General features: G+C 73.4%; 41 protein-coding genes and 1 pseudogene (1 of these 42 only partly in view). 23 read left to right on the plus strand and 19 right to left on the minus strand.

Going from position 1 to position 57,671, the window contains the following annotated elements; translation table 11 throughout:
• The first annotated feature begins 549 nt into the window (after positions 1 to 549).
• The 8 genes from ACFV9M_RS01030 to ACFV9M_RS01065 all read left to right on the plus strand — a co-directional run bounded on the left by ACFV9M_RS01030 (position 550) and on the right by ACFV9M_RS01065 (position 10,890).
• The gene (locus tag ACFV9M_RS01030) at positions 550 to 1,710 is read left to right on the plus strand and encodes a mandelate racemase/muconate lactonizing enzyme family protein (RefSeq protein ID WP_385062223.1); all 1,161 of its coding nucleotides are present in this window, start codon (positions 550 to 552) and stop codon (positions 1,708 to 1,710) included.
• Positions 1,707 to 2,711, plus strand: coding sequence for a zinc-binding dehydrogenase (locus tag ACFV9M_RS01035; RefSeq protein WP_385062224.1), 1,005 nt, complete (start codon positions 1,707 to 1,709; stop codon positions 2,709 to 2,711). The genes ACFV9M_RS01030 and ACFV9M_RS01035 overlap by 4 nt, the downstream gene beginning before the upstream one ends.
• Positions 2,712 to 2,821: 110 nt before the next feature.
• Positions 2,822 to 3,793, plus strand: coding sequence for a hypothetical protein (locus ACFV9M_RS01040; RefSeq protein WP_385062226.1), 972 nt, complete (start codon positions 2,822 to 2,824; stop codon positions 3,791 to 3,793).
• Between the two features lie 143 nt (positions 3,794 to 3,936).
• A complete protein-coding gene (gene chvE, locus ACFV9M_RS01045; protein WP_385062228.1) occupies positions 3,937 to 5,043 on the plus strand; it encodes a multiple monosaccharide ABC transporter substrate-binding protein in 1,107 nt (368 codons plus the stop codon).
• A gap of 32 nt (positions 5,044 to 5,075) precedes the next feature.
• Positions 5,076 to 6,626, plus strand: a complete 1,551-nt coding sequence (mmsA, locus tag ACFV9M_RS01050; RefSeq protein ID WP_385062230.1) for a multiple monosaccharide ABC transporter ATP-binding protein — start codon at positions 5,076 to 5,078, stop codon at positions 6,624 to 6,626.
• Positions 6,623 to 7,867, plus strand: coding sequence for a multiple monosaccharide ABC transporter permease (mmsB, locus tag ACFV9M_RS01055; protein WP_385062231.1), 1,245 nt, complete (start codon positions 6,623 to 6,625; stop codon positions 7,865 to 7,867). The genes mmsA and mmsB overlap by 4 nt, the downstream gene beginning before the upstream one ends.
• Positions 7,868 to 7,931: 64 nt before the next feature.
• A complete protein-coding gene (locus tag ACFV9M_RS01060; RefSeq protein ID WP_385062232.1) occupies positions 7,932 to 9,080 on the plus strand; it encodes an aldose epimerase family protein in 1,149 nt (382 codons plus the stop codon).
• Positions 9,081 to 9,276: 196 nt separating this feature from the next.
• On the plus strand, positions 9,277 to 10,890 hold the full coding sequence (locus ACFV9M_RS01065; protein WP_385062234.1) for a pyridoxal phosphate-dependent aminotransferase: 1,614 nt from the start codon (positions 9,277 to 9,279) through the stop codon (positions 10,888 to 10,890).
• A 351-nt stretch (positions 10,891 to 11,241) separates the two neighbouring features.
• Here ACFV9M_RS01065 and ACFV9M_RS01070 read toward each other — a convergent pair whose 3' ends face one another.
• Together ACFV9M_RS01070 and ACFV9M_RS01075 are read right to left on the minus strand one after the other, a co-directional pair.
• Complete coding sequence (locus ACFV9M_RS01070; protein WP_385062236.1) at positions 11,242 to 12,675, minus strand: family 43 glycosylhydrolase; 1,434 nt, start codon at positions 12,673 to 12,675, stop codon at positions 11,242 to 11,244.
• Positions 12,657 to 13,628, minus strand: a complete 972-nt coding sequence (locus ACFV9M_RS01075; protein WP_385062237.1) for an arabinan endo-1,5-alpha-L-arabinosidase — start codon at positions 13,626 to 13,628, stop codon at positions 12,657 to 12,659. The genes ACFV9M_RS01070 and ACFV9M_RS01075 overlap by 19 nt, the downstream gene beginning before the upstream one ends.
• Positions 13,629 to 13,884: 256 nt before the next feature.
• Between ACFV9M_RS01075 and ACFV9M_RS01080 the strand changes: the two genes are divergently transcribed.
• A complete protein-coding gene (locus ACFV9M_RS01080; RefSeq protein ID WP_385062238.1) occupies positions 13,885 to 14,679 on the plus strand; it encodes an intradiol ring-cleavage dioxygenase in 795 nt (264 codons plus the stop codon).
• Between the two features lie 32 nt (positions 14,680 to 14,711).
• Positions 14,712 to 15,038, plus strand: a complete 327-nt coding sequence (locus tag ACFV9M_RS01085) for a hypothetical protein (protein ID WP_385062240.1) — start codon at positions 14,712 to 14,714, stop codon at positions 15,036 to 15,038.
• Between the two features lie 19 nt (positions 15,039 to 15,057).
• On the opposite strand, the gene ACFV9M_RS01090 is transcribed toward ACFV9M_RS01085, so the two are convergent.
• From ACFV9M_RS01090 to ACFV9M_RS01115, 6 genes are all read right to left on the minus strand, one after another.
• Positions 15,058 to 15,516 (minus strand): RrF2 family transcriptional regulator, encoded by a 459-nt coding sequence (locus ACFV9M_RS01090; protein ID WP_385062242.1) that lies wholly within the window; start codon positions 15,514 to 15,516, stop codon positions 15,058 to 15,060.
• Between the two features lie 49 nt (positions 15,517 to 15,565).
• Entirely contained in the window at positions 15,566 to 17,071 is a 1,506-nt protein-coding gene (locus tag ACFV9M_RS01095; RefSeq protein ID WP_385062244.1) for an alpha-N-arabinofuranosidase, read from the minus strand.
• Between the two features lie 73 nt (positions 17,072 to 17,144).
• Positions 17,145 to 18,113, minus strand: coding sequence for an arabinan endo-1,5-alpha-L-arabinosidase (locus tag ACFV9M_RS01100; protein WP_385062245.1), 969 nt, complete (start codon positions 18,111 to 18,113; stop codon positions 17,145 to 17,147).
• 21 nt (positions 18,114 to 18,134) lie between these two features.
• Complete coding sequence (locus ACFV9M_RS01105) at positions 18,135 to 18,995, minus strand: carbohydrate ABC transporter permease (RefSeq protein WP_385062247.1); 861 nt, start codon at positions 18,993 to 18,995, stop codon at positions 18,135 to 18,137.
• On the minus strand, positions 18,992 to 19,933 hold the full coding sequence (locus tag ACFV9M_RS01110) for a carbohydrate ABC transporter permease (RefSeq protein ID WP_385062248.1): 942 nt from the start codon (positions 19,931 to 19,933) through the stop codon (positions 18,992 to 18,994). Before ACFV9M_RS01110 ends, ACFV9M_RS01105 begins: the two co-directional genes overlap by 4 nt.
• Positions 19,930 to 21,288, minus strand: a complete 1,359-nt coding sequence (locus tag ACFV9M_RS01115; RefSeq protein WP_385062250.1) for an extracellular solute-binding protein — start codon at positions 21,286 to 21,288, stop codon at positions 19,930 to 19,932. The genes ACFV9M_RS01110 and ACFV9M_RS01115 overlap by 4 nt, the downstream gene beginning before the upstream one ends.
• Before the next feature lie 258 nt (positions 21,289 to 21,546).
• Here ACFV9M_RS01115 and ACFV9M_RS01120 point away from each other — a divergent pair, with 258 nt between their 5' ends.
• The 3 genes and pseudogenes from ACFV9M_RS01120 (at position 21,547) to ACFV9M_RS01130 (ending at position 25,251) form a co-directional block, all read left to right on the plus strand.
• Positions 21,547 to 22,155, plus strand: coding sequence for a toxin-antitoxin system, toxin component family protein (locus ACFV9M_RS01120; RefSeq protein WP_385062251.1), 609 nt, complete (start codon positions 21,547 to 21,549; stop codon positions 22,153 to 22,155).
• A gap of 137 nt (positions 22,156 to 22,292) precedes the next feature.
• Positions 22,293 to 23,330: pseudogene (locus ACFV9M_RS01125) on the plus strand (MAB_1171c family putative transporter); the annotation flags it as partial.
• 517 nt (positions 23,331 to 23,847) lie between these two features.
• Positions 23,848 to 25,251, plus strand: coding sequence for an NAD(P)/FAD-dependent oxidoreductase (locus ACFV9M_RS01130; protein ID WP_385062253.1), 1,404 nt, complete (start codon positions 23,848 to 23,850; stop codon positions 25,249 to 25,251).
• A 60-nt stretch (positions 25,252 to 25,311) separates the two neighbouring features.
• Here ACFV9M_RS01130 and ACFV9M_RS01135 read toward each other — a convergent pair whose 3' ends face one another.
• Positions 25,312 to 26,250 carry an SMP-30/gluconolactonase/LRE family protein gene (locus tag ACFV9M_RS01135; RefSeq protein WP_385073533.1) on the minus strand — a complete coding sequence of 313 codons (939 nt, stop codon included), beginning with the start codon at positions 26,248 to 26,250 and terminating at the stop codon, positions 25,312 to 25,314.
• A complete protein-coding gene (locus ACFV9M_RS01140) occupies positions 26,247 to 27,020 on the minus strand; it encodes an IclR family transcriptional regulator (protein ID WP_385073530.1) in 774 nt (257 codons plus the stop codon). The genes ACFV9M_RS01135 and ACFV9M_RS01140 overlap by 4 nt, the downstream gene beginning before the upstream one ends.
• 138 nt (positions 27,021 to 27,158) lie before the next feature.
• Between ACFV9M_RS01140 and ACFV9M_RS01145 the strand changes: the two genes are divergently transcribed.
• A complete protein-coding gene (locus tag ACFV9M_RS01145; protein ID WP_385073527.1) occupies positions 27,159 to 27,758 on the plus strand; it encodes a hypothetical protein in 600 nt (199 codons plus the stop codon).
• Between the two features lie 124 nt (positions 27,759 to 27,882).
• On the opposite strand, the gene ACFV9M_RS01150 is transcribed toward ACFV9M_RS01145, so the two are convergent.
• Complete coding sequence (locus ACFV9M_RS01150; protein WP_385073524.1) at positions 27,883 to 28,839, minus strand: RimK family alpha-L-glutamate ligase; 957 nt, start codon at positions 28,837 to 28,839, stop codon at positions 27,883 to 27,885.
• Between the two features lie 269 nt (positions 28,840 to 29,108).
• Between ACFV9M_RS01150 and ACFV9M_RS01155 the strand changes: the two genes are divergently transcribed.
• The 7 genes from ACFV9M_RS01155 to ACFV9M_RS01185 all read left to right on the plus strand — a co-directional run bounded on the left by ACFV9M_RS01155 (position 29,109) and on the right by ACFV9M_RS01185 (position 41,152).
• Entirely contained in the window at positions 29,109 to 30,632 is a 1,524-nt protein-coding gene (locus ACFV9M_RS01155; RefSeq protein WP_385073521.1) for an acyl-CoA synthetase, read from the plus strand.
• Positions 30,629 to 31,978 (plus strand): carboxyl transferase domain-containing protein, encoded by a 1,350-nt coding sequence (locus ACFV9M_RS01160; protein ID WP_385073518.1) that lies wholly within the window; start codon positions 30,629 to 30,631, stop codon positions 31,976 to 31,978. Before ACFV9M_RS01155 ends, ACFV9M_RS01160 begins: the two co-directional genes overlap by 4 nt.
• Before the next feature lie 331 nt (positions 31,979 to 32,309).
• Complete coding sequence (locus tag ACFV9M_RS01165) at positions 32,310 to 32,693, plus strand: CU044_2847 family protein (RefSeq protein WP_385073515.1); 384 nt, start codon at positions 32,310 to 32,312, stop codon at positions 32,691 to 32,693.
• Complete coding sequence (locus ACFV9M_RS01170; protein ID WP_385073512.1) at positions 32,690 to 34,387, plus strand: trypsin-like peptidase domain-containing protein; 1,698 nt, start codon at positions 32,690 to 32,692, stop codon at positions 34,385 to 34,387. Before ACFV9M_RS01165 ends, ACFV9M_RS01170 begins: the two co-directional genes overlap by 4 nt.
• A 174-nt stretch (positions 34,388 to 34,561) precedes the next feature.
• The gene (locus ACFV9M_RS01175) at positions 34,562 to 35,737 is read left to right on the plus strand and encodes an AAA family ATPase (protein ID WP_385073510.1); all 1,176 of its coding nucleotides are present in this window, start codon (positions 34,562 to 34,564) and stop codon (positions 35,735 to 35,737) included.
• The gene (locus ACFV9M_RS01180; RefSeq protein ID WP_385073507.1) at positions 35,727 to 39,884 is read left to right on the plus strand and encodes an SAV_2336 N-terminal domain-related protein; all 4,158 of its coding nucleotides are present in this window, start codon (positions 35,727 to 35,729) and stop codon (positions 39,882 to 39,884) included. Before ACFV9M_RS01175 ends, ACFV9M_RS01180 begins: the two co-directional genes overlap by 11 nt.
• Before the next feature lie 230 nt (positions 39,885 to 40,114).
• Entirely contained in the window at positions 40,115 to 41,152 is a 1,038-nt protein-coding gene (locus ACFV9M_RS01185; RefSeq protein ID WP_385073505.1) for a rod shape-determining protein, read from the plus strand.
• Positions 41,153 to 41,167: 15 nt separating this feature from the next.
• On the opposite strand, the gene ACFV9M_RS01190 is transcribed toward ACFV9M_RS01185, so the two are convergent.
• From ACFV9M_RS01190 to ACFV9M_RS01210, 5 genes are all read right to left on the minus strand, one after another.
• Complete coding sequence (locus ACFV9M_RS01190) at positions 41,168 to 42,379, minus strand: hypothetical protein (protein ID WP_385073502.1); 1,212 nt, start codon at positions 42,377 to 42,379, stop codon at positions 41,168 to 41,170.
• A 287-nt stretch (positions 42,380 to 42,666) separates the two neighbouring features.
• The gene (locus ACFV9M_RS01195; protein WP_385073500.1) at positions 42,667 to 44,679 is read right to left on the minus strand and encodes a hypothetical protein; all 2,013 of its coding nucleotides are present in this window, start codon (positions 44,677 to 44,679) and stop codon (positions 42,667 to 42,669) included.
• Between the two features lie 250 nt (positions 44,680 to 44,929).
• The gene (locus ACFV9M_RS01200) at positions 44,930 to 45,544 is read right to left on the minus strand and encodes a response regulator transcription factor (protein WP_385073498.1); all 615 of its coding nucleotides are present in this window, start codon (positions 45,542 to 45,544) and stop codon (positions 44,930 to 44,932) included.
• Between the two features lie 435 nt (positions 45,545 to 45,979).
• On the minus strand, positions 45,980 to 46,564 hold the full coding sequence (locus tag ACFV9M_RS01205) for an HD family hydrolase (RefSeq protein WP_385073496.1): 585 nt from the start codon (positions 46,562 to 46,564) through the stop codon (positions 45,980 to 45,982).
• Between the two features lie 14 nt (positions 46,565 to 46,578).
• Positions 46,579 to 47,694 carry a helix-turn-helix domain-containing protein gene (locus tag ACFV9M_RS01210; RefSeq protein ID WP_385073493.1) on the minus strand — a complete coding sequence of 372 codons (1,116 nt, stop codon included), beginning with the start codon at positions 47,692 to 47,694 and terminating at the stop codon, positions 46,579 to 46,581.
• Between the two features lie 155 nt (positions 47,695 to 47,849).
• On the opposite strand from ACFV9M_RS01210, the gene ACFV9M_RS01215 reads away from it, so the two are divergent.
• Positions 47,850 to 48,020 (plus strand): hypothetical protein, encoded by a 171-nt coding sequence (locus tag ACFV9M_RS01215; protein WP_385073490.1) that lies wholly within the window; start codon positions 47,850 to 47,852, stop codon positions 48,018 to 48,020.
• 1 nt (position 48,021) lies between these two features.
• A complete protein-coding gene (locus ACFV9M_RS01220) occupies positions 48,022 to 48,573 on the plus strand; it encodes an ATP-binding protein (RefSeq protein WP_385073488.1) in 552 nt (183 codons plus the stop codon).
• A gap of 120 nt (positions 48,574 to 48,693) precedes the next feature.
• Here ACFV9M_RS01220 and ACFV9M_RS01225 read toward each other — a convergent pair whose 3' ends face one another.
• The 3 genes from ACFV9M_RS01225 to ACFV9M_RS01235 form a co-directional block, all read right to left on the minus strand.
• A complete protein-coding gene (locus ACFV9M_RS01225; protein ID WP_385073485.1) occupies positions 48,694 to 52,227 on the minus strand; it encodes a right-handed parallel beta-helix repeat-containing protein in 3,534 nt (1,177 codons plus the stop codon).
• Positions 52,228 to 52,380: 153 nt separating this feature from the next.
• Entirely contained in the window at positions 52,381 to 53,703 is a 1,323-nt protein-coding gene (locus tag ACFV9M_RS01230; protein WP_385073483.1) for a ricin-type beta-trefoil lectin domain protein, read from the minus strand.
• Between the two features lie 94 nt (positions 53,704 to 53,797).
• A protein-coding gene (locus ACFV9M_RS01235) for a hypothetical protein (protein ID WP_385073480.1) crosses the window boundary here: on the minus strand, positions 53,798 to 57,671 show its final stretch. The gene runs 8,282 nt beyond the window's last position; the window shows 3,874 of its 12,156 coding nt (coding positions 8,283-12,156); its start codon lies beyond the right edge, outside the window; it ends in the stop codon at positions 53,798 to 53,800.

Below are 57,671 nucleotides of genomic sequence, written 5' to 3' on the forward strand. Positions count from 1 at the left end.
GCCCCGGAGCCGTAAGCTCCGTCCGTCCCCGCCCCGGAGCCGTAAGCTCCGTCCGTCCCCGCCCCGGAGCCGTAAGCTCCGTCCGTCCCCGCCCCGGAGCCGTAAGCTCCGTCCGTCCCCGCCCCGACGTCGTGAACGGCGTACGGCTCCGGCGTGTACGCCTGGGCCGGGTACGGCTCCGGCGCGTACGCCTCCCGCGCGGGCGCGCCCGGGTGGTGGGCGGGGGTGCCGCAGCCCGGGCAGGCGAGGGCGCCGTTGAGGTGCCGTCGGCACGGGTGGCAGTAGTCCATGACGCGGGAAGACTAAGTTCCTGCCAGGTGACGTTCCTAGGGGTGCCTGTGAAGGTTGTGTGGGAAACCGAAGGGCCTCCCGGCGGGGCCCTGAGAGGAGCGCCGTGACCGTTCCGGGCATCGAAACCGAAAAGCCGCTTTCGAAACTGTCGAAACCGTTATGTGTCCGACCCATTGACACTCCCCTCGCCCCCTCCTTACTGTCACGCCAGCATTTCGAACGTGTGACGAAATCTCGAACAGCTGAAGGGCAACTTCCGTGCGCATCACCGGAATCAGCACTCACGTGGTCGGCACGCCCTGGCGCAACCTGACCTACGTCCAGGTGCACACCGACGAGGGCATCACGGGTGTCGGCGAGACCCGCATGCTGGGCCACACCGACGCGTTGATCGGGTATCTGAGGGAGGCCGAGGCCAACCACATTCTCGGCTCCGACCCGTTCGCTGTCGAGGACCTCACCCGCCGCATGAAGTACGGCGACTACGGCCGGGCCGGCGAGATCGTGATGTCCGGCATCGCCGTCATCGAGATGGCCTGCTGGGACATCAAGGGCAAGGCCCTCGGCGTGCCGGTCTGGCAGCTGCTGGGCGGCAAGGTCACCGACAAGGTCAAGGCGTACGCCAACGGCTGGTACACCACCGAGCGGACGCCGGAGGCGTACCACAAGGCCGCCCAGGGGGTCATGGAGCGCGGGTACAAGGCGCTCAAGATCGACCCGTTCGGGACCGGCCACTTCGAGCTGGACCACGAGCAGAGCCTGTACGCCGTCTCCCTCATCGAGGCCGTGCGCGACGCGATCGGGCCGGACGCCGAGCTGATGCTGGAGATGCACGGCCGGTTCTCGCCCGCCACCGCCGTCCGCCTCGCCAAGGAGCTGGCGCCGTTCAAGCCCGCGTGGCTGGAGGAGCCGGTCCCGCCGGAGAACCTCAAGGCGCTGGAGAAGGTCGCGGCCAAGGTCGACATGCCGGTCGCCACCGGCGAGCGCATCCACGACCGGATCGAGTTCCGCGAGCTCTTCGAGAGCCAGGCCGTCGACATCATCCAGCCGGACGTCGGCCACATCGGCGGTATCTGGGAGACGCGCAAGCTGGCCGCGACCGCCGAGACGCACTACATGCTCGTCGCCCCCCACAACGTGGGCGGGTCGGTGCTGACCGCCGCCTCGCTCCAGGTCGGCTTCACCTCCCCCAACTTCAAGATCCTCGAGCACTTCAACGACTTCGCGGACGCGGACATCAAGAAGGTCGTCAAGGGCGCGCCCGAGGTGATCGACGGGTACTTCCACCTCTCCGACGCGCCCGGTCTCGGCGTCGAGCTGGACGTCGACGCGGCCGCCGAGTTCCCGCAGCAGCAGGCCCGCTTCGACCTGTGGGCCGAGGGCTGGGAGCAGCGCAAGCCGAAGGGCGCGCAGCAGTGAGCAACGCCGTCGTCGTCGAGGCGCCCGGCGAGCACCGGCTCACCGAGCACACGCCTCGCGAGCCCGGTCCCGGCGAGGCGCTCGTGCGGGTGCACGCGGTGGGCATCTGCGGCAGCGACCGCGAGGTCTACCAGGGCAACCGGCCCGAGGGGTACGTCCGCTACCCGCTCGTCCCCGGTCACGAGTGGTCGGGCACGGTCCGGGCCGTGGGCGCCGGGGTGCCCCCGTCCCTGGTGGGCCGCAAGGTCGTCGGCGAGGGCTTCCGCAACTGCCAGGTGTGCGACCGCTGCCACGCCGGTGAGACGACGCTGTGCACGGACGGGTACGAGGAGACCGGGTTCACCCAGCCGGGTGCGATGGCCGCCACGCTGACCCTGCCGGCCCGGCTGCTGCACGTCCTGCCGGACGACGCCGATCTGACGGCGGCGGCCCTGCTCGAACCGGCCGCCTGCATCGCGGCCGCCGCGATCAAGGCCCACGCCCTGCCGGGCGAGCGGGTCGCGGTCGTCGGCACCGGGACGCTCGGCATGTTCGCCGTGCAGTTCCTGCGGGCGGGCTCGCCGAGCGAGCTGCTGGTCGTGGGCACGCGACGGGACCGGGAGGCCCTGTCCCGGCAGTTCGGCGCCACCTCCTTCCGCACCCGGGACGAGGAGCTGCCCGACGACTTCGACGTCGTGATCGAGACCGCCGGGTCCGCGTCCGCCGCGCGCACCTCCGCCGCGCTGCTGCGGCGCGGCGGGCGGCTGGTGCTGACGGGCATCCCCGCGGCCGGCGCCGCCGGGCTCGACCCCACGGAGCTGGTCGTACGGCAGCTGGAGGTGCACACCGTCTTCGGGGCACCGCCGGACGCCTGGTCGCACACGGTGCGGGTGTTCGCCGCCGGGCTGCTCGACCCGCTGCCGCTGGTCACGCACGAGCTGCCGCTCGGCGAGTTCTCCGAGGCGATCGAGCTGGTGGGATCCGGCGATCCGAAGGTGGGCAAGGTGCTGCTCCGCCCCTAGACGTACGCCGGTGCGGGGGCCCTCCGACACCCGCCGCACCGGCGTACACCCACGTCCGTACGACTTGAGCCGCGAACCTTGTCCGAAATAACGAACACGAAGGACAGCTTGTGACGACCGACGCTTCCGCTACGGCCGCCCGCCGCCCCGGCGAGCAGGCGCTCGCCGCGCTGGGACTGGACGCGCCCGCCCTCGACCCCGCCGACACCTCCGCCCACACCTTCCCCGGCGGCGGCCGCTGGCGCACCGAGATCCCCTCGTGCGAGGGTCCCGAAGCGCTGGCGGTCGTGCTGAAGGAGGCCTCGCGGCTCGACGTGCCGATCCACCGGATCAGCCAGGGCAGCGGCGTGTGGATGCTGACCGACGCCGAGATCACCGAGATGGTCGAGGCCACCGGCGAACGCGACATCGAACTGTGCCTGTTCACCGGGCCGCGCGGCACCTGGGACATCGGCGGGTCGACCCGTACCGACTCCCGCGGCGCGGGCCTGAGGGCGCGCGGCCACGACGCCGTCGCCGGCTGTGTGGAGGACGCCGTCCGCGCGACGGAGCTGGGCGTCAAGTGCCTGCTCGTCGCCGACGAGGGCGTGCTGTGGACGCTGCACCGGGCGCGGCTGGCCGGCATCATCCCGGCCGACACCACGCTCAAGGTCTCGGCGCTGATCGGGCCCGTCAACCCGGCCGCGTACGCGGTGTACGAGCAACTCGGCGCCGACTCCGTCAATGTGCCCAGCGACCTGACACTCGATCACCTCACCGAGATCCGGCGGGTGTCGGGCGCCCCCATGGACATGTACATCGAGGCCCCCGACGACCTCGGCGGGTACGTCCGGATGTACGAGGTGGCCGAACTGATCCGGCGCGGTGCCCCGCTGTACCTGAAGTTCGGGCTGTCCAAGGCCCCTGGGATCTACCCTTACGGGCACCATCTGCGGGATCTGACGCTGTCCACCGCAAAGGAGCGGGTGCGGCGCGGGAGGCTGGCCCTGGACCTGCTGGCGCGGCACGGCGCCGACGGCGACATGGCCCCGCTGGGCTCCCGACTCCCGGGAACGCTCCGGCGTTTCGAAACTTCCGCATAACGTTCCGGGAAAGTCCCCTTCACAGAACACGACGCAGTCGAACACAATCCCACACGCGCGTTTTCTCGGTCCCTTCCCCGTCGCAGGGGAGCGCTCCCGCCTGAGGACCGAGGCTCTCTCTCACCACATCAAGGATGATGATCATGCGTACTCGTAGAGCAGCCCTCGCCGCCGTGGCCGGAGCCGCCTCCCTGGCCCTCACCCTGACCGCCTGCGGTCAGAGCGGCGAAGGCGGGAGCAAGGAGGAGAAGGGCGACAGCAAGGGCGGGACGATCGGTATCGCGATGCCGACCAAGTCCTCCGAGCGCTGGATCTCCGACGGCAAGAACGTCGTCGCGGACCTGGAGGCGAAGGGCTACGAGACCAAGCTGGTCTACGGCGAGGACGACCCCGACCAGCAGGTCTCGCAGATCGAGAACCTGATCACGCAGGGCGTCAAGGCGCTGATCATCGCGGCGATCGACAACAAGTCGCTGAACAACGTGCTGCAGCAGGCCAAGGACGCGGACATCCCGGTCATCTCCTACGACCGCCTGATCCTCGGCTCGGCGAACGTCGACTACTACGCGTCCTTCGACAACGAGAAGGTCGGCCAGCTCCAGGCGAACTACATCGTCGACAAGCTGGGCCTGGCGAGCGGCAAGGGCCCGTTCAACATAGAGCTGTTCGCCGGCTCCAACGACGACAACAACACCAAGTACTTCTTCAACGGCGCGATGAGCGTCCTGAAGCCGTACATCGACAGCAAGAAGCTGGTCGTCCAGTCCGGCCAGACCGCGCTCAACCAGGTCACCACCCTGCGCTGGGACGGCGCCACCGCCCAGCGGCGCATGGACGACATCCTCACCAAGTCGTACAAGAGCGAGAAGGTCGACGCGGTCCTCTCGCCGTACGACGGCATCTCCATCGGCATCCTGTCGTCGCTGAAGTCCGACGGCTACGGCTCCGGGAGCAAGCCGCTGCCGGTCATCACCGGTCAGGACGCCGAGCTGGCCTCGGTGAAGTCGATCATCGCGGGCGGGCAGACCCAGACCGTCTACAAGGACCTGCGCGAGCTGGCCAAGGTCGCCTCGAACATGGTCGACGCGGTCCTCAACGACAAGGAGCCCGAGGTCAACGACACCAAGACCTACGACAACGGCTCCAAGGTCGTCCCCGCCTACCTGCTCCAGCCGGTGAGCGTCGACAAGGCCAACTACTCGCAGATCCTGGTCGACGGCGGTTACTACACGGCGGACCAGCTCAAGTAAGCGTCGAACCCCACGGATTGGAAGGCACGACCATGGCGGGACCCGTCCTGGAAATGCGCTCGATCGTCAAGACCTTTCCCGGTGTGAAGGCGCTGTCGGACGTCACGCTGACCGTCCGTCAGGGCGAGGTCCACGCCATCTGCGGTGAGAACGGCGCCGGGAAGTCCACCTTGATGAAGGTGCTCTCCGGCGTCCATCCGCACGGCAGCTACGAGGGCGAGATCCTCTTCGAGGGAGAGGTCTGCGGCTTCAAGGACATCCGGGCGAGCGAGCAGCACGGCATCGTGATCATCCACCAGGAGCTGGCGCTGGTGCCGTACCTCTCCCTCGCGGAGAACATCTTCCTCGGCAACGAGCACGCCACGCGCGGGCTGATCAACTGGAACGAGACCCTGCGGCACGCCTCCGAGCTGCTGCGCCGGGTCGGTCTCAGCGATCACCCGGAGACCCGCGTCGCCGACATCGGCGTGGGCAAGCAGCAGCTCGTGGAGATCGCGAAGGCGCTGTCGAAGAAGGTGAAGCTGCTCATCCTGGATGAGCCGACCGCGGCCCTGAACGACGAGGACAGCGACAAACTCCTGGATCTCATCCTGGAGTTGAAGAAGCAGGGCATCACCTCGATCATCATCTCCCACAAGCTCAACGAGATCCGCAAGGTCGCCGACTCGGTGACGATCATCCGCGACGGCCAGTCCATCGAGACGCTGGACGTGAAGGCGCCGGAGACGACCGAGGACCGGATCATCAGCGGCATGGTGGGCCGTGACCTCGACCACCGCTTCCCCGAGCGCACCCCGCACGAGCCGGAGGCGGGCGCGGCGCCCGCGCTGGAGATCCGCAACTGGACCGTGCACCACCCGATCGACCAGCAGCGCAAGGTGGTCGACGACGTGTCGGTCCACGTGCGGCGCGGGGAGATCGTCGGCATCGCGGGGCTGATGGGCGCCGGCCGCACCGAACTCGCGATGAGCGTCTTCGGGCGCAGCTACGGCCGCCACGCGGGCGGCACGGTCCTCAAGGACGGCCGGGAGATCCGTACCAGGACCGTCCCGGAGGCGGTCGAGCACGGCATCGCGTACGTCACCGAGGACCGCAAGCACTACGGCCTCAACCTCATCGACACCATCAACCGGAACATCTCGCTCACCGCCCTGAGGAAGGTCGCCCGGCGCGGGATCGTCGACGAGCACGAGGAGCGGCAGGTCGCCGAGGGCTACCGCACCTCCATGAACATCAAGGCGCCGACCGTCTTCGAGCCGGTCGGCAAGCTCTCCGGCGGCAACCAGCAGAAGGTCGTCCTCAGCAAGTGGATCTTCGCGGGTCCGGACGTGCTGATCCTGGACGAGCCCACGCGCGGCATCGACGTGGGCGCCAAGTACGAGATCTACACGGTCATCGACCAGTTGGCGGCCCAGGGCAAGGCGGTCGTCTTCATCTCCTCCGAGCTGCCCGAGCTGCTCGGCATGTGCGACCGCATCTACACCATGGCCGCCGGGCGCCTCACGGGCGAGGTCCCGCGGGCCGAGGCCACGCAGGAAGTGCTGATGCGTCAGATGACGAAGGACAAAGAGGTAACGCGATGAGCACCGAAGTGACCGACAAGAGCCCGGCCGCCGCGCCGCCGGGCAAGGGCCCGGGGGCGGCGGGCGGCGGCCTGCTCCAGCTGATGCTGGACGGCCTGCGCCGCAACATGCGCCAGTACGGCATGCTGATCGCCCTCGGTCTGATCGTCGTCCTCTTCGCGGTGTGGACCGACGGCGACCTGCTGCTGCCGCGCAACGTCTCCAACCTGGTCCTTCAGAACAGCTACATCCTGATCCTCGCGATCGGCATGATGCTGGTGATCATCGCGGGCCACATCGACCTGTCGGTGGGATCGCTGACGGCGTTCGTGGGGGCCTTCGCGGCCGTACTGACCGTGCAGCACGATGTGCCGTGGCCGGTCGCGGTGGTGCTCTGCCTGGTGGTGGGCGGCGTCGCGGGCTCGATCCAGGGCTATCTGATCGCGTATCTCGGCATACCGTCGTTCATCGTCACCCTCGCCGGCATGCTGACCTTCCGCGGTGTGACGGAGATCCTGCTGGAGGGCCAGACCCTCGGCCCCTTCCCGGACGGCCTCCAGGAGATCGGCAACGGCTTCCTGCCCGAGGTCGGCCCGACCACCAACTACCACAACATCACGCTGCTGCTGGGCCTCGTCCTGATCGTCTTCGTGGTGCTCCAGGAGGTCCGGGACCGGGGGCGCCAGCAGGAGTTCGCGCTGGAGGTCGTGCCCCGCAACATCTTCCTGCTCAAGATCGTCTCCATCGTCGCCGCGGTCCTCGTGGTCACCCTGCTGCTCGCCAGCTACAAGGGCGCCCCGATCATCCTGCTGGTGCTGGGCGTGCTGGTGGTCGGCTACGGCTACGTCATGCGCAACGCGGTGTTCGGCCGGCACATCTACGCGATCGGCGGCAACCTGCCGGCGGCGAAGCTGTCCGGCGTGAAGGACAAGAAGGTCACCTTCTACGTCTTCCTGAACATGGGCGTGCTCGCGGCCCTGGCGGGTCTGGTGGTCGCCGCCCGTCTGAACGCGGCCGGTCCGAAGGCGGGACTGAACTTCGAACTCGAGGCGATCGCCTCGGCGTTCATCGGCGGCGCGTCGATGAGCGGCGGTGTGGGCACCGTCCTCGGTGCGATCATCGGCGGTCTCGTCCTCGGTGTGCTGAACAACGGCATGAACCTCCTCGGCGTCGGCAGCGACTGGCAGCAGGTCATCAAGGGCCTGGCCCTGTTGGCCGCGGTCGGGTTCGACGTCTGGAACAAGCGCAAGTCCGGTTCGTAAGTCGACGAGCGGGCCCCGCCGGAGCATCCGGCGGGGCCCCGCCCTTTCAAGGGAGCCGCACTCCATGGAACTGAACCGACGCACAGTCATCGCGGGCGCCGCGGCCGCCGGGATCGCCGCGACCACGCTCGGCGGCACGGCACACGCCTCGGGAGGCAGCACGCCGGTGAAGAAGCTCTTCGGTACCCTCGCGGACGGCACGAAGGTCCACGTCTGGTCGCTGTCCAACGGCGGCACCCGCCTGAAGGTCCTCTCCTACGGCGGCATCGTCCAGTCCCTGGAGGTCCCCGACCGCCACGGCCGCTACAGGAACGTTTCCCTCGGCTTCGACACGATCGAGGACTACGTCGCCAAGAGCCCCTACTTCGGCGCGCTCATCGGCCGCTACGGCAACCGCATCGGCAAGGGGCGGTTCACCCTCGACGGCACCGCGTACCAGATCAGCGTCAACGACGGCGAGAACACCCTGCACGGCGGCGCCCAGGGCTTCGACAAGCGGGTGTGGGACGTCGAGCCGTTCACGAAGGGCTCCGACGTCGGCCTGTACCTGCGCTACACGAGCGCCGACGGGGAGATGGGCTACCCGGGCACCCTCGAGGTGAAGGTCACCTACACCCTCACCCGGCAGGGCGACTGGCGCATCGACTACGAGGCCACCACCGACAAGGCCACCGTCGTCAACCTCACCAGCCACGTCTACTGGAACCTCGCCGGCGAGGCGAGCGGCTCGATCCACGACCACGAGCTGGAGATCGCCGCCTCCCGCTACACGCCCGTCGACTCGGGCCTGATCCCCACCGGCGAGCTGGCGAAGGTGGCCGGCACCCCCTTCGACTTCCGCCGGGCCAAGACCGTCGGCGAGGACATCCGCGTCGCCCACCAGCAGCTGCTGTACGGCCAGGGCCTCGACCACAACTGGGTGCTCGACAAGGGCGTCACGGCCGAGCCGGTGCCCGTCGCGACCCTGCGCGACCCCTCCTCGGGCCGCACCCTGCGCATCGCCACCACCGAGCCGGGGCTGCAGTTCTACTCCGGCAACTTCCTCGACGGCACGCTCGTCGGCTCGGGCGGCACCGTCTACCGCCAGGGCGACGGCCTCTGCCTGGAGACGCAGCACTTCCCGGACTCGCCGAACAAGCCGTCGTTCCCGTCGACCGTGCTGCGGCCGGGGCAGACGTACCGGACGACGACCGTCCACTCGTTCGGCCGCTGACCCGCTTTCAGACTGACCCGGCGCTCAGACCGACCCGCGTTCACAGGAGCCGCACAATTTCTCAATTGGTTCCCAGTGTTTGAACAGCGTCACCCCAGTCTCCGTATGTAAGGGCGGCCCGTGCTCCCCCGCACGGGCCACCCACATGACGACGGACCCGGTCGTCCCCACCGGGCCCGCCCCATACGGAGGTTCCATGGCCGACAACGTCTCCTCGTTGTTCCGCAACACCGCGGCGCACAGCCCGTCGATGGCAGCGCTGACGCGCGAGGGCGGCGAAGGGGTCGGCCCGGTGGACTTCTGCATACCGTGCAACCCCTACTTCCCCACCCCCGCGATGTTCGACGTGATGGCGGCCAAGCTCCGCGACATCATCACGTACTACCCGAGCAGCGCCGACACCATCACGGCCGAGCTGTGCAACCTGCTCCAGCTCCCGCCGCAGGCGGTCGCGATGGGCAACGGCTCGACCGAGCTGATCACCTGGATCGACCACCTGCTGGTCCGCGAGTCCCTCGCCGTCCCCGTCCCCACCTTCGGCCGCTGGACCGACCAGCCGATGGAGACCGGCAAGCGGGTCGACATGTTCCCGCTCCAGGAATCCAGCGGCTTCGCCCTGGACCTCGCCCAGTACGCCGAGTTCATCCGGGCGCGCGGCACCCGTGCCGCCGTCATCTGCAACCCCAACAACCCCGACGGCGGGTTCCTGCACAAGCACGCGATCGTGCAGTTCATGGACGCGATGGCCGACCTGGACCTGGTCGTCATCGACGAGTCGTTCCTGGAGTTCGCCGACGCGGAGGCCGAACCGAGCGTCGTCCAGGAGGCGATGCTGCGCCCCAACGTCATCGTGCTGCGCAGCCTCGGCAAGAACTTCGGCCTGCACGGCATCCGCTTCGGCTACATGGTCGCCAATCCCTCGCTCGCGGGCCGGGTCCGCTCCATGCTGCCGAAATGGAACCTCAACGCCTTCGCCGAGTACGTGGTGTTCATCCTCAAGGAGCACGGCGCCGAGTACGCCCAGAGCCTCCACCAGGTGTACCGCGACCGCCTGGAGATGGCCAGCCAGCTCTCCTCACTGCCGGGCCTGACCGTCTACCCCTCCCAGGGGAACTTCCTCTTCGTGCGCCTTCCGGTGGGCGCCGAGGGCACCGTGGTCCGCGACCGGCTGCTCACCGAGCACCGGATCCTGGTCCGCGAGTGCGGCAACAAGATCGGTTCCTCCAGCCGCTTCCTGCGGCTCGTGGTGCGCCCCCAGGTGGACGTGCGTCGCCTGGTGTCCGGCCTGGAACAGGTGCTCTACGGGACCAGGAGGGGAGCCGCCGTGCCCGAGCTGGGCACCGGGAGCAGCTACAGCTCGGGCACGGCGGCGGTGGACCGGCTGATCGGTGCCACCAACGGTGCCGGCATGCAGGGCCTCGCCGCTCAGGCCGTCGGCGCCGGTCTGCCGGGGCCGGTCCCGGCTCCGGCTCCGGCTCCGGCCGCCGTGGCCGGCCTGCAGATGCCGGCGGCGGCGCAGACCGGCGGGGCGGGGATGCCGCTGCCGGCGGCGGCCCAGGTGTTCCCGCCGTCCGTCCCGGCGGCGCCCCCGGCCCCCGCCCCCGCGGCGGCGGCCGCGATGTCCCCGGTGCCGCCCGCCGCTCCCGGCGCCCCGATGCCCGGCCCCACCCCGCCCGGTGTCCCGGCGCGCGGCGGCCTGACCGCCGCCCAGGTCCGCGGCACGGACGGCCTCTCCCCCGCCGCGACGTCGGGCTGGCCGCACAGCGCGCAGAACTGGCCGAGCGCGGCGGGGATGGGCCAGGTGGGCTAGTCGCTGGCCGCTGGCGCTGGGCTGAGCCGGACACGCCTGTGCGCCGTGGGGCGGACTGTGCGGGGGCGGCCTCGGGGCCGTCGTGGCCGGTCGCGCGGTTCCCCGCGCCCCTGGGTGGGTGACCTGTGTCGGGGGCAGGGGCGCGGGGGTGGTCGGGCAGGTCCGCGGCCTCGGGGCCATCGTGGCCGGTCGCGCAGTTCCCCGCGCCCCCGGGTGGGTGACCTGCGCCGGAGGCAGGAGCGCGGGGCCGGCCGGGCAGGTCCGCCGCCTCGGGGCCGTCGGGGCCGGTCGCGCGGTTCCCCGCGCCCCTGGGTGGGTGACCTGTGTCGGGGGCAGGGGCGCGGGGGTGGGCTACGCCGGGTTCAGGCGCCACTGCTGGCAGGTGTTGGCCAGCCAGGTCCATTGCCGTACGTCGGCGGAGTCGGCCGTGGAGCAGTTCTCGACGTCGGCGACCTTGCCCGTGGCCTGGTTGACTACGCGGACGTAGCCGCTGTCGGTGGCGACGAAGCGGAACCGCTGGCAGGTGTTGTTCAGCCAGCTCCACTGCCGCAGGTCGGCGCCGTCGGCGGTGGAGCAGTCGGCGGTGTCGAGGACCTTGCCGGTGGCGACGTTGACGAGGCGGCTGGTGTCGTCGCCGAGGTCCTCGATCCGCCAGCGCTGGTTGGCGCCGCCGTTGCAGGTGTACTGCGCGACGTTGGCGCCGTCGGCCGTCGAACTGCCCGCCACGTCCAGGCACTTGCCGCTGTTGCGGTTGGTGAGGGTGTACGTGGTGGAGACGGTGGACGGTTCGCCCGACGGGCCGGTCTGGCTCGCGCCGAGAGCGACCGGGGTGCCGAGGTTCGGGGTGCCGTCGGAGTTCCAGGTGAACTTCTGGGCGCGGGTGGTCCGGCCGTTGTCGCAGCCCTCCGACGCCGCGTCGTTGGCGTGGTAGACGATCCAGTTCTCGGTGCCGTCGGGCGAGGTGAAGAAGCCGTTGTGGCCGGGCCCGTAGACGCCGCCCGCGTCACTGCGCTGGAAGACGGGCGTGGACTTCTTCGTCCAGGAGGACGCCGACAGCGGGTCGCTGCCGGTGAGGGTGAGCTGGCCGAGTTTGTAGTCGGCGGTCCAGCAGCCGCTCGCCGAGTAGACGAGGAAGGTCCGCCCGCCGCGCTGGAGGATCTCCGGCCCCTCGTTCACCGTGCCGCCCGACGTCTCCCAGGAGTAGGTGGGCGTCGAGACGGTGGAGAAGCCCGTGGCGAGGGTGTACGGGTTCGACATGCGGGCCGCGACGAGGTTCTGGGTGCCGCTGCTCGTGCTGCCGAAGAGGTACAGCTGCCCGTTGACGGTCGCGACCGTCGGGTCCAGCATCCAGGACGAGTTGAGCTGGTTGCGGTAGGTGTACGGGCCGAGCGGGTCGGAGCCGGCGCTCTCCAGGACGTGGGTGCGCTGGGTCGGGTTGTAGTCGGAGACGTTCTGGCCGGCGACGTAGTAGAGGTACCAGCGGCCGTTGAGGTAGTGCAGCTCGGGTGCCCAGATGTTGCAGCAGCGGCTCGCCGCGTCGCCCTGCCACACCTGCACGCTCGGCGCGGTGGCCAGGCCGGCGAGGGTGGCTGACTTGCGGACGGTGATGACGTCCGTCCAGCTCGTCGACACCAGGTAGTAGTTGCCGTCGTGGTACGCGATCCAGGGGTCGGCGCCCTTCTGCGCCTTGACCGGGTTGGCGAAGGAGGCGGCACTGGCCGAGGACTGTCCCAGGGACAGGGCGAGCAGCAGCGCGGCCAGCAGGGTCAGTAGGCGACGGGCCATCCGCTGCTCCAGTTCAGGAGGTTGATGCCGAGTTTGGGGGTGCCGTTGTCCTGGCCGTCGTAGTAGTGGTAGACGATCAGGTCGCCGTCGACGTCGGCCAGGATCGACTGGCCGCCGGGGCCGATGTAGCGTCCGTGCGACTCCAGCACCGGGGTGCCGCCGTTGTTCAGGAGGGCGACGCCGTTCTGGTCGTAGTACGGGCCGGTGACGCTGGTGGCCCGGCCGACCTTGACCTTGTAGGTGGAGCTGGTGCCGGCGCAGCAGGTGTCGTAGGACGCGAAGAGGTAGTAGTAGCCGTTGCGCTTGACGATGTACGGCGCCTCGACGGCCTTCGTCCCGGTCGGGCGGGAGGCGAGGGAGTAGCGGGTGGTGTTGCTCGACAGCTGCTTGCCGGTCGAGGGGTTGATCTGGATCATCTTCAGGCCGGTCCACCAGCTGCCGAACGACAGCCACCACTTGCCGTCGCCGTCGACGAAGAGGTTGGGGTCGATGGCGTTGTAGTCGCTGGAGCTGCTGGAGGTGTAGACCGTGCCGTAGTCGGTCCAGGAGCCGGGCAGGCCGGTCGTCGAACCGGCCAGGCCGATGGCGGACGTGTTGGACCCGAAGGTCGAGACGGCGTAGTACATCAGGTACTTGCCGCCCTGGTACGAGATGTCCGGCGCCCACGCCTCCGTCGTCCCGTACGACGACCACCAGCTCGGCCTGGTCGTGAAGGCGTCGCTGCCCGCGCTGAAGGCGGTGCGGTCGGTGGAGGTGCGGTAGGACAGGCCGCCTCCGGTGGCGTAGAGGAGGTAGCGGCCGTCGGAGGCGCGGATCATCGTCGGGTCGTGGACGACGGTGGAGCCGGTGACGGTGCCGGGGTTGGGGTAGGCGGAGGCGGTGGAGGGGGTCAGCGCCAGCAGGATCGCGGCGGGAAGGGCGAGAAGTGCGGCCTTGCGGGACATGCGGCTCATGCGGACGCTCCTTCAGTGGGGTCAGCCGTTCGTGATATCGAACGGCAGTCGCGTCGTCGGACGGGACCGTAGAATCGAACCCCTTTCGCGTCAATGGCCCGCGCAGTACCGGAAGTTTTCGGGCGGCGGTCGCATCGTCGGCCGAGCGCCCAGAGCGGACCGCGCCACTCCCCTTGTCCTGCATAGGGCTTGACGGTCCGTCACTTTGCCAGATTGACAGGTCTCGGACAGAAACCGCCCCTACGGTGCCGTGCCCATGACAGACACCGCAGATGCGCGTCACGACGCGCCCTCCGAGTCCCCCCAGTACCTCGGCCGCCGCACCGTGCTGATCGCCACCGGCGCCACGGCCGCCACCCTGGCCGTCGGCGCCGTCGCCGCGACCGACGCCCCCGCCGCCGACGCCGCCGACGCCGCCCCCGTGGCGGCCGCGGCCGTCTGCACCCTCACCAAGGAGCTGACCGAAGGCCCCTACTACCTCGACGGACAGTACGTCCGCGCCGACATCACCGAAGGCAAGGCGGGCATCCCGCTCAAGCTGACGCTCACGGTCGTCGACGACGACACCTGCGTCCCGCTCAGCAACGCCCTCGTCGAGATCTGGCACTCCGACGCCCTCGGCGAGTACTCCGGCTTCGTCGGCAACAACGGCCACAACGAACCGGACAGCGGCACCTTCCTGCGCGGCGGAGTCCTGACGAACTCCAGCGGCGTCGCGTCCATCACCTCGATCTACCCGGGCTGGTACCGGGGCCGCTGTGTGCACATCCACGTCAAGGTCCACACGAACGTCACCCTGACCTCGGACGGCTCCTTCACCGGCGGCCAGGAGATCCACACCGGCCAGCTGTTCTTCGACGAGACGATCACGACCGCCGTCGCACGCGTCTCGCCGTACTCGACGAACACGGTCACCCGCACCACCCTCGCCCAGGACTCCATCTACGACGAGGGAGGCGCCGCGTCAGGGCTCCTCACGCTCACCGCGCTGGGGAGCACGACCTCCGCGGGGTACGCGGCGGCCCTGACGCTCGGCGTCGAGTCGAGCTGACCTCCCCACCGCCGCCGGCCGTGCGTCACCAGGTGCGCGGTGACGCACAGCCGGTCCGGCTGAACGTGGCCCTGGCCTGCGCCGCCGCGTTCCAGGCGATCCACCGGCAGAACGACCGGGCGCCGGGCAGCATCGGGTCGGTGGCGCTGGTCGGCATGGGCGCCCGGACCGGCCGGGTCCCGGCACGGGTGCGCGCCAACCTGATGTGGACCGGCTACACGCTGTTCAACGACCACACCTTCGAGGACGACGACGACCTGCGCGCCACGATCGTCGCGCAGCTCGACGACCTGGAGAACGCCTCCGTGGAGACGCGGGTGCGCATCGCGCCGCCGAAGCGCTCCGCCGCCCGCCGCTGACGGGGTCCGCCCGGCCGGCTCACGGGTTCTCCCAGGCCGCCGGTTCCGCCGCGAGGCGCTGTACGGGGTCCGGGAGGGCGTCCGCCGCGACGTCGGCGATCGTGACGCCCTCCAGGATCTGGCGGACGTTGGCGCGCAGGGCGATCCACAGCGGCAGCAGGGGCCGGGCGGAGCCGGTGTAGGCGAGGTCGGTCGGGCGTTCGCCGCGGACGGACACGATCGGGCCGTCGACCGCCCTGATCACGTCCGCGACGCTGATGCTGCCGGGGTCGCGGGCCAGCCGGTAGCCGCCGCCCCCTCCGCGCCGACTGTCGACGATCCCGCCGCGCCGCAGGTCGCCGAGGATCCCTTCCAGGAACTTGTGCGGAATGCCCTGCGCGGCGGAGACGGTCTCCGCCTTCACCGGGTCGCCGCCCTGCCGTACGGCGAGCTCCAGTACCGCCCGCACCGCGTAGTCCGCCCGTGCCGAGATCCTCATACGGACATTGTCCGGTGCGCCGCCGGCGGGCGGCGCACCGGCACCCGGGTCAGGCCAGCCGGATCACGTTCCAGGACATCGGCTCCAGCGTCGCGGTCAGCTTCCCGTCGGCGACCGCCGTGCCCTCACCCGTGTGCGGGGCCACCCGCTCGGGCTCGGCGAGGGTGTTGCGGGCGTCCGGGTCGGCGTCGGAGAGCACGCTGTGCTCGACGAGCCGGGTCACCCCGAGACCGCTGAGCGCCACCTCCAGCGGGAGCGACTCGCCGCGGCCGCGGTTGATGGCGAAGACGGTGACCGTGCCGTCCTCGGCGCGCACGGCGGTGGCGTGCAGCAGGTCCGCCTCGCCGTACCGCTTCGTCTCGTACGTCGGGGAGTCCACGCGCACGTCGAGGACCTCGCCCCGGCCGTACTTCGAGGCCTGCGCGAAGGGGAAGAACGTCGTCTGGCGCCAGGCCGGGCCGCCCGGCTCGGTCATGATCGGGGCGATGACGTTGACGAGCTGGGCGAGGCAGGCGACGGTGACGCGGTCGGCGTGCCGGAGCAGGGCGATGAGCAGGGAGCCGAAGACGACCGCGTCGGTGACGTTGTAGTTGTCCTCCAGCAGGCGGGGCGCCTCGGGCCAGTCCAGGGCGCTGACCTCGGCCTCGGTCCGGGACAGGTACCAGACGTTCCACTCGTCGAAGGAGAGGTTGATCTTCTTCTTGGACTTCAGGCGGGCGCCGATGTGGTCGCAGGTCGCGACGACGTTCTGGATGAACGACTCCATGTCCACGGCGGAGGCGAGGAAGGAGTCGACGTCGCCGTCGTGCGGCTCGTAGTAGGCGTGCAGGGAGATGTAGTCGACCAGGTCGTACGTCTCCTTGAGGACCGTCGCCTCCCACTCGGCGAAGGTGTCCATGGACTGGCCGGAGGAACCGCAGGCGACGAGTTCGACGCCCGGCTCGATCTGGCGCATGGCGCGGGCCGTCTCGGCGGCGAGGCGGCCGTACTCCTCGGCGGTCTTGTGGCCGGTCTGCCAGGGGCCGTCCATCTCGTTGCCCAGGCACCACAGCTTGATACCGAAGGGGTCCTTGTCGCCGTGCTCGGCACGCAGGTCCGACAGGGCCGTGCCGGACGGGTGGTTGGCGTACTCCTGGAGCTCGATGGCCTCGGCGACACCGCGGGTGCCGAGGTTGACGGCCATCATGGGCTCGGCCTGGGGGCCGACCTTCTTCAGGAACGCGATGTACTCGGAGAGGCCGAAACGATTCGTCTCCGTGGTGCGCCAGGCCAGGTCGAGGCGGCGGGGGCGCTCCTCGACCGGACCGACGGAGTCCTCCCACTTGTAACCGGAGACGAAGTTCCCGCCGGGGTAGCGGATGGCGGTGACGCCGAGTTCGCGGACCAGGTCCAGGACGTCCTGCCGCAGGCCGGCCTCGTCGGCGGTGGGGTGGCCGGGCTCGTAGATGCCCGTGTAGACGCAGCGGCCGAGGTGTTCGACGAAGGAACCGAACAGGCGGGGGTTGACCTCACCGACGGTGAAGGCGGGGTCGAGGGTGAAGCGGGCGGTGCGCATCTTTTCCTTCCGAAGGGGGTTGTGTTCCGTCTGCGGGTGGGCGGGTGGGGGGTGGGGGCAGGTCGCGGGCGCCTTACCGGACGACCGGCCAGCCGTTCTTCTGCCAGCTCAGCTCGTTGAGCCCCAGCTTGGGCGTGCCTTCGTCCTCGGCGTCGTAGTAGTGGTAGGCGAGCCAGTCGCCGCCCTTGTCCCGGAAGACGGACTGGCCGCCGGTGCCGATGAAGCGGCCATGGCCCTCGAGGACGAGGTCGCCGCCGCCCTCCAGGAGCGCCTTGCCCGTGCTGTCGACGTACGGGCCGGTGACAGAGGCGGAGCGGCCGACCTTGATCTTGTACGTCGAGTTCACGCCCGAGCAGCACGCGTCGTAGGAGGCGAAGAGGTAGTAGTAGCGGCCGTGCTTGACGATGTACGGGCCTTCCACCGCGTACGGCGCGTCGGGGCGGGTGGCCAGGTGGTGGACGGTGGCGCCGGTGACCGCCTTGCCGGTCTTCGGGTTCAGCTCGACCATCCGGATGCCCGTCCAGTACGAGCCGAAGGCCATCCACAGCTTGCCGTCCGCCTGGATCAGGGCGGGGTCGATGGCGTTCCAGGTGTCAGTGGTCTCGGAGGTGAAGACCTTGCCCTGGTCGGTCCAGGTGCCGGGCAGGCCGCTCGGGGAGGTGGCCACGCCGATCGCGGAGTGGTTGGTGCCCCAGGAGGAGACGGCGTAGTAGAGCCAGTAGCGGCCCGCGCGGTAGGAGAGGTCGGGGGCCCAGGGGTCGCCGGTTTCGTTGTACTCGTACCACCAGCTCGGGGGCTCGGCGAAGGCGTTGCCCGCGTCGTCCCACTGCGTCCCGTCGTCCGACAGGCGGGCGCCGATGATCCCGCCGGTCGAGTAGGCCACGTACTGGCCGGACTTCAGGTGGGAGACGGTGGGGTCGTGGATGATCTCCTGGCCGGTGATCGGCCGGGGGTCGGGGTAGGTGGCGTCCGCCCGGGCGGTGCCCGGGAGCAGGGCCACGGCTGCGGCGGCGAGCAGCGCGGCGAGTCTGAAGCGCTTCAACTCAGGCTCTCCTCGGAGGGGTTACTGGCCGGCCAGACCGGTGTGGGCGACACCCGTCACGATCTGCCGCTGGAAGAAGACGAAGACGATGATCAGGGGCAGGCCGGCCATCAGGCCGCCGGCCATGAGCTGGGCCCACTGGATGCCGTAGGAGTTCATGACGGTCGCGATGCCGTTCGGCATGGTCATCAGGTCGGGGTTGTTGGTGACCATGTACGGCCACAGGAAGTTGTTCCACGACGCGATGAAGGTGAAGATGCCGACCGCGGCGAGCGAGGGCCGGGCGAGCGGCAGGACGATGGTGAAGAAGACCCGCCAGCGGCCCGCGCCGTCGATGAACGCGGCCTCCTCCAGTTCGCGCGGGATGCCCTGGAAGAACTTGTAGAGGATGAAGACCATCGCGGCGGGCGCGCACTGCGGCAGGATCATGCCCCAGTAGGTGTCGACCATGCCCATCTGCTGGACCGTGGTGAACAGCGGGACGCCGAGGACGGCCGGGGAGACCATCAGGCCGGCCATGACCACGCCGAGCAGGAGGTTCTTGCCGCGGAACTCGGTGCGGGCGAAGCCGTATCCGGCGAGCGCGGCCACGGTCAGCACGACGGCGGTCACGCACACCGAGACGACCAGCGAGTTCACGAACCAGTTGGTGATGTTGCCGGACTCGAAGATCGCCGTCCAGGCCTGGCCCGTCCACTCCTTCGGCAGCCAGTGCGTCGGCACCTCGACGGCCTCGGTCTCCGATTTGAGCGAGGTGAACAGCGCCCAGGCGAGCGGGGAGAGGAAGACCGCGGAGACGACGGCGCCGAGGAGGGTGAGCACGATCTGGCTGGGGGTCCAGCCCCTGCGCGGCTTGACGCGGGTCTGTGCGGCGGTGCTCATCGGCCGCCCTCCTCACGGTTGCGCAGCAGCCACATCCGCGCGAGGGCGACGGCCGCGATGATCACGAAGAAGATGATGGAGATGGCGGAGGCGTAGCCCACGCGGTAGCTGGTGAAGCCCTCTTCGAGGGTGTACTGGACGAAGGTCCTGGTCGAGTTCTCCGGGCCCGGCCCGAAGTCCATCATCACGACGGCCTGGTCGAAGACCTGGAGCGAGGCGAGGATCTGCAGGGCGATGACGAGGCCGGTGATGTTGCGCAGCATCGGCAGCGTGATGTGCACCATGCGGTGCCAGGCGTTCGCGCCGTCCAGCTTGGCGGCCTCGTAGAGGTGGCCGGGGATGCCCTGGAGGGCGGCGAGGTAGAGCAGGAAGCTGAAGCCGACCGTCCACCACAGGGTGGTGATGACGATGGCGAGCATGGCGTACGACTTGTCGGTCAGCCAGGGCGTCTCCAGGCCGAAGACGTGGTTGATCATGCCGTTGCCGGGGTTGAACAGCCACTGCCACAGGTTGCCCGCGACGGTGGAGGGCAGCAGGAACGGGGCGAAGAAGCACAGCCGCCACAGCCACTTGCCGCGCTCGATGTGGTGGGCGAGCATCGCGAGGAGGAAGGCCATCACGGTGATGCAGGGCACGACCAGGAGCGTGAAGTACGCGCTGTGGCGCAGCGCCTCCCACATCAGCTCGTCCTGGAGGGCCTCGCGGTAGTTGTCGAGGCCGACGAAGCTCGCGCCGTCACCGGAGATGTTGGCGTCCGTGAAGCTGAGGTAGAGGCCGCGCAGCAGCGGCCAGACGACGAAGAGGGCGAACAGGGCCAGGAACGGTGCGACGAACCAGGCGCCGTGCTGGAAGCCCTGCTTGCGGCGGACGGCGGCACTCGGCGCGGCGGTCCTGGCGCGGGCCGGTGCGATGACGGTCTCTGCGCTGGTCGTCGTCATGCGACCGCACCTCCCTGCGCGGCGGTCCTGCCGTCCATGGGGTTCTTCGAGGCGAGCAGCTCGGTGAGCGTGCTCTTCATCCGGCGGGCGACCGCGTCCGGCTTGGCGGACCCCATCGTCGAGGAGACGACGATCGGGCCGACGCGCTGGGCGAGGATGCCGGTGGAGCCGGCGAACCACACCTTCGGCTCGGTGGCCTGGTGGTCCATGGCCGAGACGTACTCGTTCTGCGGTTCCAGCTCCTGGTAGGCGGCCGTGGACAGGGTCGGCGTGTAGGCGGGGATGTGGCCGCCGGCGGCCCACTGCTGGGCGTGCTGGACGACGTAGGCGGCGAGCCGGTGCGCGGCCTCGTTGGCGGCGCCGCCGCGTTCCGCCTGGTGCGGCAGCACGAAGGAGTGCGACTCGGCGTGGGTGGCCTGCTTGCCGAAGACGGGCGGCAGCGGGGTCGCGCCGTACTCGACCTTCGCGGCGTCGAAGACCGGCACCGACCAGTTGCCCTCCCAGGCGAAGGGGGCGCCGTTGACGAACTGTTCGGCGCCCGCGCCGCCCCCGTAGGCCGGGTTGGCGTACCCGTCGGTGATGTGCCGGCGCAGGAACTCCAGGACCTGGGTGGCCTTGTCGGTGTCGAAGGTGACCTCGGTGTTGGCGTCGTCGAACCAGGTGCCGCCGAGCTGGGTGTAGAAGGCGACGAAGAACCACCACTGGAAGTTCTGGTCGTTGTGCCACAGGCCGATGGTCTGGAGGCCCTTCTCAGTGGCCTGTTTGGCCTCCTTCAGGACGTCGAACCACTCGTCGACCGACGTCACGGGCACCATGCGCCCGTCGGCACCGAGCAGGCCGGCCTTCTTCAGCACGTCCTTGCGGTAGTAACAGAGCTGTACGTGGATGTCGAGCGGGAGGGCGTAGAGCTTGCCGTCGATGACGGCGCGCTTCCACAGCTCGGGGTTGAAGTCCGCTTCCCGCACGCCGTACTTGGCGAGCAGGTCGACATCCCAGGGGTCGAGGAGGCGGCCGGGCGAGAAGCCGGTCACCCTGCCCAGGTGCATGACACCGAGGTCGGGTGCGCGGTTGCCCGCCGCCGCCATGGCCAGCTTGGTATAGAAGGGGCTCCCCCACTGGAGTGTGGAGTCCTTCACCGCGATGTCCGGATGCTCCTCGCGGAAGGAGTCCAGCATCGCGATCATGTTGTATCCGTCACCGCCGCTGAAGAGGTTCCAGTACCGCACCCGGGTCTGAGAACCGGCGGCGAGTGCGTCGGCTCCTGTGCCCAGTGCGGCGAAACCGAAGCTTCCAGCGACGGTCAGTCCTCCCACGGCAGCCAGCAGCTGCCTGCGGTTCAGGCCAGGTTGTCCCATACCTTGCCCCTGTCGTTCGGCATGTCGAATAGCGCTCGTAACTTCGAACGGGACCGTAGGTTCGATGCGGCCGCGCGTCAATGGTTCTGACACGACTTCCGGCACCGACTTCCGGCACCGACTTCCGGCCCGCCTGGCGACAGCGCTTTTCGTCCGGCCGCCGCCCGGGAGAACCTGTGAACGGCATCGCGTGACGCGGACACATCCGGCCGCGTAGGCTCGAACAGGCCGCCGCAGGGCGGTGAGAGAGGGGACCGGATGGACAGGTCGGGCACCCGCGGCAGGGCGGCCCGGATCACCTCGGCGCTGCGCCGCGCCAAGACCGGCCCGGCCATGCGCGAACTGGCCGGCGGTCTCTCCGCGGCGCTACGGGCGCGGCCCCGCCCCCCGGCCGGAGTGCGCGAGGTGTCCCGGGCCCTGTGCGAGGCGATGGCGGCGCTGCGCGGCGGCCGGCCCGTGGAACTGCGCTTCGAACGGTTCCCCGACGAGTTCGATGTGACCGGGCTGTGCGTGGAGTTCCAGGACTTCGACCTCGTCATCGTCGAGGAGCGCGCCGAGGACGTCCAGCAACTGGTCATCCTTGGACATGAGTTGTGGCATCTGCACGCCGGCCACCGGCACCACCGGCACGGTGTGGGCGCGGCCGCCGCGCACGCGCTGGCCGGGCGGCCCGGCTGGGACGACGTCGCCCTGGCCGTCGCCGCCCGCGACGGCTCCCGCCAGGACGACGAGGCCGAGGCCGACGCCTTCGGGCACCGGCTCGCGGCCGCCCTCCGGCCGTACCTCTCCGGACGGGACCGCGGCACGCCCCCCGACCCCGTCCAGCGGACCCTGGGATACCGCGGGCGCGGGAGTACGGCACGGTGACGGTGACGGTGACGGGTATCGCGGGGCTCGCCGGGACGGGGGCCGCGGGGCTCACCGGGCCGGGGGCCGCGGGGTCCGCCGGGCCGGAGGGCGTGGGGCTCGCCGGGACGGATGCCTTCCCGCTTGCGGGCAACCTCCTGAGCGGCGTGTACGTCTCCTTCTGGCTTCCCACCGTCGTCCTGACCGCCGCCCTGGCGATCAAACTGCCCAGCATCCTCAAGCTGTGGCGGGACCCGCTGCTGCGGGCCGTCGGCGGCCTGCTGGTGTTCGCCTGCGCGGTGTTCGTCTTCGCGGCGCCCAGCACCATCGCCTGGACCAACCGGGTCACCGGCGTGCCGAACATCGCGGCGCCCTGGGTGTACTCCCTGCTCACCGCGCTCTCCGCGTCCTGGCTGCTGCTGATCATCGCCTGGCGCAACGGCGGCACCGAGCGCTCGCCGCAGACCCGCCGCGCCACCCGGTGGGTGGTCTCGGTCTACGCGGCCGTGGTCGTCGCGCTGTGGGTGCTGTTCGCGCTCGCCAACGTGCCCGTGGAGCAGATCCGCGACCTCGACACGTACTACGCCACCACGCCGTTCATGCGCGAGGAGATCCTGCTCTACCTGGTCGCGCACACCGTGGCCTGCTCCATCACCGCCCGGCTCATCTGGAACTGGATCCGCACCGACGGCCTCGACGCCTGGCTGCGCTGGGGCCTGCGGTTCCTGGGCGTCGGCTACGCCACGAACCTGCTGTTCAGCGCGGCCAAGCTGACAGCCGTGGCCGCCCGCTGGACCGGGCACGACCTGGACTGGCTCAACACCAACGTGGCACCGTCGGCCGCCTGCGTCGCCGCCACCCTGGTCGCGGTCGGCTTCATCGTCCCGCACGCCGGCCAGTACCTCCAGGAGCGCTGGCTGGTCCGCCGCCGGCACCGGAGCCTGAAGCCGCTCTCCCGGCTGATGCGGACGGTCAGCGGAGGCCGCGAGCCCTTCGCACTGCGCGCGACCTCGGAACTGCGCCTGATCCGCCGTGAGACGTTCATCCGCGACGCGCTCCTGCAACTCTCCCGCCACCTCGACGAGGACCTGCGCCGCCGGGCCCACGAAGCGGCCCTCGCGCTCGGCCACGACCAGCACCGGGCGCGGGCCCTCGCCGCCGCCGTGACCATCCTGGACGCCGTCGCGGACGGGGAGGCGGGGGGCGGTGGGGGGCGCTCCGGGGGGCGGGGTGGGGGCGCGAGGGCGTCGGGTGCGGGCGCGGCAGGGCCATCGGGCGGGCCTCTGACGGCGGGCGGGGCCGGGCCGTTGGGCAGGGCACGGACGTCGGGCGGGGTGCGGGCGCCGGGTGGGGTACGGGCGTCATATGCGTCCGGTGCGCTCGGCGCGTCCGAGCCGTCTGCCGGTGCCTCCGCGGCCGACGTATCCCGTGCGTCCGGAGCGATGGGCTCGTCGGATGCGCCGAATGCGTCCACCGCCTCCGGTACACCCGGCGCGCCCGGTGCCTCCGGGCCCTCCGCCGGTACGTCCGGCGCGTCCGGTCGGGCGGTGCCGCCCGGGCCGGGAGGCGCGTCCGGTCCGGCGTTCTCGTCCGAGCCGGACACCACCTACCTGCTGCGGGAGATCCAGGCCGTGTCCGCCATCCTGCGCCGCCCCGAGGAGATCACCGCGGTACGCGCCCGCGCGGCCGCCCCGGCAGAGAGCGTGTCCACGCATGACTGAACCGTCCACCCCCGCGAGAACCGCCGTCGTCCTCGGGGGATCCCATACCGGCATGCTCGCGGCGCGTGCCCTGGCCGGGTTCGCCGACCGGGTGGTCGTCGTCGAGCGCGACGTGCTGCCCGAGGGGCCCGCGCCCCGCAAGGGGCTGCCGCAGGCGCGCCACGCCCACATGCTGTGGTCGGGCGGGGTACGGGCCGTGGAGGCCCTGCTGCCCGGAATCACCGACACGCTGCGGGAGGCCGGGGCCCGTCAGGCGCCGGTCACCACGGACATCGTCGGGCTGTCCCCGCAGGGCTGGTTCCGGCGCTGGGCCGAGTCCCATCACGTGATCCTGGCCGGGCGGGACCTGCTGGACGCGACCCTCCGCGCGCGCGTCCTCGCCGACCGCCGGATCGAGGTGCTCGCGGGAGCGGAGGCGGTGGGGCTGGAGGGCGGCGCGGCGGCCGTCACGGGGGTGCGGGTGCGGATGCCCGGGGAGGGCGAACGGGTCCTCCCGGCCGGCCTGGTGGTCGATGCCACCGGCCGTGCCTCCCGCGCCTCCCACTGGCTGACGGCCCTCGGGCTGCCCGCCGCGGAACGGCGCGAGGTCGACGCCGGCCTGGCGTACGCCAGCCGGCTCTACCGCGCGCCCGAGCACGCCCGCTCCGGCTTCCCCGTCGTCAACGTCCAGCTCGACCCGCGGGCCGCCGGGCCGGGACGGTCGGGGTTCCTCCTGCCCATCGAGGACGGCCGGTGGATCGCCACCCTCACCGGCACCCGCGGCGGCGAACCCTCCGCCGCCGAGGACGACTTCGTCCGCTTCGCCCGTGAGGAGCTGCGGCACCCTCTCATCGGGCGTCTGCTGGAACAGGCCGAGCCGCTGACCGGGGTGTCCTTCACCCGGACGACCGTCAACCGCCGGCACTTCTACGAGCGGATGCCGGCCTGGCCCGAGAACTTCACCGTCGTCGGCGACGCCCTCGCCGCGCTGAACCCCGTCTACGGTCACGGGCTGGCGGTGGCCGCCCAGAGCGCGCTGCTGCTGCGGCAGGTGACGCGGCGTCACGGGTGGGGGTCGGCGGGGCTGTCCCGCCGGGTGCAGAAGGCGGTGGCGAAGCCGGTCGGCGCGGCGTGGCAGCTGGCGGTCGGGCAGGACGTGTTCTACCCCGGCGCGACGGAGGGCGGGCCGACCCTGCGGGACCGGATGGTGGCCGCGTATGTGGACCGGCTGATGTACACGGCGACGGGGAACGGGCGGATCGCCCGGCGGGTGACGGACGTGACGTCGTTGGAGCGGGGCCCGGAGGTGCTGCTGGCTCCGTCGGTCGTGGCGGCGGCGCTGGTGGGGCCGCTGCGGCCGGCGCTGAGCGGGCCGCCGTTGACGGGGGACGAGATGAAGCGGGCGGGGTTGCAGTAGCCCGCAGGGGGTGGGGCCGCGCGGCCCCACCCCCTGCGGACCGGCGCTCGGCGCCGGCGCTCAGCCGTCGAACGCCGGCTGTGCCACGCCCTGGCCCGCCCCCGGGACCACCAGCAGGGACCCCGCCACCGGGTGCGGGGCGTCCAGGCCCACGCGGGCCGTCGTGATGTACAGGTCGGTCAGGTCCGCCCCGCCGAAGGCGCACGCCGTGACGCGGGGGGTCGGCAGCTCGACGACCCGGTCCAGTACGCCCGCCGGCGTGTAGCGGCGTACCGCCGCGCCGTCCCAGAGGGCCACCCACACGCACCCCGCCGCGTCGACCGTCAGACCGTCGGGGAAGCCGGCGCCGTCCTCGATCTCCACGAACGGGCGGCGGCCGGAGACCCGGCCGTCCGCGTGGTCGAAGACGTCGACGCGGCGGGTCGTGGAGTCGATGTAGTACATCAGGCCGCCGTCGGGGCTCCAGCCCGTGCCGTTGCTGACGGTCACGTCGTCGAGGACGACCTCGGCCGGACCGTCCCCGGTGAGACGGGAGAGGGTGCCGCCGCCGGGGGCCTCGTCGTAGCGCATGGTGCCGGCCCACAGGGAGCCGTCGGGGGCGACGGCGGCGTCGTTGGCGCGGCGGCCGGGGACCGGCTCGTGGTGGAGCCAGCGCAGGCCCTCGCCGTCGGCGTCCAGCAGGGCCACGCCGTCCCGGAGGTTGAGGACCAGTCCGCCGCCCGCGCGGGGCTTCGCCGCGCCGACGTGCTGGTCGACGACCCGGACCGTGCGGTGGCCGGTGGCGGGGTCGTAGGTGTGCAGGCGTGCGCCCAGGATGTCCAGCCAGAGCAGCCGGCCGGCCGCCGCGTCCCAGGTCGGGCCCTCGCCGAGGGTCGCCTCGGCCCGGACCGCCACCTCGTACGTCGTCGTCCGCGTCGTCGTCGTGCGCGTCGTCGTCGTGCGCGTCGTCGTCGTGCGCGTCGTCGTCGTGCGCGTCGTCGTCGTGCGCGTCGTCGTCATGCCACGCTCCGGTAGCCCAGGAGCTCGGACAGCTCGGCGGCGCCCTTGGCGGCGAGCTGCTCCAGTTCGGCGCGGCGCTCGTCGCTCCAGCGGATCATGGGGACGGAGATGGACAGGGCGGCGACGACCCGGCCGGTGCGGTCGCGGACCGGGGCCGCCACGCAGCTGACGTCGGGGTTGGACTCACGGCTCTCCACCGCGACGCCCCGCTCGCGGATCTCCGCCAGGGCCTCGCGCAGGGCGCCCGGGTCGGTGATGCTGTTCGGCGTCATGGCGACGAGGTCGGCGTCGTCGGGGATACGGGCGGCCAGCTCCGGATCGGGGAGGGAGGCCAGCAGCATCTTGCCGACGGAGGTGCAGTGGGCCGGGAGGCGACGGCCGGCCGCGGACACCATGCGCACGGCGTGCGTGGAGTCGACCTTGGCGATGTAGATGACGTCCGCGCCTTCGAGGATGGCCACGTGGACCGTCTCGTCGCAGGTCTCGGCGACGGAGCGGGCCACCTGCTGGCCCTCGGCGGCCAGGTCGAGCTGCTCGGCGTACCGGCTGCCGAGCTGGTACGGGCGTACGCCGAGGCGGTAGCGTCCGGGCTGTCCGGACACGGGGACGATGTACGACCGGGCGGCGAGCGTGGTCACCAGTTCGTGCACGGTGGTGCGCGGCAGTTGCAGCCTGCGCACGATGTCGGGGGCGGAGAGAGTCCCGTCCCCGTCGAGGAAGAGCTCGAGAATGTCGAGAGCTCGGGTCACGGCAGGTACGAGTCGTCCCACGACCGGCCCCCTCCCTAAGTCGACTCAGGTGCCTGTTCGAGATTTCAACAGACGATCGGCATGACGAACACAGGCTAGTCATACAGCGACGTGGCGGGCAATGGTCATGGACGGCGCACCCCGACGAGAAGGGCGACGATGGGCCCCATGCCGTCCGAGAAGCGCCCCACCGGCCCGTTCACCCGCCTCGACTTCCAGTTGGTGCTGCTGCGCCGCATGGCCGACCACAACCCGGACCTGGTGGAGGAGGCCCGGCGCGGGCTGGGCGCCTCCCTGGGCGACATGCGGGAGGCCAACAAGCGGTGGCAGGCGATGGTGCGGTCGCCGCGCGCCCGGGGCTCCCTCGCCCGGTACCGCTCGGTGCTGGGCGAGCCCGAGTCGAGGACGCCCCGCCGGATCGGCGACCTGGACTGCGAGGCCTGGCTCTGGCCGCTCCCGCTCTGGCCCGGCCTGCGCTTCGAGGTGCTCACCGCCCCGAAGGGCGCCGTCTGGAACGAGTGGCTGGTCCGCGCCCCCGGAGCCGAGCCGCCGGTCCTGCGCACCCTCGACGACCTCACCCCCTGGTCGTGCACGGTCGACGAGGCCGCCCGCGCCTTCGCCCCCGCCCGGCCCCTGGAAGGCTCGGCCCCCACCCGATGGGGCCTGGCCTTCACCGCCCCGGACCGCCGGGGCGCACGCCGGGAGGTGGCCGCCGAGTTCACCTGGGGTCTGTTGCAGCGGACGGCGGTACGGGGGTAGGGGGCAGGGGGGTAGGGGGGCAGGGGGGCAGGGCGGGGCCGGACAAGGGACCGGGCGGGGGCGAAGGCGCGGGCGGCGGGCAGGGACGCACGCGCGGGCGGCGGGCAGCGCGCGGGCGGCGGGGTCAGCCGGTGGTGGCGGCCGTCAGGATCGCCTCCGCGACACGGGACACCGACCCCGGGTGCAGGAACAGGAAGAGGTTCGGCTCGACCAGCTCCAGCTCCATCACCAGCGGCTCCCCGTCGTCCCCCGTCACGAGGTCGACGCGGGCGTACAGCAGCCCGGACGCTTCGGGGACGGCGGCCAGTGCCCGCTCGGCCACGGCGAGTTCGGCCGGGGCCGGGGTCCACGGCTCCAGCCCGGGGTGGGCGACCTTGTCCTCGTCGAAGGCGGTGTCGGGGGCCAGGACGGCCCGCTTGCGGCTGGCGTGCAGCAGCCGCCCGCCGAAGAACTGAAGGGCCCGCTCTCCCCCGGTGTCTATGGACCGCACGTACGGCTGCACCATCGCCGTCAGCCCCTCCTCGTGCAGCCGGGCGAGGTGCCGTACGGCGGTGTCGTGCCGGTCGGGGGTGTACCGGGCGGCGTAACGGGCGCCCGCCCCCGAGGTGGGCTTGATCACGTACTCGTGGTCGACCGGGAGACCGAAGCCGTTTCCGGCACCCCCGGCGCCCCCGGCGCCCTCGGCACCCCCGGCGCCCCCGGCGCCCCCGGCGTCCCCGGCGTCCCCGGCGTCCTCGGGCGCGAGGTAGCGGGTGGGGACGACGGGCACCCCGGCCGCCGCGAGGTCGCCGAGGTAGCGCTTGTCGGCGTTCCAGCGCACGACGCCGACCGGGTTCGCCAGCCGCGTCGCCTTGGCGCAGCGCTCCGCCCACGCCGTGAACTCGGCCGCCCGCCAGCTGTAGTCCCAGGTCGAGCGGATGACGGCGAGGTCGTAGGAGGCCCAGTCGGCGTCCTCGTCGTCCCAGTGCACGGCCTCCGCCTCGGCCCCGGCGTCCGTCAGCGCCCGCAGCAGGACGGGAAGGTCGCCGTCCCTGCTGGGCTCCGGGCGGGGGTCGTAGGTGACGAGGGCGATGCGGGGCACGGCGGGCTCCTTCTGGTGCGGCTGGTGTCCGGGCAGGCTAACCGCCGACCGCGCGACCGCGGCAACCCCTTTCCGCGCCGGCGGGCCGGACCACGTGAGGTGTGTCGTCGCCGACGTGGTGGAGGCGGCGTAGATCACATCGGACTCCGGCCGCACCGGATGCCACCCGCTGCGGGGTATGGACGATCCTGACGGCAGCGACGTCGGCCATCCGGCGTCGGCCGCCCCGGCGCCGTTCCCCGGCGTCCGTCTCCCCGAAGGAGCACCGCGTGTCCTCTCTCTTCCCGGCCGTGACCGAGCGGCCGTCCGGCCAGGTCGCCCTGCGTTTCGGCGACCGATCCCTGACGTACGCGGAGCTCGCGGCGGCGGCCGGTGCCGTCGGCGGGCGTCTGGCGGGCGCGCGCCGGGTCGCCGTGTGGGCGACGCCGTCCCTGGAGACCGCCGTCGCCGTCGTGGGCGTGCTGCTCGCCGGGGCCGCGGCCGTGCCGCTGAACCCGAAGTCCGGGGAGCGGGAGCTCGGGCACATCCTCGGCGACAGCGCGCCGGCCCTGGTGCTGGCCGCTCCCGGGGACGAACTGCCCGACCCGCTCGAGGGGTTCGAGCGGGTCGACGTCGACGTGCGGGCCGACGGGGACGCGCGGAACGGCGGGGCGGGGCGGAACGGCGGGGCGGGGCGGGCCGACGGGGCGGCCGGTGCGGCGCGCCCCGGCCACGGTGACGCCGACGACGCCGCCGCCGACGGTGACCCCGCCCTGATCGTCTACACCTCCGGCACCACCGGCCCGCCCAAGGGCGCGGTCATCCCGCGCCGGGCGGTCGCCGCCACCCTGGACGCCCTCGCCGACGCCTGGCAATGGACCGGGGACGACGTGCTGGTGCACGGGCTGCCGCTGTTCCATGTGCACGGGCTGGTGCTGGGCGTCCTGGGTCCGCTGCGGCGCGGCGGCTCCGTACGGCACCTGGGGCGGTTCGGGACCGAGGGCGTGGCGCGGGAGCTGAACGGCGGCGCGACCATGCTCTTCGGGGTGCCGACGATGTACCACCGCATCGCCGAGGCGCTCCCCGGCGACCCCGCGCTGGCCGAGGCGCTCGGCCGGGCCCGGCTGCTCGTCTCCGGTTCCGCCGCGCTGCCCGTGCACGACCACGAACGGATCACGGCGGCGACCGGACAGCGGGTGATCGAGCGGTACGGCATGACCGAGACGCTCATGAACACCAGCGTGCGGGCGGACGGGGAACCCCGCGCGGGGACGGTGGGCGTGCCCCTGCCGGGTGTGGAGCTGCGGCTGGTGGAGGAGGACGGGTCGCCGGTCGCCGGGTACGACGGGGAGACCGTGGGCGAGATCCAGGTGCGGGGGCCGAACCTGTTCACCGAGTACCTCAACCGGCCCGACGCGACCGCGGCCGCGTTCACCGCCGACGGCTGGTTCCGGACCGGCGACATGGCCGTACGCGAGCCCGACGGCTACGTCCGGATCGTGGGGCGCAAGGCCACGGACCTGATCAAGAGCGGCGGGTACAAGATCGGCGCCGGGGAGATCGAGAACGCGCTGCTGGAGCACCCGGGGGTGCGCGAGGCCGCCGTCACCGGGGAGCCGGACGCGGATCTCGGGGAGCGGATCGTGGCCTGGGTGGTGCCGGTGGACCCCCAGGCGCCGCCGGCCGCCGACGAGCTGGCCGGCCATGTCGCCCGGCGGCTCGCCCCGCACAAGCGGCCCCGGGTGGTGCGGTACCTCGACGCGCTGCCCCGCAACGACATGGGGAAGATCATGAAGCGGGCGCTGGCCTCATGAGCGGCGTCCCGCGTCCCGGCGCGCGGGAGGCCGTCGCCCTGGTCTCCGACTCGTTCACCGAGATCCCCTACGGCGAGATCCCCCACGGCGAGCGGGAGCCGGCGCCCGACGGCCCCCTCGCCTGGCCCGGCTACGACGCCTCCCGGGCGCGGGCCGCCGAGCGCACCGGTGAGTCGGAGTCCGTGATCTGCGGCACCGCGCGCGTCGAGGGCACCCCGGCCGTGCTGATCGCGTTCGAGTTCGGCTTCCTGGGCGGGTCGCTCGGCGAGCGCGCCGGCGACCGGCTGGAGGCCGCCCACGCCTACGCCCGTGCGCACCGGCTGCCGGTCGTCGCGCTGGTCGCCACCGGCGGCAGCAGGATGCAGGAGGGCATGCTCGCCCTCACCCAGCTCCAGCGCGTGGCCCGGCAGTCGGCGCTCACCCGGGAGGCCGGGCTGCCGCAGATCGCGGTGGTGCGGGACCCGACGACCGGCGGCGGCTGGGCCACCCTGGGCGCCGGTGCCGACGTGGTCCTCGCGCTGCCGGGCGCCCAGGTCGGCTTCGCGGGCTCACGGGTGCGGCCCCCGGACGCCGATCCGGCGGCCTACACGGCGGAGGCGCAGGTCGCGGCGGGCTCGGCGGACGCGGTCGTGGCGCCGCAGCGGCTGCGGGAGACGCTGGGGCGGTGGCTGCGGCTGCTGACCCGGCCGTCGGACGAGCCGGCGCCGGTGCCGGCGCCGCTCGGGGCGAGGGACCTGCCGGCGTCCGGAGGGGACGCCGTCCGCCGCGCCCGCTCCCCCCGGCGTCCGCGCGCCGCGCACTACCTGGACGCCTACTTCACCCACCGCGTCGCGATCGGCGGCGACCGCTGCGGCGGCACCGACCCGGACGGCGTGCTCTGCGGCTTCGGCGAGCACGCGGGCCGTACGGTGGCGTACGCCGCCCAGACCGGGGCCGCGACCCGGCCCGCCGGGTACCGCACCGCCACCCGGCTGATCCGGCTCGCGGACCGGCTCGGCATCCCGGTGCTGACCCTGGTGGACACCCCGGGCGCCGCCAACGACGCCGAGGCGGAACGGCAGGGGGCGGGCCCGGCGATCGCCGATCTGTTCGCCGCGGTCGCCACCGCGCGCACACCGGTCACCACCCTCGTGATCGGCGAGGGCGGTTCGGGCGGGGCACTGGCGCTGGCCGCGCCCGGGCGCACCTGGGCCACGCCGGACAGCTACTTCTCCGTCATCGCGCCGGAGTCGGCCGCCGCGATCCTCAAACGGCCCCCGGAGGAGGCCGAGGCGACGGCCGACCGGCTCCGCATCCGCCCGCAGGACCTGGCGGAGCTGGGCGTGATCCGGACGGACGGCCCGTGAAGTGGCCGGATTCCGTCGCCCGCGACGGCGCGGAGCCCCGGGAACAGGACAATCTCACGTACCGTCCGTAACAATGTCGGTGCGTAGAGCCGCAGATCCGTGGAGCCTCAGAGCTGTGGAGCCTCAAAGCTGTGGAGCCGCTGGAGCTGTGGAGCCGCTGGAGCTGTAAAGCCGACGCGGTGACGCGATCACGCGGTGACGCGACACGACGGACGACGGACGACGGACGACGGACGACAGCGCTACGACGGACGACGGACGACGGACGACAGCGCTACGACGGACGACGGACGACGGACGACAGCGGAACGACGGGTACGACGGGGGCGACGTGGCAGGGCTGGTGGAGTTCAGGACGGACGACGGTGCCGTGGTCGCGGTGGAGGCCGCCGAGGAGCCGCGGCCCGGGTCGCGGCTGGTGGCCCGGGGCGACGGCGCGGTCCGGGCGGCCCGGACCTTCGAGGGCTCCCTGGAGGGCGTGCGGGCGGCCGCGGAGTCCGCGCTGCGGGTCTTCCGGGACGGCACGCTGCGGCCCGACGGCGTGGAGATCGAGTTCGGGGTGAAGCTGGCGGCCGAGACGGGCGCGGTCATCGCCCGCGGCACGGCGGAGGGGCACCTCGTGGTGAGGCTGACCTGGTCGCCGTCGGCCGCCCCGCAGGAGCCCGCCGCCCAGGTACCCGCCCCCGCCCGGCCGGAGCCGTCCGCCGCCTCATGAAGAGCGCCGAGTGGCACGCCCGGATCGAATGCGCCGGCCAGGTCGTCGGGGCCGGCTTCCTGGTGACCCCGCGCACGGTTCTGACCTGCGCGCACGTCGTGCACGAGGGTCCGGCGGACGCGTTGACGGTGACCTTCACCGAGCGGCCCGGCTCCGCCCCCGTCCCGGCGCGGGTCGTCGCCGACGGCGGCTGGGCCGGCTCCCCCACCGACCCCGGCGACCTCGCCGTACTGGAACTGGCGGAGGAGGTCCGCATCGCGCCGGCCGCGCTCGCGCCCGTCGACGCGGCGCACGCCCGGCAGCCGCGCAAGCTCGTCGTGTACGGCTTCCCGTTCGGCTACGACGAGGGCACCCTCGCCGAGTACCGCATCACCGCACCGCAGTTGCTGAGCCGGGAGTGGCTCCAGCTGGAGGCCTGGGCGCCCGGCGGGCAGCCGCTCGCCCCCGGGTTCAGCGGTGCCGCGGTCACCCTCGTCGACACCGGCGAGGTCATCGGCATGGTCACCGCGGACTCCGGGGCGCGGGGGGTGCGCACCGGGCGGATGATGCCCACCGAGGTCATGGCCCGCCACTGGCCCGGCCTCACCGGTCTCGTCCCCACCTCCGACCACCGCACCGCCGACCGCGCCCGGCTGCGCGACCTGGTCGAGCGGGCCGTGCGCGCGGGGCTGGACTGCGACCCCGTACGGCTCTACCGGGCCGCCGCCGGCCCGTTCGACCCGGAGCCGCCCGAGGAGGGCTTCGACTCGCTGCGCTCGGCCGCCCTGTTCGTGCTGTGCGAGATCGACGGCGAGGACGCGGCCGGCACCGTCGCCCGCTTCACGGAGCACGTCGAGGCGGCGTTCCGCGCGCCCGTCGAGGCGCCCGCCGCACCCGAGTGGTCGCCCATCCTCGTCGACCTCCGGCACAGCGGCGCGGGCGACGGGCAGGTCCTCGTCGAGGTGTCCGCGTACAGCGGGGGGCGGCGGCACCCGGTCGGCTCCGACACCGTTCCGCGGGCCCGGCTGTCCACGTACGTCCAGGACCGCATCGATGCCGCCTTCCGCCATCTGACGCCGGGCTCGGACGAGTTGATCGCGTTCGCGCTGCCCCGGGACTGGATCGACCTGCCCGTCGACCGGTGGGCGAGCGCGCCCGACGACGACACCCCGCTCGGCTGCGTGTACCCGCTCGTCGTCACCGACCAGGCGCGCCGCAGGGCCGGCGCCCGCCACCAGCTGACCCGCGTCTGGAACCGGCTCGACGCGCTGCCCGGCGCACGGGTGCACCGCGTGGAGTGCGGCGGCGCCGAGGAGCCGGCCCGGCTGCGGGTGCGGCTGCGCAAGCCCGACGCCTGTCTGGCCGGGTTCGCCGCCGCCCCGGCCGCCACCCGTACCCGCGCCCACTTCGACACCTCGCTCACCGCTCCCGCCCCGGTGGTGGTGTGGTCCCGGGGCGGCTGCGACGGCGGCCCGGACGAGCCGTGCGCGGGCGGCGACGGGTGCGCGGGCAAGACGTTCCTCGACGAGCTCGACGCGGTCGTGTCCGGCGTCCCGCCCGCCGAACTGCCCCGGCGCGTCCTGGCCCTGCGGGAGGAGGCGGACGCCGAGGAGGGGCACTGGGCGCGGGACATCCAGCTGCTGTGGGACGACCCGCGCGTCTTCACCGACCCGCACGGCGGCACCCCCGACCACACCCGGTCGCCCGTGGCCTGACCCGCCCCGCCCACTCGTCGGGGCTCTCCACCGCCCGGCCGCACCCGCCCCGACGCCCGCACCCACGCCCACGCTCGCCGCCCGACACCGCCCGCCCCGCTGCCCGCTCACCGTCCGCCATCCGCCAGCCCGCCCTCCCCCGAGCCCGAGTTCGCCGCACGGAGAGATCCCCCCATGCCGCACTGGTCCGTCTACACCGGGAACAGCCAGCCGCACGACGGCATCGACCGGCTGCCCGCCCCGCCGCCCTGGCGGGCCTTCGACGGCGAGCCCGTCCTGCGCCCGCCCCGGGACGGCGACGACGAGGCGGCCGTCTCCCCCGACCGTCTGCACCGCGCCCGCACCTACGTCGCCGCCCCCGAGAGCGTCCAACTGGTCAACGCGGCACTCGTCCTGCGCCGCCCGCTGCTGGTCACCGGCCCGCCCGGCACCGGCAAGTCCTCCCTGGCGTACGCGGTCGCGCGCGAACTGCGGCTCGGTCCGGTCCTGCGCTGGAACATCACCAGCCGCTCCACCCTGGCCGACGGGCTCTACCAGTACGACCCTCTGTCCCGGTTGTACGCGGCCCGCCAGGCGGCATGGCGGGCCGGGGACGGCACCCCCGGACCCGGCACCCCCGCAATCGGTGTCCCCGGACCCGGTGTCCCCGGACCCGGTGTCCCCGGCACCGACGGTCCCGGCGCCGACGGTCCCCGTACCGGCGGTCCCGGTACCGGAGCGCCCGGGCCCGGTGTCCGCGGCGGCGGTGCGCCCGGCGGCGTCGAGGACCACCTGCGTCTCGGCCCGCTCGGCACGGCCCTGCTCCCCTACGAGCGTCCCCGCGTCCTGCTGGTCGACGAGGTCGACAAGAGCGACCTCGACCTGCCCAACGACCTGCTGAACGTCCTGGAGGAGGGCCAGTACGAGATCCCCGAACTGATGCGCGCCGCCCGCCACTCGGCCGACGGCGCCACCGCCGAGGTGCTCGCCGACGGCACGGACGCGCCGGTGACCGTGGCGCGCGGCCGGGTCCGCTGCCGCGCCTTCCCCTTCGTGGTCATGACCAGCAACGGCGAGCGCGAGTTCCCGCCCGCCTTCCTGCGCCGCTGCGTCCGCCTGAAGCTGCGCCGCCCCGACCGCGAGCAGCTCACCGAGATCGTCCGCGCCCACCTCGACACCCCGCCCGGCGCGGCGGACCACCTGATCGACCGCTTCCTCACCCGCGCCGCCGACGGCGAACTCGCCACCGACCAACTGCTGAACGCCCTGTACCTCACGGGCGTCGCCGGCCTGGACGCGGAGTCCCGCGACGCGCTCGCGGACGAGCTGATGCCGTATCTGAGCGCCACGGCGGACGGCGATGGCTTCTGAGGGGGCGTCCGGGGGCGGCGGCACGGCGGTCGGCAGGCTGGCCGCGCTCCTGACCGCCGCCGGGAAGACCCCGCCCACCCCGCTGGAGCTGGCGGAAGTGCTGTGGCTGGCCGCGCGGCTGGAGGACGGGCGTCAGCAGGACGCGGCGGACACGGCGGACGCGGCGGACACGGCACCGGAGGCGCCCGGCGCCGACGGGGCCCGGCCGCCCGGCTCCCCCGCACCGCCCACCGCCCGGACGCACCGGGGCGAGGGCCCCGCCACCTTCCCGGCCGCGGCCGATCCGCCCGCGCCCACCGACCGCGTCCCCCTGCACCTGCCCGCACCCGCACTCGCCCCACAGCCACCATCGCCGTCACCATCACCATCGCCGTCGCCGTCGTCTCCGCCGAACGGACCGGGCCACGGCGGCGGTACGCCCCTGCTGGCCCCCGCGCCGCCGATGCTGCCCCGCCCGCTCGCCCTCCAGCGCGCCCTGCGCCCGCTGAAGCGGACCGTGCCGTCGCCGCGCGCCCGGCTCCTGGACGAGCGGGCCACGGCCGACCGCATCGCACGGCTCGGCGCCCACCCGGACGTCTGGCTGCCGGTCCTGCGTCCGGCGCGCGACCGCTGGCTCCGCCTCAGCCTCGTGCACGACACCGGCCCCACCATGCCGGTCTGGCGGCCCCTCGTCCGCGAACTGCACGCCGTCCTCGCCCAGTCCGGCGTCTTCCGCACGGTCACCCTGCACGCGGCGGGGGCCGACGGCCGCGCCCCGCACGTCCCCGACCCGGCCGACGGCCGGACCGTCACACTGGTCGTCAGCGACTGCATGGGCCCGCAGTGGCGGCCCGGCCCGGCGGGCGACCGCTGGTACGCCACCCTGCGCCGCTGGGCGGCCCGGATGCCGCTGGCCGTCGTCCAGCCGCTGCCGGAACACCTGTGGCCGACCACAGCGCTGCCCGCCCTGCCGGGCGTGCTGGCGTCCCCGTCCGCCGCGGCCGCGGCCACCGCCCTCGCCTTCACCCCGTACGACGCGGACGCCCCGCGCCCGCGCCCGGCCGCCGTCCCGCTGCCCGTCCTGGAACCGGGCGCCCCCTGGATCGCCCACTGGGCGGCCCTGCTGGCCGCGCCGGGCGGCGCGCGCGTCCCGGGCTCGGCGGCCTGGCTGGACCCGCGGCCCGGCGCCCCCACGCCGGACGACACGGCCGCCGACCCCGCCGACCCCACCGGCCTCCCGGCCCGGGACCTGGTCCTGCGCTTCCGCGCCACCGCCTCCCCGGAGGCCTTCCGCCTCGCCGGTCACCTGGCACTGGCCGTGCCGTCGGTGCCGGTGATGCGTCTCGTCCAACGCGCCGTGGACCGCGATCCCCGCCCGCAGCACCTCGCCGAGGTGATCCTCAGCGGCATGCTGACCGCCGTCCCCGGCCCGCCCGGCGCGTACGCCTTCCGCCCCGGCGTCCGCGACCTGCTGCTGCGGACCCTCCCCCGGACGGCGCGCGGGCGCACCCGGGAACTCCTGGAGCGGGTCGGCGGGCTGATCGACGACCGGGCGGGCCTGGCGGCGGGCGAGTTCCGCGCAACCACGGGCGACGGCAGCGGCGACGGCCATGGCGATCGCGGCGGTGACGGCGACGGCCCGGGCAGCGGGCCGGTGTTCGCGATGATCAGTAGGGAGAGCGTCCGACGGCTGTCCGGCGTGCAGGATCCGGGAGGGATCCTGCTCGGCGGACGGTACCGCCTGGTCAGGCGGTCGGACCCGGCCTACGGCGACTGGCTGGCGCATGACGCGCGGGGAGACGGCGCGACGGTCCTCGTGCGCATGTACCCCCGCCCGCCCCAGTGGCTCCGCCACTCCTTCACCCGCATCGCGCACGATCTCAGCCTGATCGACCACCCCGGCATCGCTGCGATCAAGGACTACGGAGTCGAGGGGGACGTTCCCTACCTCGTACGTGAGTTCGTCGACGGCCGGAGCCTGCTCCACCGCCTCCGAGATGCCCCGCACGGCCTTTCCCCGGCCGAACTCACCTTTCTCGTCCCCCGGCTCACCGCGGCCCTGGCGGCCCTGCACGAACAGGGCAGGCCGGCCGGCGGCCTGAACGCGTCACAAGTGATCGTTTCTCCTCGAGGACCGGTCCTGACCTGTCTCGACGCTGTTCGAACCGGGACCGGAAGTCGCGCGGAGGACCTCCAGGACTTGGCGCTCCTCGTCCGCACCATGCAGCGGGGGACCGGCGGCTCGGGCACCGAGCAGCTCGTGCTCCCCGTCCCGGGACTGGCTGCGCCGGAGGAACTCACCGAGGAACTCGACGCCGCTGTCACCGACCTGACGTCCGGCGACGGAGACGCCCGACTGCGGGGTGTCGAGCGGCTCCTGCATCTGACCCCGCCGAAGCGACCCGGACGGCTCTTCCAGGAGAGCCCGCAGCGCGACGAACCGCGCAGTCGGCAGACCGGCACCCACCGGACGGACCAAGGCGTCCCCCACCCCACCCTCCACTTCCGGACCGGGACCGACCTCGGCACCCGTCCCGAAGCCCGGATCAGCCTCGAATACGCGGTGCACCAGGTCCTCGACCGAGGCGACCTCACCCCCCAGCAGTACGAGGTACGGGTACGCCCCGACGGCTACCGGGTCCGCATCGCCCCCGGCGCCTACCTCCTGCCCGTCCTCGCCGCCGCCCTGCGCTGGCTGCCCGGACGTCTCTCCGAGCTGGCCGAACCGCCGCGTCTGCGCGTGACGTTCCAGGACGGCGACCCCGAGGCGGCCTGCCCCGCCGCACCCCCCGAGGGGGCCGCACCTGTCCTGGTCGTCGTACCCCCCGCCCTCTACGAGGCGTTCGCCGACAGTTCCGCCGCCTCCGGGCCCCACCGGTTCCGCCCGCTGTACGACGACACGCCGGACGGGTCGCCGGTCGCCTGGTACTGCCCGCTGGCCGGCACCCGCGTCGAGGACGAGGAGCGGGACCTGGTGCGGGGGCCCTTCATCACCCGGGACCTGAGGCAGCTGGGCATACCGGCACCAGGCCGCACCGCCGTCGTGCACACACAGGCCGACGGCCCGCTCACCCTGCTCGACCCGGCCCAGCCGCACGGCAGACGCCCGCCCCGGCTCACGACGTACTACGAGGTGGACCTCACCGCTCACCACGCCGTCCACCAGCTGTCCCTGCCGAGTTCCGGCAAGGGCGACTTCACGGCGCACGTCGAGCTGACCTGGCGGGTGGCAGACCCCGTGGCCTTCGTCCGCTCCGACACCTCCCGCGTGTCCGACCGGCTCCTCACCCACCTGCGGGAGACCGCGCCCCGTATCACCCGCCGCCACCCCCTGCGCCGTGCGGCCGGTGCGCAGCGCGCGGTCACCACGCAGCTGGGCAAGTGGCCGGTGCCGGGGCTCACGGTGACCTGTGAGGTACGGCTGGCACCGGAGCGGGGTGCGACCACGGCCGACGATGACCGTGGGGCGCGGCCGCCGACGCCGGCCGGTCTGCTCGGCAGGGCCGAGACCGTCCTGCTCGGCTTCGACGGCGCCCTCACCCGCCTGTTCACGGCGGCCACCGCGCGCGAGGCGGCTCTGGGACTGCTGGCGCTCGCCGCCGAACACCGGGATCCGCAGGACACGCCGACCGGTCGGCCATCGGCCATCGCGGCGGCCCGGGAGTCGGTGGTGCATCCGCTGGACGTGCTGCGCCTCTTCGCCCGCGACCCCCTCGGGCCATTCCTGCGGGGACGGCTGGACGCGCTGGAGCTGCGGGCCGTGCCGGACGCCCCGACCACGCACAACGCCGTAGCCCTGGTGCGCGCGTTGCACGCTGCGAGGCGGCGGGTGGCCGTGGTGACGGACGTGTGCGAGCAGGCCGTCCACCAATATCTGAAGCCGTACAGGCTGCCGTGGGCCGGGATCCACGGCCGGGGCGAGGACCTGACCCTGCTCACCCCGCACCCTGACTGTCTGCTGCGTGCCCTTGGAGATCCGGGTACCTCGGCCGCCACAGGGGTGTTGATCGGCTCCACGATGGCGGAGTTGACCGCCGCCCAGCAGATCGGCCTGCGGTTCATCGGCCTCGCCCGCAATCCGACCGTCGAGCAGGAGCTGCGGGAGGCGGGGTGCGAGGTGACCGTACGGTCACTGGCGCCGGTGCTGGAGGCAGTTCGAACCCTCTGACGCCTCACCTCCGGTCTGCCTCTCTAGCACCTCCCGGATGCTTTGCCGGTCATCCACAGGGGGCGTACGGGAAAAAACTCCCGTTCGGCGGCGCCCCGCCCGGCCCCCTCCAGCGGGCGCCCGCCCTCCCGGCCCCGCACGATGCGTAGGAGGCCACCGCCCGGCGGCCCACTCACCACGGCCCGCCGGCCCGGCGGGCGCCACGGCCTGCGCTCTCGGGAGGACCTGCCATGACCGCCAGTCTGGAGCAGTTGCGCCGCTGCCACTTCGCCGTCGATCTGGGGGCGGCGCGGACGCGGGTGTACGTGAAGGGGGCCGGGCTCGTCGTCGACCAGCCGTCCGCCGCCGCCGTGAACACCCGGACCGGCGCGCTGATCGCGGTGGGCGAGCTCGCCGAGCGGATGACGGGCCGCACCCCGCACTACATCCGCGTCGTCCGCCCGGTCTCCGGCGGCACGGTCGTCGACATCGAGATGGCGCAGCGCATGCTGCGGCACCTGCTCGGCGACAAGATCCGCCGCCAGCTGCGCCGCAAGCCGTTCCTGCGCGCCGCCGCCTGCACCCCGCACGACGCCGATCCGCTGGCACAGCGCGCGGCCATCGAGACGCTGGTCGGGCTGGGCGCCCGGCGGGTGGAGCTGGTCGACACGCTCATCGCGGCGGCCGTCGGCTGCGGGCTGCCCGTCGAACGGCCCGAGGCCACCATGATCATGGTGTGCGGGGCGGCCGCCACCCAGGTCGCCGTTCTCTCCCTCGGGTCGATCGTGACCGCCGAGCGCGTGCCCGTCGGCGGTGAGGCGGTCGACCACGCGATCGTCCAGCACCTGCGCCACGAGCACGAGCTGATGCTGCCGAGCCAGTCCGTACGGCCGCTCCAGCTCGCCCTGTCCGGCAACGGCCTCACCCCGCACGGCCCCGCCTCCACGGAGATCCACGGCCGGGACGTCGCCACCGGTCTCGCCCGTTCCGTCCAGGTCGACACCGCGGCCGTCCGGGACGCGATCGAGACGCCGCTGACCGCGGTGCTCGACGGCATCGGGCGGGTCCTGCGGGAGTGCCCGCCCGATCTGGTGGCCGATCTCGCCGACCGCGGGATCATGATGGTCGGCGGGTCCGCGCTGCTGCCCGGGTTCGACCAGATGCTGCGGCAGGCCACCGGCATGCCGGTGCACATCGCCGAGCGGCCCGACATCTGCGCCGCGCAGGGCCTGGGCGCGATGCTGGAGGGCCGGATCAAGCCGCTGGCCCTGAACCCGAGCACCGCCTGAGGAACCGCCGGACCGTCACGACCGGTCGTGCGTGCCGGTGGACCACAGGGCGTTGCCCTGGTGGAGGATCGTCACGTTGCCGTCGTTCTGGAGGCAGAGGATCGCGCCGTCGTGGCCGGCGGTGCCGCTGTTCCAGAGGGGGCGGCCGGTGCGGTCGTAGACGACGAGGTTTCCGTCGCCCTGCATGACGACCCGGTTGCCGGCGCCGCTCGTCCCGGTGGACCAGCGGGCGGTGCGGTGCTCGTCGTAGAGGACGAAGTCGCCGTTGGTCCGCATCGTCATGGTGAGGCGGTTGGTCGTCCAGGACTCGCCCGGTGCGAGCTGCCGGTTCGGCTGCACGACCGTCGTGGACCAGCCGGAGGCGGGGGTGGCGACAGGCGTGGGGGTGGTGGCGCGGACCGTGGGCTCGGGGCTCGCCGTGGGCTCCGGCGTCCCGCCGGCCGGGGTGGACTCCGGTGCGGGACCGCTGGTGGGGCGGACCGAGTCGGCCGCGTGCCCGGCCGGCGCCAGTGCCTCCCCGGGCCGTGGGGCGGCCGCTGTCCGGCCGTCGCCGCTCGGCACCGGCGTGCTCGTCCGCGCCGGCTCCGCCCGGCCGGGGACGCCGGGCAGCCCCGGCGACGCGCCCGGCGTCGCGGTCCCCGCGCGCAGATCGGACCTGACGGCCTCCGTGTCCTCCGAGGGGCGGTCGGGCTCCCCCGCCAGGAGGAGGAACGGCGTCCCGAGCAGCACCGTGCCCAGCAGCGCCAGACCGGCGGTCTGGAGGGCGAGCTGACGGCCGGGGCGCGGGGGTTTCACGGCGGCGGGATCGGGGTCGGGGGCGGGATCAGGGACAGGGGCGGGATCGGGGTCGGGCTCAGGGGCGGGGGCGGGGGCGGGTTCGTGCGGGGGCACTGGTTCTGGGGCGTGTGCGGGCTGCGGTGTGGGGTCGGCGGTGGGGGCGGCTGTGGGGGCGGGGGCCTCGCGTCTGAGGTGGAGGTTGCCTAGCAGCCTGTTGGCGGGGGGTGCGGCGGTGGCCGTGGCGGCGGGACCCGGTCGCGGCTGCGACTGCGACTGCGACTGCGGTACCGGCTCCGGAGCCGGTGTGGTGGTCGCGGCGGAGGCCTTCCGCCGGAAACGGAGGCCGGCCAGCAGTCCGGCGGGGAGGGCGGCGGCGGTGCCGGGGGGCGGGGCCTCCGTCCGGGTGACGGTCTCCGGCGACGGGGCGGTCACCGCTTGCGTGCTGGTCACCGCTTGCGTGCTGGTCACCGCTTGCGTGCTGGTCACCGCTTGCGTGCTGGTCTCCGCCTGGGGTGCCTGCTCCCGCTCCGGTTCCGGTCGCCCGGGTTCCGGGCGCAGTGCCAGGCCCTGTTCCGGTGCCGGCCGCGGCTCGTCTCCCGCTGCCCGCCGGGATGCGGCGGTCGGGCTGCCCGACGGCGCCCAGGGAAGCGGCTGGTGCCATACGGCCGGCTGTTCGGGCGAGCCGTCGCGCGCCCTGTCCGGTCCTGCCATGTCTGTCTCCCGTACCTCTCGTTCGTTCATGCCGTGTGTCCAGCCGGGTGTGCCGTGTGCGGAGCCGTGAGCGCCTGCCGCAGTCCCGCCAGTGCGGCCCGGTCCAGCCGGGCGGTCGGTCCCTCGCCCTCGGTGATCTCCTCCGAGGCGGGCACCTCCCGCAGCAGCACCGTCGTCGGCGGCCCGTCGGTCGCCCGGAGCACCCGGAAGGCGGTGCCGGGCAGGAAGACCACCCGGTCGGGCACGCCGGGGTCCAGCGCCTGTGTGGGGCGGGCGGTGACCGACCAGACGAGGAACTCGACCTCGGCCTCGGCCTCGGCCTCGCTTCCGCCGCCGTTCGCGGGTCCGGGTCCGGGTCCGGGTCCGGGTCCCGGCTGCCGCAGGCTGGTCGACGCGGGCCAGAAGCCCCACTCGGTGACGAGCCGGTGCGGCCGGCTCCAGTCGGCCATCACCGTGCGGGGAACGGCGGCACGGACCAGGGCCGGGCCCCGGTGGCAGGGCAGCCGGCGCAGCTCCGCGGCGACGCGCCGGGCCAGGGGGTGGTCCGGCGGCGGGCCACCGGGCCCGTTTCCGGCGAGGCAGCGGCGTACGGCCGCCAGGTCGGTGAGGCCGGTCGGGTCGGTGAGGCCGGTCGGGTCGGTGAGGCCGGTCGGGTCGGCCGGTCGGGGCCGTTCGGGCGAGCCGGCCCGGGGCGCCGGGGCGGTCGGGACGGGCGGCGTGGCCCGCGGTGTGCCGGGCGCGTCGTACGACGGCAGGACGCGGCAGTCCTGCCCGGCGGCCGTCCCGAGCCGGTCCCGTACCTCCCGCGCGAGCCGCCGCATCCGGTCGGCGGTCGCGGCGGACCCGGCGTCGTACCAGATCACCGCTTGGGCGGGGGCCAGGGGAGCGCGGCGGACCCGGTCCCCGTCGGACGGCGCGTGCGGCGGGCGCAGCCACAGCCCGCTGCGGACCACTTCCAGCACCGCGCCGGGCGCGTACCGGTACGTCTGCCGGTAGACCTCCTCCGTGATCTCCGTCAGGCCCGGCAGCGGCCGCCGGTGGGCCACGATCCGGGGTGGCGCGGCGGGGCCGCCGCCGGACGGGCGCGGGGTGTGCTCGACCTCCCGGGCGAACGGCCGCCACCCGCGCGTCCCGTCCGCCAGAACGGTGTGCGTCCGCGCGTCGCCCCCGGTCCGGGCGGGCTCCGGGATCCCGGCGCACAGGGTCACCGGCCCGCCGAGCAGATCCGCCAGTCCCTGTCCGAGGTCACCGCCGGGCACGGTGACCGGGCCGTACGCCACGAACCGGGCCGTGCGGCGCAGGGCCGGTGGCAGGGCCGCCCACCATCCGGTCACGGCCTCCGCGGGCAGTGCCGGCCCGCCGGGGCTGCCGAGCACGACGGTCAGCCGGTCCGTGCGGGCGGCCAGCTCCGCGGTGAGCCGCCACCGGTGCTCGCGGGGGTCGTCGTCGCCCGGGGGCCGCAGCCAGACCCCGGCGTGCAGCGGCTCCGCGAGGGCACCGTCGGCCGGCCGCCAGGTGGTGTCCCGCAGTCCTGGCTCCCACGCCGGTTCCGGGAACCGGCGGGAGACCCGGCGCGGCACCGCGCCCGGCCGGAAGCTGAGCCAGCCCGAGCCGTGCCCCTCGGGCACCCACAACCAGCCGTCGGCGGCGGGGCGCACCGGGCCGTCGGGGGCCAGCACCTCGCGGCGCAGCAGATCGGCCAGCCGCTGCGGGGCGGCCAGTCCGTCGGCGCCCTCCTGCCGCCCGGGGACGACGCGGAAGCTCCGGCCCCGCCGGCGCAGCAGTCGCGCCGCCGCCTTCCACTGCTCGGCCGGAGCCCGCGCCGGCAGGTCGACGACCACCCGGGTGTGCCGGGGGTCGGCGGCCAGGCCCGCGGCGAACGCGACGGCCCGGTCGTCCCGGCGGCCCGTAGGCCGGATCAGCAGCGCGCCGCCGCTGTCGGCGCACTCCAGCCTGGGCTCCCCGGCGGTGTCCCCAGCGGTCGGGCCGTCGGCGGTCTCGTCGGTGCGCGGCGGGTTCCCGCGCGGCACGGTACGCATCAGTGGGTGGCTCTCTGTGGGTCCGGCGCGGCGGACGGTACGACGGGCGGTACGGCGGGCGGTACGACGGGCGGTACGACGGGCGGTACGGCGGGCGGTACGGCGGGCGGCGGGGCCGGCGCGGGGCACCGTAGGGCACCGGGTGGTGCGTTCGAGGGGGCCGGGGCCGGAGGGGGCACGGAAGGGTGCGGAGGCTTCCCGTTCGTACCCGACCGGGCGCCTTCCCGGTGACGGGCGGTGCCGGGCATGATCAGATCAGTCCGGCGCGGATGGCGTACGACACCGCGTGGACCCGGTTGCGCAGTCCCAGTCGGCCCATGACGGAGGAGACGATCTTCTTGATGGTGCGCTCGGAGTAGCTCATCCGCACGGCGATCTCGGACAGGTCCATTCCTTCCGAGACCAGGCGGAGCACGTCGATCTCCCGGGAGGTCAGCCCGGAAGGGGTCAGCCCGCGGGGGCGCAGGACCTCGCGCTGGACGTGCTCGATCTGGTCCAGCAGCCGTCCCTGGACCGTCGGGGGCAGCCACGCCTGCCCGTTCGCGACGGAGACCACCGCCCGGACCAGCGCGGCGGGGTTCGCCTCCGCGCGCCACAGCACGGCCCGTACGCCGCACTCGACGGCGGCGGACGGATCGACGTACCAGCCGCCGCCCACCACCAGGACGAACCGGGCCCGCTCCGGCGCGGGCAGGCCGCGCAGGATGTCGAGCGTGGCGGCGTCCGCGGTCTCGACCGCCACCACCACGGCGTCGGCCTCCTCCATCGCCGCCGGCACGACGTGCGGCCTGCGCTCCAGGCAGGACGCCAGACCGACCTGGGTGATCGGGTCGGCGGCGTGCACGGCTACACGGGGCTTGCTCATGTCATCGTCCTCGGTCTGGCCGGCTCCTGCCGCACGCTCGTGTGGAGGCGTGCGGAGGAGGAACGGAACACGGTGGTCGGCCGGCCGGTCGGGCCGACCACCGTGGTTCGATGAGGCGACTGGGGAAAAAGTTCGGAGCAGAGCGGATCCGGTCCGAAACCGGTTCGCATCCTGTTCCGGGCACCGCCCCGTCCAGCGTCGTTGACCAGGTGAAATGGCCGGTCGGCGCCGTCACCTCGTTTCCCTGGCTTGTCGTCAGGCGTACGCACGGGAAACGAGCGACCGCGAAGCACGCCGCAAGCCGTCGCCTGCGCCGGCGTCTGGGCGGTTCAGAGACGGCTGGTGGGAGACCGATAGGTTCGACGGGACGAGGCCGAGGGCCCGCCGTGCGGCGGAAGGGCTATGACTTGTTGACGTCGGCGGGCAGCCGTCCGGTCAGAGCGGTTCGCCGAGGGTGGCCCGAAGCCAGTCCAGCCCTCCGATTGCCAGTACCGCGTCGGCCAGCGCGTGCCCGGACTTGGTGACGAGGCGGGCACGGCTGTTGTCGATCCAGCGCTGTGCGTATGCGTAGCCCTGGTCGCGGTACTCGATGCCCTGGATCATGCACTCCAGCTTGTCGGCGTCGCGGGCGCAGATCGCCTCGGCGCTCTCCTTCGCCTCGTACTCGGCGACGACCGCCTCGATGGCCTCTGCCAGGACCTCGGGCATGCCGGCGACCTGGTCGGCGGTGATGGCGCGGGGGTCGGCCTCGCCTTGCGTGTACTTCTTCCCGAGGTGGTTGACGTCCCCGGTGCGGGTCTCCTGCGAGTCGTGCCAGACGGCCAGGAGGGCGGCCTGAGCCGGGTCCGCGCCCTCCAGCTTGGCGATGACGGAAGCGAGCAGGGCCGTGCGCCAGGCGTGGTCCGCGACGGACTCGGGGTCCTTGACGCCTGCCATCCACCAGCCGCTGCGCTTGGTGTTCTTCAGTGTTCCCGCCTCGAACAGAAACCGGGCCACCGAAGTCAGGTCCTCGCCATCCATCAGGCGGTCTCCTCTCACGCCTCGGTGAGGCGGATCGCGTACCGGATGCTCTCCAACTCCCTTCGCACGCGCGTTGAGAGTTCCCGGCTATCCAACATCACTGGGAGGCGTTCGCGTAGAGCCCGTGCCGCTGCGCCGGAGCGCAGCAGGTTGGGGCGGACCTGGAGCAGCGCCCACACGGAATGGACGTTGAGGTTGACGTAGCCGTGATGGGGCGCGATGCCCTCGACGAGATGGGCGAGCAGTCTGTCGCCGTTCCACGGCTCGAGGGAGCCGTCGCCAATGAAGTCGTCGCTGAGCTGGGGCACGGCTGTCTCGCCGATCCAGTACGCCCAGTAGGCGAGGTTCGCGGCCTCGCCGGCGTCGTCGTCGTGGAGCGCGTTGTCGATGAAGTACGCCATGCGGTCGCGGTCGCCCTGCCGGGCTGCCACCGCGGCAACGGACCGCTTGTTGAGCCAGCCGGTGAGCCAGTCGTCCGGGCGTTCCGTTGCCTGCTGGTGAGCCAGCCAGTCCTCGGTGTCGGACGCGGGCTCGTACCCGGAGAGATACAGCGCCTGGCGCCGCAGAAGGAACTGCCCCGGTCCCCGTGCCTGCTCGGCCGTGGTACGCATCCGCGCGAAGAAGGCACGCCGCTCGCCGGCCGTCAGCTCAGGCCCGGCCGGGGCCGGTCCCCGGCGCGGGCGGCGGGGAGCCGGCAGCGCTCTCACCGGACCTGGCGGCACGCCGTTGAGAGGCCAGACCAGCACCTCGGCCAGGTCGCGCTGCATCACCATCGCACCGAGTGGGCTCTCCTGTGGCGGGGCGTCCTCGTCGAGGACGCCGGCCAGCAGGACGTCTGCCTCCGACGCGCGCTCCAGGGCCTGCAGAAGCGATGGAGCGGTGCCCAACTGCATGAGCCGGCGGCGCAGTCCGAGCATCTGCTCGACAGGAATCGCGGTGAGAGGCCGGCGTCCGGTCTCCCAGCCGGCGATGGTGTCAGGGGACACCCCGAGCAGTTCGGCGCTCTCGTCCTGCGTGCAGCCCTGCTGTTCTCGGATGACCCGCAGGACGAAGCCGCTCAGCAGCCCGGTTCGGGAGCGGGAGTCCTTTCCCTTACTGGCGGTCAGGGTTCGGACGGGACGTGGCCGCATGGTGGGTCCGATCTCGGCGGTTCACGACGAACCACCTGTACTCGCAGTCACTTCCAGGGCACTTGCTGACTACATACCGTCGTGGTGTCCCTGAATCGAACCTAGCTGGGAGGCCACGAGTCGTGGGTTCTGTTCCGTGTGTTCACCACCCGACCGTGTGGCTGCCGACACGTTCCGGGTGGGGCGTCGGCTGGTACGCGGCGGCCCGCACCGACGACCTCGCCGACGTCGACGAGTACCTGGCGAAGGCCGTGCCGAGTGGTTCGGTGCCTGACGTGTCGTTCATCGGCCGCTTCCAGCCCGCCAACGACCGGCCAGGTGGTTGACGTGCCGGCGGCACGCCGCCTGTCGGGCCGCATGCAGGTGGCCGAGGACGGCACATCCGTGGCGACCGCGGTGTTCCCGAGGGAACGAAAGTCGGTGCCTGACGCGCGCCACTTCGTGGCGAACGTCCTGATGGACTGGAAGGTGCCGGAACTGGCCGACACAGCCGAGCTGGTCACCTCCGAACTAGTGACCAACGCCGTCCTGCACGCGCGGGCCGGGGTGTTCCGTGTGACGCTGCGCCGCCTCGGCGACGACCAGGTGCGGCTTGCCGTGGTCGACCGGAGCCGGACCTTGCCCCAGCTCGGCTCTGCGGACGACGACGAGGACCACGGCCGGGGCCTGGCCATCGTCGACTCCGTCTCGACGCAGTGGGGCGCGGACCTGCTGCCGTGGGGCAAGCGCGTCTGGGCCGACCTGGAGACTCCTCCGAAGCCGGCGCCGCCCGCCGGCGGCGTCCCCGCACACGCGACCCGTCGCGCCCAGGTCGTCCAGGTCCTGATGGTCGCCGCGGTCGCCGTCGTCATCGTCGCGGCCACCGCCGCGCAGCAGTGAAGCACCTGCGAGGCGCGTCGGACCGGCTGTGCGCGGCCGAGGGGCTGGTGTCGCTCGGGTCCGTCGTGCTGAGCGGGGCCGGGGCCGGCACGGGGCCGCCCGGCGGGGCCCCGTGCCGGGTCAGACGGCCAGGTCCTCGGGGAGCAGCAGCCGCAGTTCGTCGAGGGTCGGGGCGGCCGACGCGCTCAGCCGGAACGCCTGGCGGGTGACGAGCGACTCGAAGACCTTGCGGGCGTGGCGGGCGTTGCCGAAGGAGCGGTCGCGGTCCATCGACGCGAAGTGCTCGCGCAGCCGGTCCGACAGGCCCGGCCCGCAGGTGTAGCCGTTCGCCTCGGCCTGCCGTTCCACGATGACGACCAGGTCGTCGGGCGCGTAGTCGGTGAACTCGACGCGGTGCGAGAACCGTGAGGACAGTCCGGGGTTGGACGCCAGGAAGCCGTCCATCTCCTCGGTGTACCCGGCCACGATCACCACCACGTCGTCGCGGTGGTCCTCCATCAGCTTCACCAGCGTGTCCACGGCCTCCTGCCCGAAGTCCGTGCCGCCGCGGTCCGCCCCGCCGGGGGTGAGGGTGTACGCCTCGTCGACGAACAGCACGCCGCCGCGCGCCCGGTCGAAGGCGTCGCTGGTCATCTGGGCGGTGTGGCCGATGTAACGGCCCACCATGTCGGCCCGTGCCACCTCGACGACCTGCCCGCGGGACAGCACGCCGAGGGCGGCGAGCAGCCGGCCGTACAGCCGGGCCACGGTGGTCTTGCCGGTGCCGGGCGGCCCCGAGAACACCACGTGGTGGCTGAGCGTCGCCGTCGGCAGTCCGGCCGCCGCGCGCCGCCGCGTGTTGGCGAGCAGGTGCACCAGCGAGGCCACGGTCTGCTTGGCCTGGTCGAGGCCGACCATGGCGTTCAGCTCGCCGAGCAGCACGTCGAGTTCCTCACGCCCCGCCTCGCCGCCCTCGGCGCCGCCCGGCCCGGCCGGGCCGCCCAGGTCCTCGGGGGTCAGCCGCAGCATCTCGGCCGGTGCCACGTTCGGCTCACCGGCGAGGCGGAACGCCTGACGGTCCACCATCTCCTCGAAGGTGCGGCGCGCGGTCCGCCCGTTGCCGAACGTGTCGTCGCGGGGCAGCCTCTCGAAGTGGGCGGCGAGCGCGTCGGCCGTGCCCGGACCGAGTTCGTACTGGTGCCGTCGGCAGATGTGCTCCACGATCGTCACCAGCTCGTCCACGGTGTAGTTCGGGAACCCGACGGTGCGGTTGAACCGGGAGGCGAGGCCGGGGTTCGTGGCGAGGAACCGGCGCATCTCCACCGAGTAGCCGGCGACGATCACCACGGTGTCGTCGCGGTGGTCCTCCATCAGCTTCACCAGCGTGTCCACCGCCTCCCGGCCGAAGTCCGCGCCGCCGCCCCCGTCCGACTGCGAGGTGAGGGTGTACGCCTCGTCGATGAACAGCACCCCGCCGCGGGCCTTCTCGAACGCCTCCGTCGTCTTGATCGCCGTACCGCCGATGACCTGCGCGACCAGGTCCTGCCGGGCCACCTCCACGATGTGCCCGTACCGCAGCACCTCCATCTCGGCGAGGATGCTGCCGTAGAGCCGGGCCACGGTGGTCTTGCCGGTGCCGGGAGGTCCGGCGAAGACCATGTGCCGGCTCATCGGCGGGGCCGACATGCCCATCTCGGTGCGGCGCCGTGCCATCTGGTTGAGGCTCACCAGGGTCTTGACCTCGCGCTTGACCGAGTCGAGGCCGATCAGCGACTCGAGTTCGGCCAGGGGCGAGGGCCGGGACCGCTTCCGCGGGCGGCCGCCGCCGCCCTGCCCGGGCTCGTCCGCGGCCGCGTCCGTGCGTCCGGCACGGGCACGGTCGCGTTCGCGGTCGTGGTCGGGGTCGGCGTCGCGGTCGCGGTCGCGGTCGTGGTCGGGGTCGGCGTCGCGGTCGTGGTCGTGGTCGCGGTCGTGGTCGCGGCCATGGTCGCCGTCCGCGGCAGGCCGCCGGGCCGGGTCCGCCGGTGCGGCGTGGGTGTCCCGGGGTGCGGGGGCTCCTGTCGCCTCCCGCGCCTCCCCGTGCACGTCCTGCGCTCCGTTGGATCTGCTGACCAGCCGCTCCAGCAGCGTGCTCTCGCTCACCACGGTGCGCCGCAGGCCACTGCGGCCGTTCTCGAAGGCGGCGCAGTTCCTGAGGACGACGCGTTCCGCGGTGTGCAGCAGGATGCCGTCGCCGGTGTTCTCGAACGCCTCGCAGTCGGTGAGCGTGCCCGTGCCCCGGGCCGCGATCATCACACCGGCGCGCCCGCAGCCGTGGAACCGCGACCGGGTGGCCGTCACGTCCGCCCCCGCCGCGACGGCCAGGCCGTCCGCGTCGGCGCGGAACACGTCGCAGTCACGCAGGGTGCCGGTGGCCGTCCCGGCGACCGCGAAGCCGTTGCCGCCGGCCTCCCGGACCAGTACGGCGTTCAGGAGCGGGCGGGAGGAGTCGGCCGCGCGCACCCCGGACTTGCGGACCTCGCTGATCTCCACGTCCTCGTACCGTCCGCGGGCCGTGCCGGACACCTCCATGCCGTGCCCGTCGCAGGCGGTGAGGGTGACCCGGCGCAGCAGCGGGTTGGCGTTCTCGTCGGTGCGGACGCCGGTGCCCGCCGGGCCGGTGATGTGGAGCCGGTCGAGTTCGGGCGTGGAGTCGTCGGTGAGGTGCGTGCCGTCGGCCGCGCCGCCGCGTACCGTCAGGCCGGTGAGGACGGGCGACGCGTTGCCGCCGACCCACAGCCCGGTGCCCCCGGCGTCGCGGACCTCGCAGTCCTCGTACCTGCCGCGCGACTTGTCACCGAGCCGCAGGCCCTGCTGTCCGGCCCCGGTCACCCGCAGCCGGCGCACCACGGGCTGCGCGTCGCCGGACGCGGTCAGCCCGTGTCCCGCCGGGTCCTCCACCGCGCAGTCCTCCACCAGCACCCGGTTGCGGCTGGAGATGTGGATGCCGACGCCGCCGACCCCGTGGACCCGGGTGCGCAGGACGCGGGTGGCGCTGCTGTCCTCCAGCGCGATGCCGGGCTTGGCGGTCGCCGAGATGTCGCAGTCCTCGATGGAACCGCGCCCCTCACCGTTGACGAAGACGCCGTTGCCGGCGGTGTCCCGGACCGTGCAGCGGCGGATCAGCGGGTTGCCCCGCTCGCCGATCACCACACCGGACGCCTCCAGGTCCTCCAGCCGGCAGTCCTCGATGACGCTCTCGGCCTCGCTGGTCACCACCACCCCCGCGCCGGCCGCGTTGGTGACCCGGCTGTCCCGCATGGCCAGCGCGCCGCCGCCCCGGGCCAGTACGGCGGTCCACGCCACGGCGCTGATCTCGCAGTCGTCCAGCTCCAACTGGCCGTCCGGCACGTCGACGGCGGGCAGCTCCTCGTCGCCGCCCCGGATCACCAGGCCGGTGAGCTTGACGGCCTCGGCGGTGGCCGTCACCGCGGTCCCGGACCGGGGGGCGAGCTCCACCGAGCCGCGCCCCTCCGCCGCGACGATCGTCACCACGTCGGTCAGCACCAGCGGGTCGCTGTACCGGCCGGGGGCCACCGTGATCAGGGCACCGCTGCGCGCGGCCCGGACGGCGTCTGCGATGGACGCGTGGCACCCGGCGTCCTCCGGGTCGACGGCCAGCACGTGGCGTGTCATGGGGTGGTGCTCCTCTCCGGGCCGGGTGGCGCGGGTTGCCTGGTCGGGGGTGGGGTGGGGTGGGGTGGGGTGGGGTGGGGTGGGGGGAGGTGGGGGGAGGTGGGGGGAGGTGGGGGGAGGTGGGGGGAGGTGGGGTGGTGCGGGCCGGGGTGGTCAGCGGCTCACCCACTTCTGGTGCGCCCTGCCGTTGCAGGACCACAGCTGGAGCCGCGCACCGTTCTGCGCGTTCGCGTCGATGATGTCGAGGCACTTGTCGGCCGCCGGATTGACCAGGTCCTCACGGCTGTTCAGGACCCACTTCTGCTGGGGGCGGCCGGCGCAGGTGTCGAGCTGGATCGGCGATCCGTCCTCGCCCGCGTGCCACACGCTCGTCAGGCACAGGCCCATGGCCCGCAGGGTCCCGTCCGAGTGGAACTCCCAGCGCTGGTTCTCCTGCGGGGCGCAGTCCCACATCTGGAGGTTCGCGCCGACCACGGCACGGTAGTCGGGGATGTCGACGCAGCGCCCGTTCAGCTTGCTCACGATCTGGCGGTACGTGGTCGTCGTCCGGGCGGCCGACTGCGGGACCGCGGCGCTGTCACTGCCGCCGCCGGTGGCCTGGGTGCTCGTCCCGGCGCTGCTCTCGGGCCCGGTCTCCGCGTCGTCCGGCGCGCTCGTGCGGGGCGCGCCGGTGGTCGGGCTCGGTGTCGCGGGGCCGTACTGGGCCGGGACGGGGTTCCCGCCGGACCGGGGGGTGCCCGAGGCGCGCGGCCGGGCGGTCGGAGAGCCCGAGGACTCCGCGGGGACCGGCACGAATCCCGGCTGCTCGTCGTCCTGCGGGAGCCCCGCGGGCAGGTCGTCCCCGCGTGACGACGCGGAGTCGGAGGACGACCGGTCCCCGTCGCCCAGCGTGGCGATGCCGAACGGCGCGGCTATCAGCAGCAGTCCGGCCAGGGCGGCGCCGGCCAGCACACCGGACGACAGCCGCCCGGTCAGGGCACCGTGGCCGGCCTCCGGCTCGGGGGCAGCGGCCTCCGGCGGCGCCTCGGGCGTCCGCGCGGACGGGTCGCCCGTGGCGGAGCCGGAGGGGCCCGACGGCCCGGACGGGTCCACGGCGGCGGACGCCTCCGTACGGGCCGCGCCACGGCCGGAGGACGCCGTCGGGGGCGCGGACGGAGTCACGGACGGGGTCGCGGACGGGGTCGCGGACGGGGTCTGGTCCGGAGTCCGGGCCGGGGTCTGCGAACCGGGTGAGCCGGTGGTCCCGGACGGGGTCTGCGAACCGGGTGAGCCGGTGGTCCCGGACGGGGTCTGCGAACCGGGTGAGCCGGTGGTCCCGGACGGGCGCTGCGAACCGGGTGAGCCGGTGGTCCCGGACGGGCGCTGCGAACCGGGTGAGCCGGTGGTCCCGGACGGGTCGGGGCCCGCCGGTCCGTTCCGCTTCGCGGAGGCGGACCCGGCTCCGTTGTCGGGGGTGTTCCCTGCTCGTTCGCTCATGACGTGCTCTGTCCTCTTCGACGCTGTCGCTGGTGGGGAGATGGGGTGCGGGGCGGGACCCGGGGGTCCCGTGTGCCGCCGTACGGTGTGCTCGTCACGGGTTGAGGCGGGCCAGCCACTTCAGTTCCTCCGCGGTCGGAGCTTCGGAGTCCGGGAGGGGTGGCGGGGCCTGCGACGGCGGGACGGGAGCCGACGGCCCGGGCTCCTCCGGCCCGCCCGGCCCGCCCGGCCCGCCCGGCCCGCCCGGCTCCTCCGGTCCGCCCGGCTCCTCCGGTCCGCCCTGCTCGCCCGGTCCGCCCTGCTCCCGAGACATCTCGCGGGGCGGGGCGTCGCTCCCGCTGTAGTGCTCACCGCCGCCCCTTCCACCGCTGCCCGCGCTGCGGTAGAGCTCGATCAGCCGGGTGGCGGTGCGCGGTCCGACCTCGGAGCCTCCACCGCGCGTCGTCCCGTCGCCCTGGACTCCGCCCGTGGAGACGGCGAACCGTACGTCGAAGGCGTGGGCCAGCAGCAGGGGGAAGGTCTCGCCCTCGGCGGACGCCCAGCGCCCGCTCCAGTCCTGGACGGCTTCCGTGAGACGGGCCAGCTCGTCGTCCTGGAGCGGCGCGCCCCGCACGAGCAGGTCGCGCAGTTGTTCGTCGGTGAGGGCCCCCGGGTTGTCCGACGGCGCCAGACCGTGCTCACGCAGCTGGTCCAGCACCTGCTCCCGGTCCATGTCCCACACCGTTGCGGTGAACCCCCGGGACGGCTCGCTGCCGCGGTACTGCCAGGCCAGTTCGGCGGGCAGCGGCCCGGCGTACCCGCTCAGGGACCGGACCACGTGCTCCGCCATGGCGGCGGCGAGCCGGGTGTGCGGGCCGGCAAGAGGAACGTCGAACCGGGAGAGGATCCGCGCGTTCCGGGCCAGGTCGCGGCGCACCCGCGCGGGATCCGACAGCCACTCGTGGACCACCGGGTGGCTGACGGCCAGGCCGGGGAGCCGGTCGCGGACGTACCCCGGGTCGCTCGCCATGAAGGCGTACAGCAGGCAGTTGCCGTCGGCCGGCACCTGCTGGGGTACCCCACGAGCCCAGAGGGGCGGGGGCACCGTTCCCTCCGGCGCGGTGGACACCGGCTGCTCGGCCGGGTGGGGAACGGGGGGCTGCGCGGCGGGCGGTGGCGGTGGCAGCGGGGCGGACTGCTGTGGATCTCCGTGCTTCGCCAGTACCGGCTCGACCGGGACACCCAGCCGCGCCGACATCCGCCGGGCCACATTGCCGACCCAACGACGTGCCTCCTCCGCCGTCACCTTGCGGACGCTGTCGCTCATGTACCGGCCGGACTTGTCGTTGACCTCCCAGCGCCCCTTCTCCTCGTTCCACGCCAACTCACCGCTCACGCGGGCAGGTCGGACCGACGTCCGGCCCGAGGTGTCGAAGCCCACCGCTGTCGTCGGGTGCCCCTGGCCCTCCAGGCCCCGCCGCAGCTCCTCCTCCGTCAGGCCCGGATTCCTGGCCGCCATCCGCGCGAACAGCTCCTGGAACTCGCCCTCCTCGACGGCCTTGTCCATCTCCTCCACGCCGAGATGGATGTCGCCCTCCGCGTCGACCGAGTAGAGCCAGGTGGCCGCCTTGCGCTCCAGGAGCGTCGGACGGAAGTCGTCCAGCGAGTACCACAGCGGGTTGACCCGGACGGGCCGCTTCCCGGCACCCGACCCCGAGCCCGAGCCTGACCCCGACCCCGAGCCCGAAGTCGAATCCCCCGCCGCCGAAGCCTGCTCCCGCTCCTCGTCCTTCACCTTCTTCGGCCCGGCGAGCGCCCCGTACGCGTGGTCCAGGTCGGTCTCCGGAGCGACACCCCAGGGCGGCGCGACGGGCGCCGGAGGGCCGGCCGGCGCGTCCGTGTCGGGCGTCGCTCGGGGAGCCGTGACCGGGACGGCGAGCTGGTAGTGCCGGTCGTCCAGGCTCAGCACCAGGCGGGTGCGCCCGGGGGCGGGGCCGTCGTCCACGAGGCCCAGGGAACGGAGCCGTTCGCCGGCCGCCCGGGTGCCCGGGGTGAAGTCCTGGAAGCTGCCGTCGCCGCGGACGACGGTGACGTCCACGCCGAAGGTGCGGGCGGCGAGGAGCGGGAGCAGGTCGGCGGCGGCATGGTCCCAGCGGGTCTCGTCGCCGGCCTCCCCCTGCCGCCGGAGCTGGGCGGCGGCCAGCCCGGCCCGGGCCCGGTCGTCCAGGGTCACCGAGTGCGGGATCACTCCGAGCGCGTCGAACTCGCGGCGGCCCGGTGTGTCCGGTCCCAGGTCGGGGACGGGACCCGTCCCGTCGACCTCGGCCGCGGTGAAGACGTCGGTGTGGTCGGGGGCGACGGCCGCGAGGAGGTCCGCGTCGGCCGGGTCGGTCAGCCGCTCGGACAGCAGTCGGCGCAGCTTGGCGGGCGTCCGCGGGTCGGAGGGGACGATGCCGTGTTCGGCGGCGAGGGGCGAGCCGGCCTCGACGAGGCCCCGGGCGAGCGCGTGGAAGAAGGCGTCGCCGTCCCTCGGCACGTCACGCAGGGTGTACTCGGTCCCGTCGGGTGCGGTGAGCCGGGGGCCGGCGGTGGTCCCGGTGGACTCCGTCCCGCCGGTGGCTGTGGGCAGGGGGCCGCCGGGGGCGGTCCTGGTGTAGCGGGGGTGGGCCGGGGCGGGGGCCTTGGACGGGGCGGGCTTCTTGGGCGGGGCCTGGTAGCTCACGGGTGGCGGCTCCGGCAGGTCACCGAGGTGCTGCCGTCCCTCCTCGGTGGCGGCGAGCCGGTGCCACCGGGTGAGCCGGTCGGCGCCGGCCCGTACCCGGTGGTACTCGGCGGCCGCGGTCTCCGCGGCCTCGCGCAGCGCGGTGAGTTCGGCGCGCCGGGCCTCGAAGGCGGCGCGTGCCGTGTTCAGCCGGCCGGTCGCCGCCTCCACCTGTGCCCTGGCCTCGTCGTGGGCCCGGGCGGGTTCGACGAGTCGCCCGGCCGCCTCCTGCTGCCGGGTGCGTGCCGCGTCGACCCGCCGGCCGGCCGCGTCGCGCAGTGCGGCGGCCGTCTGCCGGGCGCGCCCGGTGTCGGCGGCCGGGGACGGCTGAGCGGGCAGTGTGCCCGCCGCCCGCTCGGCCTCGGCGAGCCGTGCGGCGGCCTCGTCGCGGAGGCGGCGGGCGGTGTCGAGCGCGCGGTCGGCCTCTTCGCGCATTCCGGCGGCCGTCCGTTCGACCTCGGCAAGGTCGGCCTCTTCGCGCATTCCGGCGGCCGTCCGTTCGACCTCGGCAAGGTCGGCCTCTTCGCGCATTCCGGCGGCCGTCCGTTCGGCCTCGGCGAGGTCGGTGGCAGCCCGCCGGAGCCGGTCGAGACCGGGTCCCTCGCCCGGCGGTTCCGCCCGGCCGCGCAGGGCGTCGCGGGTGTCCCGGGCGGCGTCGACCGTGGTACGGGCCGTGGTGCGGACCGTGGTGCGGCCGTCGGCGCCGTCGTCCGCGGCCTGGCTGAGGGCGGTGTCCGAAGCCCGGCGGAGAGCGGTGTCCGAAGCCCGGCGGAGAGCGGTGTCCGAAGCCCGGCGGAGAGCGGTGTCCGCGGCGTCGAGGGCGTCGGCGGCCTCCGTGATCCGCCGGGCGAGGGCGTGGTCCCCGGCCGCGTCGTCCTGGGCCCGCCGGAACTCCCTGTCCGCGGCGTCGGCGGCCTCCCGGACCGGTGCGAGGCTCCGTGCGGTGTCCGCGGCGGCGGTCCGGGCCGTCCTCAGGGCGCCGCTCGCGTCGTCCACGGCGTCGCGCAGGGGGAGCGCGGTGCGGCGCTTCTTCCAGTACGCCTTGTCGGCGTCCGTCCACGCCTTGCTCGCCTTGCCGACGGCGTCCCAGGCGGCCGCAGCCCTGGACGGGAAGTTCGTGTCGTCGATCAGGGCGAGGTCGCGGGCGACGTCGTCGCGCACCCAGGCGAGGACGTACGTCTCGGAGGTGACCGTCCTGGGGCCCGGCCTGAGGAACCCGAAGGTCCCG

It is taken from the genome of Streptomyces sp. NPDC059895, from assembly GCF_042731035.1.
Classification (GTDB): Bacteria; Actinomycetota; Actinomycetes; order Streptomycetales; family Streptomycetaceae; genus Streptomyces.

Bases quoted from the DNA above. Each gene is read 5' to 3' on its own strand.
- chvE (WP_385062228.1), top strand. From the start codon at position 3,937: ATGCGTACTCGTAGAGCAGCCCTCGCCGCCGTGGCCGGAGCCGCCTCC.
- mmsA (WP_385062230.1), top strand. From the start codon at position 5,076: ATGGCGGGACCCGTCCTGGAAATGCGCTCGATCGTCAAGACCTTTCCC.
- mmsB (WP_385062231.1), top strand. From the start codon at position 6,623: ATGAGCACCGAAGTGACCGACAAGAGCCCGGCCGCCGCGCCGCCGGGC.
- ACFV9M_RS01060 (WP_385062232.1), top strand. From the start codon at position 7,932: ATGGAACTGAACCGACGCACAGTCATCGCGGGCGCCGCGGCCGCCGGG.
- ACFV9M_RS01065 (WP_385062234.1), top strand. From the start codon at position 9,277: ATGGCCGACAACGTCTCCTCGTTGTTCCGCAACACCGCGGCGCACAGC.
- ACFV9M_RS01070 (WP_385062236.1), bottom strand. From the start codon at position 12,675: ATGGCCCGTCGCCTACTGACCCTGCTGGCCGCGCTGCTGCTCGCCCTG.
- ACFV9M_RS01075 (WP_385062237.1), bottom strand. From the start codon at position 13,628: ATGAGCCGCATGTCCCGCAAGGCCGCACTTCTCGCCCTTCCCGCCGCG.
- ACFV9M_RS01080 (WP_385062238.1), top strand. From the start codon at position 13,885: ATGACAGACACCGCAGATGCGCGTCACGACGCGCCCTCCGAGTCCCCC.
- ACFV9M_RS01090 (WP_385062242.1), bottom strand. From the start codon at position 15,516: ATGAGGATCTCGGCACGGGCGGACTACGCGGTGCGGGCGGTACTGGAG.
- ACFV9M_RS01095 (WP_385062244.1), bottom strand. From the start codon at position 17,071: ATGCGCACCGCCCGCTTCACCCTCGACCCCGCCTTCACCGTCGGTGAG.
- ACFV9M_RS01105 (WP_385062247.1), bottom strand. From the start codon at position 18,995: ATGAGCACCGCCGCACAGACCCGCGTCAAGCCGCGCAGGGGCTGGACC.
- ACFV9M_RS01110 (WP_385062248.1), bottom strand. From the start codon at position 19,933: ATGACGACGACCAGCGCAGAGACCGTCATCGCACCGGCCCGCGCCAGG.
- ACFV9M_RS01115 (WP_385062250.1), bottom strand. From the start codon at position 21,288: ATGGGACAACCTGGCCTGAACCGCAGGCAGCTGCTGGCTGCCGTGGGA.
- ACFV9M_RS01120 (WP_385062251.1), top strand. From the start codon at position 21,547: ATGGACAGGTCGGGCACCCGCGGCAGGGCGGCCCGGATCACCTCGGCG.
- ACFV9M_RS01130 (WP_385062253.1), top strand. From the start codon at position 23,848: ATGACTGAACCGTCCACCCCCGCGAGAACCGCCGTCGTCCTCGGGGGA.
- ACFV9M_RS01135 (WP_385073533.1), bottom strand. From the start codon at position 26,250: ATGACGACGACGCGCACGACGACGACGCGCACGACGACGACGCGCACG.
- ACFV9M_RS01145 (WP_385073527.1), top strand. From the start codon at position 27,159: ATGGGCCCCATGCCGTCCGAGAAGCGCCCCACCGGCCCGTTCACCCGC.
- ACFV9M_RS01160 (WP_385073518.1), top strand. From the start codon at position 30,629: ATGAGCGGCGTCCCGCGTCCCGGCGCGCGGGAGGCCGTCGCCCTGGTC.
- ACFV9M_RS01170 (WP_385073512.1), top strand. From the start codon at position 32,690: ATGAAGAGCGCCGAGTGGCACGCCCGGATCGAATGCGCCGGCCAGGTC.
- ACFV9M_RS01175 (WP_385073510.1), top strand. From the start codon at position 34,562: ATGCCGCACTGGTCCGTCTACACCGGGAACAGCCAGCCGCACGACGGC.
- ACFV9M_RS01180 (WP_385073507.1), top strand. From the start codon at position 35,727: ATGGCTTCTGAGGGGGCGTCCGGGGGCGGCGGCACGGCGGTCGGCAGG.
- ACFV9M_RS01185 (WP_385073505.1), top strand. From the start codon at position 40,115: ATGACCGCCAGTCTGGAGCAGTTGCGCCGCTGCCACTTCGCCGTCGAT.
- ACFV9M_RS01195 (WP_385073500.1), bottom strand. From the start codon at position 44,679: ATGCGTACCGTGCCGCGCGGGAACCCGCCGCGCACCGACGAGACCGCC.
- ACFV9M_RS01200 (WP_385073498.1), bottom strand. From the start codon at position 45,544: ATGAGCAAGCCCCGTGTAGCCGTGCACGCCGCCGACCCGATCACCCAG.
- ACFV9M_RS01205 (WP_385073496.1), bottom strand. From the start codon at position 46,564: ATGGATGGCGAGGACCTGACTTCGGTGGCCCGGTTTCTGTTCGAGGCG.
- ACFV9M_RS01210 (WP_385073493.1), bottom strand. From the start codon at position 47,694: ATGCGGCCACGTCCCGTCCGAACCCTGACCGCCAGTAAGGGAAAGGAC.
- ACFV9M_RS01225 (WP_385073485.1), bottom strand. From the start codon at position 52,227: ATGACACGCCACGTGCTGGCCGTCGACCCGGAGGACGCCGGGTGCCAC.
- ACFV9M_RS01230 (WP_385073483.1), bottom strand. From the start codon at position 53,703: ATGAGCGAACGAGCAGGGAACACCCCCGACAACGGAGCCGGGTCCGCC.